Genomic DNA, 56572 nt, shown 5'->3' with positions numbered 1-56572 from the left:
ACAGCAACTCATTGACAGCTCCGATATCCTCTATGTATGATAGGTGGCGTACCAGTCCATGTCTTCCAGCTCCTTACACAAAAAGAGCTCGAATGTGACAAAGGAAAGTATGCCTTCCATATCCTTTCTGGCTTTTTTTACATAGTCCTCCCATTTCTCCAGTTCTTTTGACCTCCGGGCCATAGCGGGCACCCATTCAGTACCCTTTAAGCTCACGACAATCCCCTCTTTCAAACTATCTCTATACCAAAGATAATGCAGAAGAGCGTCTGAATTTGCGGAATTTTGTCGAATAAGGATAATTTTGAAGAAGCCAATGACTCAATCACATTTCCTTTGCAGTCTGGGCGCAATTTTCTGAAAATCTGAGTATAGTAGATGCTGAAGAAAATTGGTGGGGGGATTGGATGAGACAATGATCTTGCTTCTATCCGGCGTTGTGTGGGCCGCGATGATCAAGCTGTTAGACGGCGTAAATAAGCACCAGGGGAAAGGTTTCCTTTTCCGTGCATTCTGTGTTCGCTACTGTGTTCATATAACCAATTATAACAAGTAAAAACAAGCAGCAACAAAGAGCCTGAAAACAAGAAAAAACCCTTGGAAATACTGAATTTTCAGCAATTCCAAGGGTCGTTTATTTGGCGGAGAAGGAGGGATTTGAACCCTCGCGCCAGTTTCCCGGCCTACTCCCTTAGCAGGGGAGCCCCTTCGGCCTCTTGGGTACTTCTCCATCTGTCAAGTGGTTTGTAAATGGCGGAGAGAGTGGGATTCGAACCCACGGATGCTTTCACATCGCCGGTTTTCAAGACCGGTTCCTTCAACCGCTCGGACATCTCTCCATAGCTGTAAAAGCATATTCCGCGCCCCAAACGCAAAACCTATGATACCATACGGCAACTGAATTTGTCAAGGCGGTAAAGGCGGCTTTTTCCGGAAATTATCTTGTGATCCCGGCGCTTTTCATGATCCGGTCCAATACGTCAAGGGCAATCTGGGCGGATTCCGCCGAAATCCCTTGCGTCAGACCGGTAAAGAATTCCTCCTGGGCACTTTGGAGGTCCTGGACTGACTTTGCTGCGGCATCCGTCAGGAGCAGGTTCTGGAACCTGCGGTCCTCACTCTGGGTCTCCACCTGTAAAAAGCCCCTGCGCTGGAGCTGATCCACCGCCCGGGAGACGTAGGCCTTGGAGAGCTCCCGGTAGATGGCCACGTCCCGGGCCGTATGATACTCCGGATTGTTGGCCAGGAAGATCAGCACGTCCGCCTCCGGCTTGGAAAGGCCGCACTTTGCTGCCGCAGCGGCAAAGTGCTCTTCATAGAGCTTTGACAATTTCTTTTGGAACCGCAGAAAGCGGCTGATTGAAATTTTCAAAAAATCACATCCCATACAGTTGACAAGTAAACTGTTTCCGCGTAAACTATTTTACGTGCTGAATATCAATTTGTCAAGGAGTGACTCACGTGGAAGAAAACAGAACGGAAGCACTGGGCAGCGCACCGGTTGGGAAACTGCTGTTTCAGATGGCGACACCGGCGGTTGCGGCTCAGATCATCAATCTGCTGTATAACCTGGTGGACCGCATGTATATTGGACATATCCACCCTATAGAAACGGTGGGAAAGCTGGCACTGACCGGCGTTGGCGTCTGCCTGCCGATCATCATGGTGATCTCGGCCTTTGCGGCGCTGGTCAGCATGGGCGGCGCCTCCCGGGCCTCCATCTTCCTTGGGAAGCGGGAAAACGATACGGCGGAGCGGATCATGGGCAACTGCTTTACGCTGCTGGTACTGATTTCCATTGCACTGACGCTGATTGTGCAGGTGTTCGCAAAGGATTTGCTGCTGGCCTTTGGTGCCAGCGCCAACACCATAGAGTATGCCCTGTCCTATATGAAAATTTACAGCCTGGGCACACTGTTCGTCCAGTTGACCCTTGGCATGAATGCCTTCATCACCGCCCAGGGCTTTTCCAAGACCAGTATGCTGACCATCCTCATCGGTGCGGTCTGCAATATCATCCTGGACCCCATCTTCATCTTTGGGCTGAAGCTTGGCGTGGCTGGCGCGGCCCTGGCCACCATCATTTCCCAGGCAATCTCCATGACCTGGATTTTAAAATTCCTCACCGGGAAAAAGTCCACGATCCGGCTGCGCCCGGGTAAGCTAAAGCTCTCCGGGAAGATCATCCTGCCCTGTGTGGCGCTTGGCCTCGCGCCCTTCATTATGCAGTCCACCGAGAGCCTGATCGCCGTGTGCTTCAACTCGTCGCTGCTCAAGTACGGCGGCGACCTGGCCGTGGGCGCCATGACCATCCTCACCAGTGTGATGCAGTTTTCCATGCTTCCGCTCCAGGGATTGACCCAGGGCGCCCAGCCCATCACAAGCTACAATTACGGTGCGAAAAATGCCGCCAGGGTCCGGGAGGCATTCCGTCTGCTGCTCATCAGCTGCATGGTCTACTCCGTGGCCCTGTGGGGGGCGGTGCAGCTGTTTCCAAAGGGATTCATCGAAATTTTCAACAGTGAGCCGGAGCTGGTGGCCTTTACCGTCCATGCGCTTCGCATTTATATGGCGGTGTCCTTTGTATTCGGCGCCCAGCTGGCCTGCCAGCAGACGTTCATTGCCCTCGGCAATGCCAAGAGCTCGCTGTTCCTTGCGCTGCTGCGTAAGATCATCCTGCTGATCCCGCTGATCTACCTGCTGCCCGCTCTGATAGCCGATAAGACCACGGCGGTATTTTTGGCGGAGCCGGTGGCTGATTTCCTGGCGGTGTCCACCACGGTCACCCTCTTCACCATCCAGTTTAAAAAGGCCATGCACCGTCTGGATGCGCCGCCTCAGGAGTAACAGCGGCTATGTGAAAAAAGCCCATGGCCTCGGTTGTCAGACTGATAAATATTGCCTTCTTTGTAGGGAGAAGCCCCGCCCGGCTGCATCGGGCGGGGCTTTTTGCAGGCTGAGGCGCTGAAACGACCGCTTAAGGGCCGGGCCCTTGCAAGCCGGGCGATAATCAGATAGAGTGAAGCATGAAAGGGGGGAGGCCATTGAAAGTCACCATAGAGGAGATGCCCGGCGCGGAGCTGGAAATCATCCTCCGCTGCCCTGTGGCCGACGAGCGGGTCAGGTCCCTGGCGGCCCGGCTCACCGCACTGTCGGAGGAGCGGATCGCTGTCCGGGCGGGGGAGGAAATCCAGCTTTTGGAACCGGACAAGGTACTCTACGCCGAGGCGGTGGAGGGCAGTGCATTCGTCTATACGGAGGACGCGGTCTGGCCCACCCGGCTGACGCTGAGCGAGATGGAGAGCATGTCGGAGGGGTTCTTCCGCTGCTCCAAAAGCATGGTGGTCAATCTCCGGCGGATCGAGCGGCTGCGCAGCGGGCTCAACGGAAGGCTGATCGCCACTTTGGCCAATGGGGAGAAAATCCTGATCTCCCGCCACTACGCGGCGCCGATCCGATGGGCGCTTTTGAACGGATAAGGAGGAGCATATGAAAGAGTTTCAAAAATTCTATGTTTGGGGCATGAATGCCAAGTTCTACATGGGAATTTATTTTGCGGCGCTGGTATTTCTCTCGGGGCTGGTGACGGCGCTTTCCGGCGGCGACTCGCTGAAGCTGATCCATCTGCTGCAAATGCTGCTGCTGGCCATGGTGGTGGCCCTGGCGCAGGTGCTGCTGCTGGAGGGGAAACGGACCTACAGCAAAAGGGAAATGGGGTGGCGCTCCGCGCTTTGGGTGGCCGGCGCCACCGGAGCCACGGTGATCTGCGCGCTGGCCTTTGGATGGATGGAGGGCCTGGGCAGCTGGTGCCCCTGGCTGTTGGGACTGTTCATGGCCTTTGGCTGCTGCGCCATGCTCTTGGGGCTGAAGTTTGAGCGGGACGCGGACACGGTCCACCTGGAGCGTGAGTTGGAGGCGTACAAGAAAGGCGACAGGAAATAGGGAGCAGCCAAGAAAAGGCATCCGGCCCGGGAGGAATCCGGGCCGGATGCCTGATTCATTTTTTCAGCAGCCTCTTTAGATAGGAGACATCCAGCAGGAGGTTGACGGTCTCAAATTTGCCTTTGTAGAATGCAGCCCAGTTGTTGAATACGCAGGGCAGCTCCTTTGCCTTTTCCAGCGAATCCACCTGGAGAAAGGAGGCGGGGATGTCATTCTCCACGCAATGCCGGCGCACCGTCTCAATGGCTTGAGGGATGTAGGGACACTGCAGGTCATAGTAAATGGTCAGCTCATCCCTGTCGATGGTTCCGGCTTTGGCGGCTTTTGTGAACTGCGGCGTGGTTCCGTCAAAGGAAAGCGCAAGCAGATCGTAGCCATACCCAGTGGTGTCCACTGCCTCAAAGCCGTATTTTTTGGCAAAGGCCTGATCGAAAAGCCAAGCCTTCTGCTTGGTGGACCCAAGCATGCAGACGCCGGATTTTCCCTGCGCCTTGGCATCTGCCAAACAGTACTCCATCAGCGCTTTGCCATACCCGTTCCCCTTGAGGCCGCTTTCTACCCACAGGCAGTATACATAGAGATAGTTGTCGCCGGTGACGGGAACCCACGCGGTTTCAAGAGGCGCATACTCAATGAAAACCGTGGCCTTTGCGTCTAATTTCCGAAAGACATGCCCCTCCTTCAGCCGGTCTGAGAGCCACTCCCGCTTTGCCTCCACGCCCGGGTGCGCTTTTTTGGTGCGTATGATGCAGCACAAATGCTCATTGGCCAAGGTTTCCGTTGTTACATTGACGAACTCAGTACACATTGTGTTCAGTCTCCCTCAAAAGATAGGATGGTTGAGCTGAATCCAGTATAGCACGAAACTTCGCCGGGGACAATCGCGTTCCGGCCGCTGGAGCCAGCTGGATTTCGGCTGTCTCGTCTGGTGCAGATGCTACCCGTTTTCCCGCTCAAGGCGGAGGAACACGCCACGGGCATAAAGGGCAATCAGAAGCGAGGATGCGGCGGCTCCCAGCGCCACGAAACAGCCGTCCCACAGGTCAAAGAGCCTTCCGTACAGTGCCTGGCCCAGGGGGGAGGCGCAGTTGGCTGCCGCCAGGACAAAAGCCATGACCTTTCCGATGAGATGGGGCGGCGTCTGGCGCTGTACGGCGGAGCACATGAGGACAGTAAAGAGGGTGGAGGCCGCCATGGCTGTAAAGCTCATGACGGTGATGAGCAGGTAGCCCGCCTGCCGGGGGACGCCGGGCAGAAGGGCGGCCCCCATGACTCCCGCCGTCAAGGCACAGACGGCCAGGAGCAGGCTGCCGTGGCGCAGTTTCAGCCGCCCGCCAAGAATGCCGGCCAGCACTCCGCCCGCCAGGCCGCCCAGGCCAAGGGCTCCCTGCGTCATACCCAGCGCGGTGTCTCCCATGCCTAAAAGCGTCACCACCATCACCGGGATGCCCACGATCATGGCCGCGGACAGCACCAGGTTGAAGAGGGCCAGCACAGCCACAGCCGGAAGGAAGACCGGCTTTTCCCGGCGGATGAACTGCCAGCTCTCCCTGAGGTCGCCCCGGACGACAGCAAGGGCGGAGCCATGGGTGCTCTGCGGGATACAGGGGATGTGGATGAACAGCTCCATCACGGCGGAGGCCAGAAAGCAGAAGACGCTGACCAGAAGGATGGGAACGATCCCCCAGAGGCTGAACAGGATCCCGCCGGTCACCGGCCCCAGCAGCCCTGAGAGGGTGCTGACCATATTGATGACTGCGTTTGCCTGGGTGATCTGCTCCGGCGGGATCAGGGCCGGGATGCTGGACTGTACCGCCGGCTGATAGGCGCCGGAGATGCCATAGAGCAGCATCAAAGAGACAACCATCAGCGGGACCAGCGGCACGGCATCGTAAAGCAGGTAAAAGAGAAAAATAAGCCCCGCCGTGGAGAAATCCAGGTACACCATGATGCGCTGCTTGCGGAAGCGGTCCGCCAGCACGCCGCCCAACGGCGAGCAGAGGATGAGGGGCACAAAGGCGGCCGCATTGACCGCTCCAAAGAGGGTGGAAGAGCCGGTGCTGCGCAGCAGGTAAAGGGGCAGGGCAAAGCGCAAAATGGCGTTTCCGAACAGGGAGATGATCTGCCCAATCACCACGAGGGTGAAGTCTCTTCGGAATAAAGTAACTGGTTTCATAATTCCTCCTTAATAATACCGACCGTCGGTTTGTATAATGGCCAAAGGAAACTGCCCGCGGCGGGGCAGTTCATTCAAGGGAAAGGGCCTGTTGGTTCAATAACCTGCTGTAGCGCACCAGCGCCTCCACCAGTTCCCCGTCCAAAAGCTCCATGCCAAAGGGGCGGGTCATTTGGTTGTACAGGGCGCACCGGTTCCGGACCTCTTCCGGCGTGGTGGGCTGGAGCAGGGGGTGGAGCCAGATGTCCGAGAGGGTCATCAGGGCCTCCGCCAGCTCTTTGGGGTGCTGGGTCTGGATGGAGCCATCGGCAATGCCCTCCTCCAGGATGGGGCAGATGAAGTCGGGAACCACCTCCTCGTAGATATTGCGCAGCTGCATGGCCAGGAATTTGGGGCTGTTGATCAAATAGGGGGTGATGCTCAGCATCTGCTGCTGGTTGTCGGAGAGCAGGGCGCAGCGGAAGATTTCCCGCATCTTCTCCTGGCCGTTTAAGGTTTTGCTGTCCCGGACCCGGGAGAGCTGGGCCTCGTTTTCCCGGCCGATGTGTTCGCAGATCCGGATAAAAATCTCCTCTTTGGAGGCGAAATGGTGATAAATGGCGCCCTTGGACAGCCTTGTCACGGAAATGATGTCCTGGATGGAGGTTTCATCATAGCCCTTTTCCGCAAACAGCCGCGCCGCCGTGCGGAGGATCAGGTTGACCGTTTCCTCCGGATGTTTGTTCCTTGCCATATGCCCTCCTCAATACAGACCGATGGTCTGTAAATTAAAATAGCACCATGTTTGGGCTTTGTCAACTGAAAAAAGCCCTGCGCGGCAAAAAGCCGCGCAGGGCGTATTCTTACAGTCCCATGATCAGGATGATGAGGATCAGGATGGGCAGGATGAACTGGAGATAGAACTTCAAAACCCGGCTGCGGGACATCTTAAGCCCGGTGCCCGTATTGGCTTCCTCCAGGTATTTGTCGTAGCCCCAGCCCCACTTGCTGACGCAGAAGAGCAGGTAGACCAGAGAGCCCAGGGGCAGCAGGAGATTGCTGACCAAAAAGTCCTCGCTGTCCAATACGTCCTTGCCCAGGATGGGATGGAAGCCGCTCAGCACGTTGTAGCCCAACAGGCAGGGCAGGCTGGCAATCAGGACAAAGACGCAGTTGATGACCACCGACTTTTTCCGGCTCCAGCCGAAGTTGTCGATGCAGCTGGCCAGCAGGTTCTCAAACACCGCGATGACGGTGGAGAAGCTGGCAAAGGTCATGAACAGGAAGAACAGCGTGCCCCAGAGCCGGCCGCCGGCCATGTTCACAAACACGCGGGGCAGCGTCATGAAGATCAGTGGAGGGCCCTGGGTGGTCTCCACATGGAAGGAGAAGCAGGCGGGGAAGATGATAAGGCCGGACATCAGCGCCACAAAGGTGTCCAGCCCGCAGATGCGGACGGCCTCGCCGGTGAGGGTGTGGTCCTTGGACATATAGCTGCCGAAAATCTCCATGGCTGCGATGCCCAGGCTCAGGGTGAAGAAGGACTGGTTCATGGCTGCGGTAATCACATTGCCAAGCCCCACCTCGGAAGCCCGCTGGAAATCAGGCAGCAGATAGAATTTTACACCCTCCATGGCGCCTTCCAAAGTCAGGCTGTGGACCGCCAGCACCACGATCAGCACAAGAAGCCCGATCATCATGACCTTCGTGATACGCTCCAGCCCCTTTTGCAGGCCAAAGCTGCATACAAAGAAGCCGGCCAGGACAGTAATCACCATCCACATGGCCATTTCGGCGGGATCCGCCAGCATGGCGTTGAACACGCCGTCAATGGCCTCGCCGCCCTCCAAACCGGAGAAGGCGCCGCCGGCAAATTTGAAGAAATAGCCCAGCATCCAGCCGGACACGGTGGTGTAGTACATCATCAACAGATAGCAGCCAATGACGCAGAACCAGCCGTGGATATGCCACTTGCTGCCCGGCTTCTCCAGGGCTTTGTAGCCCAGCACCGCGCTTTTCCGGCTGGCACGGCCCACCGCCAGCTCCATGGTCAGCACGGGCACGCCCATGATGATCAGAAACAGCAGGTAGAAGAGCACAAACACGCCGCCGCCGTTTTCGCCGGTCACATAGGGGAATTTCCACACGTTCCCGATTCCGATGGCACAGCCGGCGCTCACCAGCAAAAAGCCCAGCCGGGATTGGAAGTTTTCTCGTTTCATTCGATCTTTCTCCTTCATGTACACTTACGCAGGCAAACACAACCTGCGGAAATCTAATACTGTATGGTAGCAGTTGGAAGGGAGAAAGTCAACCTTTACACAGGGAAAATGGAACGGGAAAGAGGGGAAAAGCACGTAGATGCAAGAAAAATGCAGCTTTTTATGACTATGAATGCAAAATTAGGGAAACGAAAAGTTTGATTCTGACCCTTTAAAGCCCAAAAGAAGCATTGTGCCAAAAGGAACGGAGCAGAGGGAAGCGGCGGAGGAGGCGGATGCCGGGGATAGGGGAAATGAAGGCGGCGGGCCGAAAGACGACAAAAAAACCACGGGCCGTAGAAGCGGCCCGTGGCAGAGATATGTATGCTATGCCTCCATTGGGACTTTTTCCTCTGCGAAATAGCGGATGATGTCCTTGCGGGTGACGATGCCGATAAAATTGCCCAGATCATCCACCACCGGGATGAAGTTCTGCTTTGTGGCGTTGTGCAGCAGGGCGTCCATGGATACGGTGATCCGTACACAGGGGTACTGGCCCGGCCGGATGATATCCCGCACATGAAGGGTTTCCGTATCCTTCAGGGCAATGGGCTCCACCTCGCCCCGGGTATCCTGGACCAGCGCCCAGAGGAAATCCCCCTCGCTGACGGTTCCGATGTATTGACCGGACCGGGAGATGACCGGGATGGCGGTGTAACCATGGTGCCGCATCTTCTCCAGACCTTGGCGGAAGGTACAGTCGTCATATAAAAACGCGACTTTGCTCTTTGGCATTAGAAAATACGCAATGTTCAAGCGATACGCCTCTTTCCGTCTGTTGTCCGGGAGGAGAACTCCCTTGTTATGTACAGTATAACGCCTGAGGAAGAAAAAATCGTGAATAATTTGGAAACATCCGCAAAGGGGCCTGTTTACTTTTTTTGTGTCTTGCGATATGATAGAAAAAAGGTTGCCTTTGCAACAAATAGAGAGGAGGAGCGGCTATGATGACGCGGGAGGAGATCCGGCGGAGCCCGCTTTTCGAGGGGATCAGCTATGACAGCTACCTTCAGATGGTGGATTGCTTCCAAATGAGGACCAAGGCCTATCAGCCCGGGGAGATCATCCTCAACTTTGGGGAGGGCAACCCCCATCAGGTGGGGATTTTGGAGGATGGGACGGCGGCCCTGCTGCGCATTGACGCCGACGGGAACAACACCATCCTGGAGGAGATGGGGGCCGGCAGCGTGTTCGGTGAAACCGTAGCGTTTTCCGGTATCGGCGGTGACAGCCTGATGGTGGTCTGCGAAAAGGACTGCCGGGTGGAGTTTGTAGACTATGCACATATCGTCAAACGCTGTGAACGGGCATGCACCCACCACAGCATGCTGGTGCAGAATATGCTCCGGCTGATTTCCGACAAGACCCTGGCCTTGGGGGAGCGGGTGGAGGTGCTTTCCCAGCGCTCCATCCGGGATAAGCTGATGTGCTATTTTACGCTGCAGGCATCGAAAAATGGTGGCAGCACCTTTCTTCTGCCCTTCTCGCTGAGCCGTCTGGCGGAGTACATCAGCACCGACCGCAGCGCCATGATGCGGGAGTTGAAAAAGATCCGGGAAGAGGGGCTTGCGGAGGTAAAAAATGGGGAAATCACCCTGCTCCTGTAGATGGTTTTTCCACAGTTCGGCCCAGCCGGCACCCAAACTGTAAAAAACGTCGAATCTGACAAAAAAGAAGATGAAATTCCAGCGAAAAGCCGATGAAAATTATTTGACGAGGTAGGCTTGCCGTGTTAATATAGTACCGTACGCTTGTTAATTGTTTGGCAATTATAAAACAGCATACGGCGAAAGAGGAAGGATACTCCGGATCACATGACTTTTGAGGGAAAGAAGGAACTTTATGTATCGCATCGTTAGAAGAGAGGCACTCCGGCCCACAGTGACGCTGCTGGAAGTGGAAGCGCCTCTGATTGCCAAAAAGGCCCAGCCGGGCCAGTTCATCATCCTGCGGGTGGATGAGGACGGGGAGCGCATCCCTCTGACCATCTACAATGCCGACACGGCCAAGGGCACCATTACGATCATCTTCCAGATTGTGGGTGCGACCACTGAGAAGCTGAACCACAAGGCGGAAGGGGACTATTTACAGGATTTCGTGGGCCCTCTGGGCAAGGCCACCGAGACGGCGGGCCGCAAGAAGGTCTGCGTGGTGGGCGGCGGCGTCGGCTGCGCCATTGCCTATCCCGTGGCCAAGGCGTTTCACGATAACGGCACCGAGGTCCACACGGTGGTGGGCTTTAAGAATAAGGACCTGGTCATCCTGGAAGAGGATTTCCGGGCAGTCAGCGATGTGATGAAGCTGATGACCGACGATGGCACCTATGGCGAAAAGGGCCTTGTCACCGACGCCCTCAAGCAGCTCATCGAAGCGGGCAACACCTATGACGAGGTGTTTGCCATCGGCCCCATGATGATGATGAAGTTTGTCTCCTTGACCACCAAGCCCTACGGATTGAAAACCATTGTCTCCATGAGCCCCATCATGATCGACGGCACCGGCATGTGCGGCGGCTGCCGGATCAGCGTGGGCGGCGAGACCAAGTTTGCCTGTGTGGACGGCCCCGACTTTGACGGGCACCAGGTGGATTGGGATCTGGCTGTGAAGCGCGGCGCCATGTACAAGGAATTTGAACGCCACGCTTACGAAGAAGCCTGCAATCTGTTCAAACAGGAGGTCAAATAACAATGGCAAACATGTCTTTGAAGAAGAATCCGATGCCCTCTCAGGAGCCGGATGTCCGCAATAAGAATTTTGAGGAAGTGGCCCTGGGCTACACGGAGGAGCAGGCTCTGGACGAGGCACAGCGCTGCCTGCACTGCAAGAATAAGCCCTGTATGCAGGGCTGCCCGGTCATGGTACATATTCCCGATTTCATCGCCGAGGTGGCCAAGGGAGACTTTGAGGCGGCCTACCAGATCATCTCCGCCACCTCCGCCCTGCCCGCCGTCTGCGGCCGCGTCTGCCCCCAGGAGAGCCAGTGCGAGAAGTACTGCGTCCGCGGCGTCAAGGGCGAGCCGGTGGGAATCGGCCGTCTGGAGCGTTTTGTGGCCGACTGGCACAACGCACACTGCACCGAGGCCGCTGTCAAGCCGGCTTCCAACGGCCACAAGGTGGCTGTGGTGGGCTCCGGCCCTGCGGGACTGACCTGCGCCGGCGACCTGGCCCGCAAAGGCTACGAGGTCACGGTATTTGAGGCGCTGCATCTGGCCGGCGGCGTGCTGGTCTACGGCATCCCCGAGTTCCGTCTGCCCAAGAGCATCGTGCAGAAGGAAGTGGACGGCCTGAAGGCCATGGGTGTCAAGGTGGAGACCGATATGGTCATCGGCCGTGTGCTCTCCATCGACGAGCTGATGGAGGAGTACGGCTTTGAGGCCGTGTTCATCGGCTCCGGTGCGGGACTGCCCATGTTTATGCACATCCCCGGCGAGAACCTCTGCGGCGTCTATTCCGCCAATGAGTTCCTGACCCGGATCAACCTGATGAAAGCCTATCAGCCCGGTTCCAACACACCCATCCAGCACGGCGCTAAGGTGGCCGTGGTGGGCGGCGGAAACGTGGCCATGGATGCGGCCCGCTGCGCCAAGCGCCTGGGCGCGGACGTCCACATTGTCTACCGCCGGGGCAAGGATGAGCTGCCCGCCCGTCGGGAGGAAGTGGAGCACGCCGAGGAAGAAGGCATCATCTTTGACCTGCTGACCAATCCCACGGAGATCATGGGCGACGAAAAGGGCGACGTGTGCGGCATGAAGTGCATCCGCATGGAGCTGGGCGAGCCCGATGCCTCCGGCCGCCGCCGTCCTGTGGAGATCGCAGGATCCGAGTTTGAACTGGATGTGGACTGCGTCATCATGGCGCTGGGCACCAGCCCCAACCCCCTGATCAAGTCCACCACCAAGGGGCTGGAGATCAACAAGAAGGGCGGCATCATCGTCAATGAGGACGGCCTGACCTCCCGTGAGAACGTCTATGCCGGCGGCGACGCCGTCACTGGCGCTGCCACCGTGATCCTGGCCATGGGCGCCGGCAAGACCGCCGCCAAGGCCATCGATGAGCAGCTGTCCAAATAAGCGGATATGAAAAGCGGCCCAGCCAGAAAAGGCTGGGCCGCTTTTGCCGCGCTATTTTGCGTTGTGCAGGACCTCACGCCGGATGTAGTCGAAAGCGGCGTCCTCCCCCTGGTCCCGGAGGATGAGGAGGATTTTCTCCAGCAGGGCGGAGGAGTTCTCGTGGAAGATGGTGTGATCCTTGCCCCGGATGAAAAAGTCATAGGGATCGCTGTCCTTGTAATCCCCCTTGTGGTAGGTTTTGCAGGCGGCCAGGCGGTCACAGAACATTTCCGCCACGTATTTGACCGGCATCTCCATGCCTGTCATACTGTGGTCGCCGTTGGGGGAGTAATCGATCCAATACTCCAGGTGGTGGCGGTTGCGGCCCTTGTGGTGCAGCCACGAGGTGCTGCATCCCGTGGCCTGGCGCTCGGCGTCGTTGGGGCTGCGGTCCCCCTGGTAGTATTTGGCCCCAACCCAAAACTCCCTGGGGGAGTACTTGGACAGGTCGTGGGTCAGACCCTGCCAGTAAAGCCCAAGCCGGAAGCAGTATTTACACACCAGATAGCGGTGATGGTTCACAGTTTTCAGGTGAGAGAGCGGGTGCATGACAAATCCCTCCTCAGGAATGGGCGCTCTTCGCGCTTAAGGCGTGCTGCATAGTAGGATGAGCGTTTGCGCATCGCTTATACCAGTGCGGGAAGCGGCGCTTGCGGTTATTATAACACGGACGGATGAAAACGAAAAGAAGAATCGGCGTATAAAACGGCACTTCCCGCTCAAACTGGAGACGAGGTGAAAACATGATACGGGCTGGATTTTTAGGTGCGTCGGAGTTGTTTGCGGCGGGAAGGCTGCCGCCGGAAGTCATCTGGATCGATCCCCAGCGCCCGGAGGTGCTCACCACCAGACGCTGGGATTTGCTGACGCTGAGCCGCGGGGGCTGTGAACGGCTGGAGGCGCACAAGGGGCTCTTCTGCGCCTGTGAGACGCTGCTGGTGCCCGGGGACTGCGGCGGGGCACTGCTGCAGAGGATCCGGGCGGAGCGGGTCGTGGGCTACGGCGTGGATCGAAAGGACAGCCTGACCTTTTCCAGCATGGGTGACGGTCAGAAGGTGCTCTGCATCCAGCGGGAGCTGCGCAGTGTGGACGGAGTGCTTGTGGAGTCTCAGGAGATTCCCCTGCCGGACACAGTGCTCCACCTTCCGGAAGAGGGGGTTTTGGCCCTGATGGGTACCAGGCTGCTGTTGGGGACGCTGTTGCAATAGCTACTGACAAAGTGCGGCGGATGTGGTATGCTTTTCCTGTAAAAGGGGAGATACCGATGGCTGGCATCGTGCTGATCGCATTCGAAGGCTTGCCGTTATGGGGATGCATCTCTCCCCCTGACACCGGGGCCGAATGCAAAGGAGGGACGCTATGACGCCGCAGATGATCATTGGTGGAATTGTGCTGCTTGCAGTTTGGATTGGGGTCTCCTGGTTCATGGCCGGGAAAGGCGGCGTTGACGGCTGCCACGGCTGACTGGGCCGGACCGGGCCGTTGGTCCGTGAGCGGATGGAGGGCCAGAAAAAACTGGATGAAATGCGGAAAAAAGATGAAAAAAAGGCGCCGTGAACTTCACGGCGCCTTTCTTTTTATCCGCCAAGATAGGCTTTTTTGATGGCTGGGCTCTGGATCAACTCCATTCCCGTACCGGTGGTGACGATGGTGCCGGTTTCCAGCACGTAGCCACGGTCGGCGATGGAGAGGGCCATCAAGGCGTTCTGCTCCACCAGCAAAATGGTGGAGCCGGCCTTGTGCAGGTCCTGGATGATGTCAAAGATCTGCTCCACTAAGATGGGGGCCAATCCCATGGAGGGCTCATCCAGCATCAGCAGCTTGGGGTGGCTCATCAGGGCGCGGCCCATGGCCAGCATCTGCTGCTCACCGCCGGAGAGGGTGCCGGCGATCTGCCTGCGGCGCTCCTTCAGCCGGGGGAAGAGGCCATAGACCTTCTCCAGGTCGCTGTCCACGCCGGAGTTAGGTTGGGTGTAAGCGCCCATCTCCAGGTTTTCCTCCACTGTCATCTGTAAAAAGACCCGCCGCCCCTCGGGGACCTGGGCCAGACCCATTTCCACGATCTTGTGGGGCGCGACCCGGTCCAGAGGCTTGCCCATGAAGGAGATGGAGCCGGACTTGCTGTGCAGCAGGCCGGAAACCGTGTTCAGTGTGGTGGATTTGCCGGCGCCGTTGGCGCCGATCAGCGTGACGATTTCCCCTTCCCGGACCTCAAAGGAGACCCCTTTGATGGCGTGGATACTGCCATAGTAGACGTTGATATCCTCTACCTTCAGAATCGTTTCCATTGTTACGCCTCCTTTTTCTTGCCCAGGTAGGCCTCAATGACCGTGGGGTTGGCCTGAATCTCCGCAGGGGTGCCCTTGGCGATCACATGGCCGAAGTTGAGGACGCAGATCCCCTCGCACACGTTCATCACCAAACTCATGTCATGTTCAATGAGCATGATGGCAATGTTGAAGGTGTCCCGGATCATGCGGATGTGCTCCATCAGGTCCGCGGTCTCGGAGGGGTTCATGCCTGCCGCGGGCTCATCCAGCAGCAGCAGGCTGGGGTTGGTGGCCAGGGCGCGGACAATCTCCAGACGGCGCTGCGCACCGTAGGGGAGGGAGCCGGCCCGGGCGGAGGCCAGATCCTGCATATCGAAAAAGGACAACAGTTCCATGGCGCGGTCGTGAGCCACCTTTTCCTCTTTCCAGTAGCCGGGCAGGCGGAAAACGCCGCTCCACATATTGTAGTGCATCTGGTTGTTCATGGCGACCTTTACGTTATCCTCTACGCTGAGGGCGGTAAAGAGCCGGATGTTTTGGAAGGTGCGGGCAATGCCGGAGCGGTTGACCTGGGCCGTGGTCATGTTGTTGGTGTCCATGCCGTCCAGCAAGATGGTGCCCCGGGTGGGCTGGTAAACCTTGGTCAGCAGGTTGAACACGGTGGTCTTGCCGGCGCCGTTGGGGCCGATGAGACCGGCAATCTCCGTACGGCCGATGGTGAGATTGAAGTTGTCCACAGCGGCCAGGCCGCCGAATTTGATCCCCAGGTCGATGCACTCTAAGATCGGGGACTTGTCGATGTCCCGCTCGGGGACAATTCCCCGTCCGGGAACCGGTACCATTTTAGACATCTTCCGCTGCCCCCTTTCCCTTACCTGCAATGGCAACTCTGATTTTGACGATGAATTGACGGACCTGGGGGCTGTTGGTGGCCAGCATCACCAGGATCAGGACAATGGCATAGACCAGCATCCGGTAGTCGGAGAACTGACGCAGCGCCTCCGGCAGGATGGTCAGCGCCGCGGCGGCGATGATGGAACCCAGCATGTTGCCAAGGCCGCCCAGGACCACGAATACCAAGATCAGGATAGACGTGTTGAAATCGAACTTGTTGGCCACGATGGTGGAGTAGTTCATGGCGAAAAGCGTGCCTGCGGCGCCGGCCAGGGCGGCGGAGGTGACAAAGGCCATCATCTTGTAGCGGGTGATGTTGAGGCCAATGCTCTCCGCGGCGATGCGGTTGTCGCGGATGGCCATGATGGCCCGGCCGGAGCGGCTGTTCACCAGGTTGAACACCACCGCCAGCGTGATGAGGACGAGGAGGAAGCCGGCGGTGAAGGTGGAGATGGTCTGGATGCCGCCGATGCCCATGGGGCCGCCGATGATCAGCTTTCCGCCCTCGGCCAGATTGGTTTTGTCACTGAGGATGCTCATGTGGAACCCCCTGGAGTCCAGACCCACATAGAGGTTGTTGAAGATGCTCTTGATGATCTCGCCGAAAGCAAGGGTCACAATGGCCAGATAGTCTCCGTTGAGCCGCAGCACCGGGATGCCGATGAGGAATCCTGCCAGGGCCGCAAAGGCAGCGCCCACCAGCATGGCGATGGCCAGACGCAGCGGGGCCAGAGGGATCAGGTCCTGAAGGGCGACGGCGGCGGTGACGCCGGTGAAGGCGCCCACGCTCATAAAGCCCGCGTGGCCCAGGCTCAGCTCACCCAACACACCCACGGTCAGGTTCAGGGAGATGGCCATGACCACATAGGCGCAGATGGGCACCAGCATGCCCTGGAGCGAGTAACCCACGGCGCCGGCGCCGTTTAAAATCTGAAGCACCGCATAGGCGGCGATGACCAGCGCGTAAGTAATCAGGTTCCGGCGGAAGACGCGGGAGCCGGTTTTGAGTTTTTTCATCCGTCCCACCTCACACTTTCTCGCGGATCTGCTTGCCCAAGAGACCCGCAGGTCTGACCAACAGCACGACAATCAGCACGGCGAACACCACCGCGTCGCTGAGCTGGGTGGAGATGTAGGCCTTGGCAAAGATTTCGATGATGCCAAGCATCAACCCGCCCAACAGTGCGCCGGGGATGGAGCCGATGCCGCCGAATACCGCGGCGGTAAAGGCCTTGATACCGGGCATGGAGCCGGTGGTGGGCACCAGCGTGGGGTAGGCGGAGCACAGCAGCACGCCGGCGATAGCGGCCAAGCCGGAGCCAATGGCAAAGGTCAGGGAAATGGTGGAGTTGACATTGATGCCCATCAACTGGGCGGCGCCCTTGTCCTCCGAACAGGCACGCATGGCCTTGCCCATCTTGGTCTTGCCGGTGAAGAAGGTCAGGGCCAGCATGATGACCAGGCAGGTGACGATGGTGATGATGGTGACAAAGGAGATGTTCAGCGCTCCGCCGAAGAGCTGGATACCGTTTTTCACGATCTCACCATCCGCAGTTTTCTCCGTGATGGTGAAGAAGTTGGGGAACATCTTGGTATTGCTGGTCCAAAGCAGCAGCGCGGCGTTCTGCAAAAAGTAGCTGACGCCGATGGCGGTGATCAGCACCGCCAGGGAGGGAGCCTGGCGCAGCGGCTTGTAGGCCAGCCGCTCCACCACCATGCCCAATACCGTGCAGATCACAACGGCCAGCAAAATCCCCACCAGGGGCGGCAGGGAGTAGGTGGACACGGCGAAAAAGCACACATACGCACCCACCATGATCACGTCGCCGTGGGCGAAGTTCAACATCTTGGCAATGCCGTAGACCATGGTGTAGCCCAGGGCGATAATAGCATAGATGCTGCCAAGACTGATCCCGTTGATCAGGAAATTGAGGAAAGTCATTTGCACACACCTCTTGATTCAAATTGACAGGAGGAAGAGCCCCCGAAGACGGGAGCAGAGCGCATCTGAAAAGTACCGGCGCGCCGGCGCCTTTCAGATACGCACTGGCCCCCGGGGCCGGAGGGGGCGCTGTGCGCCCCGCTCCGCCGGGTGAGCTTTTGAATTGCGATTAATCCAGGCCCACGTAAGAGCCGTCCTGGATGACCATGCCCTTGGGGCTCTTGGAGACGGCGCCGGAAGCTTCCCAGGTCATGCCGGATTCGTCGCTGGTCAGGCCGACGAAAGTCATGGTGGTGAACTGCTCCATCATGGCGTTGCACAGTTCCTCATTGCTCATGTCGGGGGTGCAGCCAGCGGCTTCCAGAGCCTGCTTGTATGCGTAAACGCAGTCATAGGCATCGGCGGCAAACTGGTTGGGGATCTCGTTGAACTGCTCCTGATACTTGGCGGTGAAGGCCTGGGTGCGTTCGTCGCTGGCGTCGGCGGCGAAGGGGGTCAGCAGCATGACGCCCTCGGCCAGAGAGGTGTCAAAGCCCTCCACGGACAGGATGCCGTCCATGCCGTCCACACCGAACCACTTGGGCGCGTAGCCCATGGAGTTGGCCTGGTTGAAGATCAGGGCTGCCACGTCATAGTACATGGGCAGGAACACCAGATCGGCTCCCTTGGTCTGAGCGTCGGCGAGCTGGACGGAGAAGTCGGTGGCATTGCCGTCATTGAAGGTGGTGTCGGAGACGATGTCCAGGTTCAGCTCCTCGGCAGCTGCGGTAAAGGTGTCGTACAGGCCCTTGGAGTACACATCGTCGTTTTTCCAGATGACGGCGATCTTGGTACCCAGGTTTTTGTTGGCGATGTACTCAGCGGACTTGGCGCCCTGGCCGGGGTCGGTGAAGCACATCTGGAAGACGTTGTCCTTGCCCTCGGTGGTTGCCACGGAGGAGGCGGAGGGGGTCAGGGCAAAAATACGATCCTCAAAGTTTTTGGCGGAGGTGGCCTCAGCGGGCTTGGAGGTGACAGAGCCCAGGGACAGCTGCATGCCCCAGCCCTTCAGGGCGTTATAGGCGTTGACGGCCTTTTCAGCGTCGTGGGCGTCGTCTTCATACTTCAGCTCGAACTGGATGCCGCCCATGGCATTGATCTCGTCCACGGCGATCTGGGCGCCGTGGTAGGCGGCGTTGCCGTAGATGGCGGCACCGCCGGTCAGGGGGCCTGTGCCGCCTAACTTAAAGGCCGCACCAGAGGCGGAACCGGAGGAGGAAGCACCGGAGCCGGACGCAGAGCCGGAACCGGAGGCGCTGCCGGAATTCCCGCAGCCGGCCAGGCATGCGACGACCATAACCATGGCCATCATGAGACACACAAACTTTTTCATCTTTTCTGATCTCCTTTTTAATGTAATGACAATTTATACAAAAAAGTGGCTCTGCCAAAAGAGCAGAGCCACTTTTTGCATACCAGTTTAGGCGGTAAGCGCTCGTTCTCTTGGCGATTGAATTTTTCCCAGAATCAGCAGGCTAATCAAGCATACCAGAATCAGGGATACCAGGCATACGGATACAAGGATGCCCAGGCATACCAGAATAACAAAAAAGGACGCCAGAATGGCGTCCAGAATAACAGCGGCAGTATGAGCGCAGGAAAAAGAAGCCTCTGCATCACAGGCAGACGCAAACGTACGCTGATTGGCATTGCGGTACATCGTCATGATGAGGCTCCTTTCCACATGATTTTATGAAGATATTTACTATAATAGAGAAGACGGAAGCAAATGTCAATCGTCGTATTTACCATCTTTTTGCATAAACCAAGAGAATGATCTCGCTCTTTTTAACAATACTGCACAAAAGAACCGCGGGAGGTGGCCTCCCACGGTTCCTTTTCAAGTTATCCCAACAGGCCGCGGCTGTCCAGGAATTCCCGGACCACATCGTCCACGTCCCTGCCCTGGACATCCACCTGATAGGTCATCTCCACCATGTCATCGTTGGCGATCTGGCCGGCAAGCAGGTTCAGGACCTCCTCCAGGTTGGGGGCGGTGCCGGCAAATTTTTCAAAGGTATCCTCCCGGACCAGGAATGCGCCGTTGTAATCGGGGAAAAAGCCCTTGTCGTCTTCCAACACCTTCAGCTTGGCCTTGCGGTTTAAGCCGTCGGTGGCGTACACCTCTGTGACGTCAAAGCTGCCCTTTTCCGCGGCGGCATATTTGAGGCTCACGTCCACGGAGACGACATCCTTGAAATTCAGGCCATAAAAAGCGGTGAAGGGGCCGAACTTCATGCTGCCCTCCTGGGTGAAGAACTCATGCTCAGCGCCGAAGACCAGCTGGCCTGCCACCGGGATCAAGTCGCTGACCGTTTCCAGGCTGTACTGCTCCGCCACGGATTCCGGCACGGCGATGGCATAGGTGTTGTCAAACCCCAGTTTCTCCAGCAGGCGCATATCGTAGCGCTCCAAAGCCACCTCGTTGGCATAGTCGTAGATGGACATGCCTTCCGGCACATCCTCCGGGTCCAGCTTGAGGAAGGTGGTCAGAAGCGTACCGTCGTAGCTGATCATCATGTCGCAGGTGTGGCTGCCGCCTTTGAGGGAGTTGAAGTTGTTCACCTGGGACATCTGATCCTTGATGGTGACAGTCAGATCCGTCTGATCCTCCACCAACATTTTGATCATGTGGTGCATGACCTGGGTTTCGCTGTAGTCGCCGTCATAGAGGATCAGTTCGTTGGCCCCGGTGGTATCCCGCAGGCCGAAGGGAAGGATCAGCACAAAGGCCAGCAGCAGCGCCGCCACGGGGATCCACATCCGCTTGCCCCCGCCGCCCCGGGTTTTCTTCATCTTCTGCTCGAACGCGCCCATCAGCAGGTCCAGTACCACGGCGATGATCATCAGCGCGCCGGTGCCGGAAAGGATCAGGCCCATGTCCTGGATGCGGATGCCCCGGGTGATGATGCTGCCCAGGCCGCCGCCGCCCACAAAGGCTGCGAACACGGCAGAGCCGATGGCATTGACCACGGCAATGCGCACGCCGGTGAACACCATGGGGAAAGCCAGGGGGAATTCCACGTTCAGCAGCCGGTACAACCGGCTCATACCCATGCCCCGGGCGGCTTCCTTGACGCCGGAGTCCACCTCCTGGAGCCCTAAGCAGGTGTTGCGCACAATGGGCAGCAGGGAGTAGAGGGTGATTCCAATGATGACCGTCAGCTTTCCTGCCCCCAGGAACACCATGATGATGCCCAGCAGGGCCAGGGAGGGGATGGTTTGCAGCAGGTCAACGATCCGCAGGATGATAGACCGGGCCTTGGGGTACATGTAGGACAGGACGCCTAACGGCAGGCCCACCAAAATGGACAGCACGCTGGCGGCCAGCACAATAAACAGGTGTTGCCATACCAGTGCCCAACTCATTTGCCCACCTCCTTACGCATGCCGTGAGGCGTGACCCTCTTTTGCAGCAGGTCGATGGCAGCGCCCACCACGATCGCGAGAATGGCGGCGGGAATGGCTCCAGCGATGATCAACGTGTTGTTGTTGGAGGATACGCCCTGATAGACGAAGTCACCCAGTCCGCCAAGCCCGATCATGGAGGCAAGGACGGTCCAGCTGACGGTATAGATGGCCGACATCCGGAGCCCGGCGATGATGGTGGGCATGGCCAACGGAAGCTCCACCTGGAAGAGGGTCTGGACGGCGGACATGCCGCAGCCCTTGGACGCCTCCACGTACTGGGGCGCCACGCCCAAAATACCGGTGTAGGTGTTTTTCAGCACTGGGAACATGGCGTAGATGGAAAGGGCGATGATGATCGTGGCGGGCACCATACCAATGTAGAGGAACAGCACGCCGATGAACACCAGGCCGGGAATGGTCTGGAAGATGGAGATGATCGGCAGGATGATGCCGGACCACTTGGGAACCCGGGAGAGCAGGATGCCGAAGGCAAGTCCTAACAGGAAGCCGATGGCCACAGAGATCAGCACATACACGGTATGGATCCCGATGGCCTTGATCAGCATGCTGCCATACGTAGCAAAGAACTCTTTCATTTGCTGTCCCCCCAGAGGTTTTGCGCCACCGACCGGGCCACGCTGGTCTTGGTCACAATGCCGGCGATGGTGTTGTCCTCGTTCAGGATGACCACGTAGTTGGCGCCGGAATCCAGCAGGTAATCAAAACTCTCCTTGGCGTCGTCGCCCATTTGAGCGGTCCGCACGGTCTGGCGGATCAGCGGCTCGATGCTGGTCAGCTCCCGGCCCCAGTGGCGGATATCTCCGATGGAGACGGTGCCCAGGTACTTGCCGGACTCGTCGGTGACCAGAAGCGTATCCACGCTGTTGCGCGCCATCATCTCCGCGCACTCCAGGACGCCGCGGTTCTTCTTGACCCGGAACACGTTGGTGCGCATGTAGTTTTCCACCTTGGAGGGGGCTGAGGACTCGGAGGTATGCTTGCCCAGGAAGCTGCGCACCAAGTCGCTGGCGGGGTGCTCCAGCATCTCCTCGGGAGAGGCCTGCTGCACGATTTCACCGGACTCCATAAAGATGATGGTGTCCGCCAACTTCAGCGCCTCGCCCATGTCATGGGTGACGAAGACGATGGTCTTGTTCAGCTTCTGCTGAAGGCTTTTTACCTCGTCCTGCAGCACCTCGCGGGTCATGGGGTCCAGCGCGCCGAATGGCTCATCCATCAGCACGATGGGAGGGGAGGCGGCCAGGGCCCGCAGTACGCCGATGCGCTGCTGCTGCCCGCCGGAAAGCTCGCTGGGGTACTTGCTGCCATACTTTTCGTAAGGCAGGTTTACCATCTCCAAAAGCTCATGGGCGATCTGGTCGCAGCGGGCCTTGTCGTACTTCAGCAGCCGGGGCACCACACAGATGTTCTGCGCCACCGTCATGTTGGGGAACAGGCCGATCTGCTGGATGACATAGCCGATGTGGCGGCGCAGCTCCACCGGGTTTATAGAGGCGGCGTCTTTCCCGTCGATGAGGATATGACCGCTGTCAGGCTCGATGAGCCGGTTGATCATTTTTAACGAGGTGGTTTTTCCACAGCCGGAGGGGCCGATCAAAACGACAAATTCGCCGTCTTTCAGGGTATAGGTCAGATCCTTCAGAATCTGCGTCTTCCCGTAGGACTTTGACACGTGTTGAAATTCGATCATATCACACTCTCCTTTACAATTTTACGATTGACGAATTCTTCGGCGGCGCTGACTGCATCCTCGCTCCCCACCATCAAAATGACGTCCCCCGCATACAGTTCGGCAAAGGGGCCGGGGGAGAGGATCACATGCTGCCCACGCCGGATGGCCACGATGGTGCCGCCGGTGGCCTGCCAAAAGCGGATGGAGCCGATGCTTTTCCCAATCAGGGCAGAGTCCTTGGGAATGCGGATTTCATAGTTTGGAAAAGGGCGGTTGGCAGCGGCGGAATAGGTGGCGCTGTTGCTCAGCAGCGCTGTGGTCACGTCGATCAGCCGGTGATTGAGCTCCGTGTACTCGCCGATCAGATCCTTGAGCTGCGCGTACAGGGCAAAGGTGTCGGAGTGTTCGCCGTACTGCTCCAGATACCGCCTGGCATTGTCCGCTGAAAGCACGTTGACCCCGCTCTGGGGCCTGACGTCCACCACCCGCATATCCGCTAACTGCTTCAGCGCCCGGCGAATGGTCTCCGGCGAGACGGAATACTCCGACGCCATCACGGACCGGCCGTAGATTTTGCTGCCCTCCTGAAACTCACCGCTGGCAATCCGGGACGCCAGATCGTAGGCAATTTGCAGATATTGTGCAGGTACTACTTTCTCCGCCATGCAGCCACTTCCAATCCATCTGTAAGTAAGATGGACTTATTATATACTAACAACTTTAGAATGTCAATAGGATGTCAGTTGTTAATTATTTATGAACATTGCGAAAATGTGAGATATTTAGAGAAAATGGCGTTAATATTGCGCAAAAAGTGTAACAATTTAATTACAACTTAATAAAAAGTAGAAGTTGGCAGAATGAAATGGACAAAAAAACCCCTCCGGCAAAAGCCGGAGGGGAGAGGGAGAAAACCAGATTTATTTGGCAAAGCTCTCGACGATGTCGACGATCTCCATGCCGATGCGCTGCTGGGCCTCCTGGGTGCCCGCGCCGATGTGGGGGGTGCAGGAGACGTGGGGATGATTGAGCAGTTCTTTGTTGCTGGCGGCCTCTTCGGCAAACACGTCCAGGCCGGCGGCACGGACCTTGCCGGAGTTCAGCGCTTCCAACAGGGCCTCCTCGTCCACGTTGGTGCCGCGGGAGGTGTTGATGAAGATCACGCCGTCTTTCATCTTGGCGATGGTCTCACGGTTGATGAAGGGCTTGCCCTCGATGGCAGGGGTGTGGAGGGTGATGATGTCGGAGTTGGCCAGCACCTCATCCATCTCGGCATAGTGCATGGTGTCGCACTCCAGGCCGTCCACCTTGAAGATATCGTATGCCAGGACGTTCATGCCGAATGCCTGGGCCTTGGCGCCGATGGACTGGCCGATGCGGCCGTAGCCCAGTACGCCCAGAGTCTTGCCGGTGAGCTCCATGCCCTTGGAATAAGCCTTCTTCTCCCACTTTCCTTCCCGCATGGTGTGGCCGGCCACGGATACGTTGCGGGCGCAGGAGAACATGTGGGCCAGAGCCAGCTCTGCCACAGCGTTGGAGGAGGCGCGGGGAGTATTGCGGACCTCAATCCCGTTTTCCTTGGCATAGTCCACATCGATGTTGTCCACACCCACACCGCCGCGGATGATGACCTTCAGCTTGCCGCCCTTGGCCTCGTCGATCTGCTTTGCGCGGACCTTGGTGGCGCTGCGAACCACAGCCACGTCGAACTCTTTCAGCGCGGCGCCCAGGGCGTCGGGCTCATAGAACTGCTCCACTACCTCATGGCCGTTTTCCTTCAGCTTGGCCAGGGCGGTCTTGTCCATACCGTCAGTAACCAGAATACGCATATGAAACGTCTCCTTTAATTTATAATGTAGAGTCAGCGGCTTACTTGGTGTGCTCCGCCTCGTACTTGCTCAGGAAGCCCACCAGGGCCTCAACGCCTTCCTTGGGCATGGCGTTATAAGTAGAGGCGCGCAGTGCGCCCACACTCTTGTGGCCCTTCAGGTTATCGTAGCCGGCGGCCTTGGTGGCAGCCACCACGTCGGCGTCCATCTCCTTGTCGCCGGTGGTGAAGGGGATGTTCATCAGGGAGCGGTACTGCTTCTCCACAGTGCCCTTGAACAGCTTGCTGGAATCCAGGAAGTCGTACAGGACCTGGGCCTTTTCGATGTTGCGCTGATTCATGGCCTCCAGGCCGCCCATGTCCATCAGATACTTGAACACCTTGCCGCAGCAGTAGATTGCCCAGCAGTTGGGGGTGTTGTACATGGAGCCGCTGTCGGCGTGGGTCTTGTACTTCATGTAGGTGGGCACATAGTCCGCCAGATCGTCGCGGATCAAGTCCTCACGGACGATGACCACGGCCATGCCGGCGGGGCCCACGTTCTTCTGGACGCCGGCCCAGATCAGGCCGTAGTCGGAGACGTTGCAGGGCTTGGACAGGAACATGGAGGACTGGTCGGAGACCAGGATCTTGCCCTTGGTGTTGGGCAGGGAGGTATAAGTGGTGCCGTTGATGGTCTCGTTTTCGCAGATGTAGACATAGTCGGCGTTGTCGGGGATATCCAGATCGGAGCAGTCGGGGACATAGGTGAAGTTCTTGTCCGCGCTGGAGGCGACGACCTTCACCTCACCGTATTTCTTGGCCTCGGCAATGGCCTTCTTGGACCAGGAGCCGGTTTCCACATAGCAGGCCACGCCGTTTTTCATCAGGTTCATGGGAACCATGGCAAACTGCAGCGTGCCGCCGCCTTGGACGAACAGGACCTTGTAGTTGTCGGGGATGCCCATCAGCTTGCGCAGATCAGCCTCTGTCTCGTCAACAATGGTCTGGAACACCTTGGAGCGGTGACTCATCTCCATCACGCTCATACCGCTGCCGCGATAGTTCAGCACCTCGCCGGCGATCTCCTCCAGGACAGGCTCGGGCATCATGGCGGGACCTGCGGAGAAATTGAATGTGCGACCGTACTTCATTTTCGTTGCCTCCATTTTCTGTTTTCAGTTGTGGGTGCTCTGTTTTTTCATTTATGTCATCAGTATACGACATCCGGATGGGATATTCAACCAAGGAAGCTGAAAATTTTGAACTCTCAGCAATGAAAAAGCGTCATGTTGGAGCCAGGGGGCGGATAGAAAGGCGAAAATTGTGTTTTCCATTCCCCAGGAAAGGGAGTTGCATTCCGCCGGGGAATTTTTTATAATATTTTTAACGGGATTTTAACGGCTTGATCAGACGGCCGGAATGGGGAAATCGCCGGAGGGCGCAGTTGAATGGATGGGAGAGGGACGCATGGACGCGTGCAGGGCATTTTTTTACCGGGTGAAGCTGTATCTGACCGCCTTGGGCAAGTGGGTGGCCCTGGCGGTGGTGACGGGGTTTTGCTGCGGCATTCTTGGCGCGCTGTTCCACATGGGGGTGGAGCTGGCGACGGAGTACCGTACGGGACACCCCTGGCTTTTGTGGCTGCTGCCGGCGGCGGGCCTGGCCATTGTGGGGCTCTACAAGCTGACCCGCACGGAGGGCCAGGGCACCAATGATATCATCGATGTGGTCCACCTTGGGAAGGGGCTCTCCATCTGGCTGCTGCCCACCATCTTTTTCAGCACGCTGCTGACCCACCTCTGCGGCGGCAGCGCGGGCCGGGAGGGCGCGGCCCTTCAGATGGGCGGCGACATCGGCTACCACATGGGCATGATGTTCCAAATGGACGACCGGGACATCCGCACGGCCACGCTGTGCGGTATGTCGGCCTTTTTTTCCGCCCTCTTCGGGACTCCGCTCACCGCCACGGTGTTCGCCATCGTCGTGGTCAGCATCGGCGTGTTGTACCACGCCGCGTTCATTCCCTGCCTGGTGGGGTCGCTGACCGCCTATTGGGTCTCCCTTGAGCTGGGGGTGGAGCCCACCCGCTTTGCCGTGGCCGCGCCGGAGTTGGATGCGGCCATGATGGCCCGGGTGGCGGTCCTGGGCGCGCTGTGTGCCCTCGTGTCCATCCTTTTTTGCAACAGCATCCACTACCTCCAGCGCGCCCTGACGAAGTGTCTGCCCAATCCGTGGGTCCGGGCGGCCGTGGGCGGATGTGCCGTCATTGTGCTGACCTTTCTCTGTGGAACCGGGGACTACAACGGCGCAGGCATGGAGGTGATCGTCCGGGCCGTGGAGGGCGGCGCGGCACGGCCGGAGTCGTTCCTTTTGAAGATACTATTCACCGCCGTGACGCTGGGCGCGGGATTCAAGGGCGGAGAAGTGGTGCCCTCCTTTTTCGTGGGGGCCACATTCGGCTGCTGGATGGGGCCGCTGCTGGGGATTCCCGCCGCCTTCGGCGCGGCGCTGGGGCTGGTATCTGTGTTCTGCGGGGCGGTGAACTGCCCAATCGCCTCCATCTTTTTGAGCATTGAGCTGTTCGGCGCCGGGGGGATGCTCTATTTCGCCCTCTCCTGCGGCATCAGCTACATGCTCTCCGGCTACAACGGGCTGTACAGCAGCCAGACCATTCTCTATTCCAAGCTGAAGGCCCAGTACATCAATGCCAAGGCCAACGAATACCACGCGGGGCAGATCTGGGAAGAGGAGGAATAAATTCAGGCTTATGACACAAACTGCTCCCGTACTGCTCGGCAGGCCTGCCGAGCCTGGCAGGAGGGGTTTTATGATTGAAGTGCTGAGTGTCGCCGGAATTTCCCTGGTCTCCCTTGTGGTTCTGCTGATCCTGACTAAGCTGATGGGCAGCAAGCAGGTCTCCCAGATGACCATGTTCGACTATGTGATCGGAATCACCATCGGCTCCATTGCTGCGGAGCTTGCAACGGAACTGGAGCAGCCAATTCAGCCGCTGGTGGCGATGATCGTCTACGGCCTTGTTGCGTTGGGGATCACCATCTGGACCGAAAAGTCCCTGAAGGCGCGCCGCATGCTCAGCGGAAAGCCCATCATTTTGCTGGACAAAGGGGTCATTTACCGGGAGAACCTGAAAAAGGCCAAACTGGATTTATCAGAATTTTTGACCTACTGCCGCATTGAGGGGTATTTCGATCTGAACCAGATTCAGACGGCCGTCTTTGAGCACAACGGAAAGGTGAGCTTTCTGCCCAAGGCCATGCAGCGGCCGGCCACGCCGGCGGACTTCTCCATCCAGCCTCAGCAGGAATTGCTGCAGCTGCCCCTGGTCCTGGATGGCTATGCGCTGCCGCAGAACCTGAAGCGGATGGGAAAGGACGAAACCTGGCTGCAGCGCACCCTCTCCAAGCAGGGCTATCACGGTGCGGAAGAGGTGCTGCTGGCGCTGTGCGACGGAAGCAATCAGATCACTGTATTTCCCATGCATCCGCCGAAAGGACCGGAATCTGCCGGCATAGAATAGAGACGGGTGATGAAAGATGGATGGCTTCTGCCTGACCACGGGGATCAATACGCTGGCAGTGACGCTGGCGCAGACGATGACGGACGACGAGCTGGCCCTGGCGGCGGCCTTCCTGACGCAGTTAGGAGACACGCTCGCTACGATCGCCGTGGTGCGGGCGCAGTGCGAGGCAAAGAAAACCGGACCGGGATAGGCTCCCGGTCCGGTTTTTATTAGTTTTCTGCCGTACGGTTGAGCAGCTCCCGCGCCTCACGCAGGTTGCCGCTCTCCATCTCCCGCAGCTTTTCCACCGCCTGCCGCTGGGCATCGGGATTTTCCCCCAGCTTCACGGCCCTGTCGATCATGGCCTTGAGGTCGTCGGTGGAGAGGCGCTCCAAATCCACGAACAGCTCCTGGCCAATATAGCGCAAAAAGGCGCTCACCTTCGGATCGTAGACCACGCCCACCAGGGGGACTCCCTGGCCGGCGGCAAAGATCAGCGCGTGGAGCCGCATGGAGACCACCACCTCCATCCGGGAAAGCACGCCGATGATGGACCCGGCGCCGCCCGCGTCGGGCAGGAAGTAGCGGGGCACCTTGAGGTCCCGGGCGGCCAACGCCGCGGCGGAGGGGTCAGAGTGCTTTTCCACCGAAACGAAAACCGGGGTCAGGCCATAGGTTCTGTAGGCGTACTCTGCAGCCTCGCCGAAGCAGGCGGCCCGGGCGTCAAAGCCCTTCCAGTGGCGCAGGGCAAAGCAGATATACCTGCCGTGGGGCGGGATTCCGGCCTTCAGCATGGTGCTGTCCACCACGTCGTCGTCCGCCTTGGGGAGGGTCAGCGCCGGGTCCGCCGTCAACAGGATTTTGGGCCCGGAGACGCCGATGGCCCGCAGCTCCTGCAGGGAGTCCGGCTCCCGGAGCGTTATGACGTCTACATAGCGGTTGAGGATATCGGCAGCCAACTTCTTGTGGTTTTCCCGCAGAATGGGGCCGATGCCGCAGCCGTACATCTGCACCTCACAGCCGCGCCGCTTGGCGGTGGCGATGTTATTGAGGTAGTACCAGAGGGACCGGCGGCTGGTGACATCCTGGATCAGGCTGCCGCCGCCGTTGATATAAAGCTTGCTGCGGCCCATGATCCGGGGCCAGGCAAAGAGGTTGGAGCGGTGGACGGCCTGCACCCGGTAGGTGAGGCGGGTGTCCCGGGGGTTTTTGCTCAGCACGGTGATGGGCATGTCCGGGTCGATTTCCCGCATCTCCCGTAAGATGGCCTCCAGAATGGCGTCATCCCCCGCGTTGCCCCGGCCATAGGCGCCGCAGATCACGGCGCCGTCCCGCTTCTGTTTGGGGCGGTGGTAGCGCCGGAGCACCTCTTCATAGATGTGCAGCTGGGTGTCCACCGTATTCTGGATGGAGAAGTGGGTGGAGGCCTTTTCATAGAGCCGCCGGCCCATGTCGCGGCGCAGCTGTTCGTCCCGGGCCAGGGTGGCCAGGGCGCGGCCCAGGGCCTCGTGGTCCCCGGGCGTGAACAGGAAGCCGTTGACGTCCTGGTCGATGAGATAGGGGATACCGCCCACGGCGGTGGCCACCGTGGCCAGCTTCCAGCGGGCCCCCTCCGTCAGGGCATAGGGGAAGGTCTCGGACAGCGAGGTCAGGCAGTTGATGTCCAGTGCGTGGTAGAAGCGGTCCATACCGCCGGAGATCCACCCGGCGAAGCACACCGGCACCTGAAGTTCCTCCGCAAGCTTGCCCAGCATCTGGCGCTCCTCGCCGTCGCCCGCGATGACCAGCCGCAGATTGGGGCACTGGCGGTAGGCCGCGGCATAGCCTCGGATCAGGGTGGACATGTCCTTGACCGGGTTCAAGCGCGCGGCGATGCCGGCCACCACGGAGTGCTCATCCACGTCCGCCCCCAGGGACCGCAGGTACTCCAGCCGGTCCTCGTCCACCCGCGTGGGGGTGAAATCGATGCCGTTATAAATAGTGTAGAACCGGTCGGCGGGAAAGCCACGGGAGATCAGCAGGTCCACCATGGCGTCGGACACACCGATGCGGTAGTCCAGCTTCCGCAGCGCCCAGGAGTTGATGTTGCCGAAGGTGAGGCGGCTGAGGGGACGGCCAAGGTAGTCCAGCTTGTAGTCGCTGTGGACGGTGGTCACTACCGGCACCTGGAGCCGCCGGCGCAGCAGCGCGCCGATCATGTTGGCCCGGGAGCCGTGGCAGTGGATCACTTGGAATCCCTCGGCCTGGATGTGCTGGCTCAACTGGCGGCAGACGTGGCTCACGTTGTTGCCGTTCATGATTTGCGTCGGGATGCCCAGGCTCCTGGCTTCCTCCGCAAAGGGGCCGTCCCGAAAACAGATCAGCTGGGCGGTGATGCTCCTGTTCAGGTGTTTCAGGAGGCTGAGCACATGGGTTTTGGCCCCGCCGGAGTCGCCGCCGCTGATGAGATGAATGACTTTCATAGCTGTCCTCGAATCGTAAAGAATGAAGAATGGTACTTGTGCCGATGAAAAAACCATGGTACAATGTCGAAGTTAACGAAAGTATTATACAGTGCCTGTCCCATAAGGTCAAGCAAAGGAGTTTGCCATGAAAGAGAAGAAGCTGTTCGGGAAATTGAATATCATTGACTTCCTCGTAATCGTGCTGTTGGTTGTGGTCGTGGCGTTTGTGGGCTATAAGCTGGTCAACCGGGGCTCGGGTTCCGGAGGGGAAAGCAGCCGCATCGGCATCAAGTACACGGTGAAGTGCGAGGAGATCGACGAGCGGGTTTACGACGAAGCCCTCAAATATATTCCCTCCCAGGTGATGTCCAACGGCGAGCTGTGCTCGGTGAACATCGTGGGCGTGGAGAAGGAGCCCCACTACGTAATGACCGCCGATGGGCAGTGGGTAGAGGAGTACGGCAAGGTGGACCTGGTCTTCTCCCTGGAGGGCACGGTGGCAAACACCGCAGTCATCACCTCCGAGGTGGGCTCCCAGGAAATCCGTGTGGGCAAGAGCGACCACATCGTCAAAAGTGAGTTCATCGAAGTCACCGGCGGCGTGATCACCTCTGTAGAGTGGGATATCCCCGAATAAAAAGAACGTGCCGCCTCCCGGCCGGGAGGCGGCTTTTTTATGTTCCGGCGGTACAGCGGCGCAGCAGACGCTCCGAGCGCTGTTGGACGTGCTGCGGGATCGGGGATGCCTCCAACTGGCGGCGCAGGCGCCCGGCGTTCAGGTGCCCTGCGGCCAGATACTCCTCCACCAAACGCACCTTTTCCTCCCGGTCCGGGAAGAGCTGGTAGAGCAGATACCAGTCCTCCAGATAGGGGAAGGGGATCATGCAGCCGGACAGGAGGCGGCGCTCAGCCACATGGGATTCCTCAAAACAGTAGACATAGCAACCGGAATCGTGCTCCACCGCCAAGTTGCACATCAGATCGATCTCCAGCCCCCGGATGTTGTATTCACAAAAGACCTCCGTGGCATAGGGCTTCTGGGGTCTCCGGGGATATGGTTGACCCAGAGAGGATAGAATCTGATCTGCCGCGGCCTCGTCCCCCTTTCGGATCAGCAGGTCCACGTCGTGGAAATCGGACACGATCCCCAGGCTGTAGAGGAGCAGGGAGGCTCCAGCCGCCCAAATAAGGCCCTCCCGGTCCAAAAGGCGGGCCGCCTGAGAGAGAACCGACAGCTTTTCCGGCGCAGTCATCATGGCTCCCCCTGACTTTTTTTAAAGGTGAGATACCCCTCCAGAATCAGCGCGGCGGCCACCGCATCCACGGTTTTTTTCCGTTTCTTGGCGTTTTTGCCCGCGCCCATGAGAATCTGATGGGCATCGATGGTGGTGCGCCGCTCATCCCACAGCACGACCGGAAGCCCTGTGGACTGCCGCAGGAGCTCCGCCATGGCTTCCGCTTTTTCCGCCCGGGGTCCGCGGGTGCCGTCCATATTCAGCGGATGGCCCAGCACCAGCTCCTCCACGCCGTGGGCCCGGCAAAGCCCGCAGACCTCTGCCACCACCTGTTCCTGACGCCGGGAGTGGATGGTGTCGGTGTGGCCGGCCAGAAAACCGGTGGGATCGGAAATGGCGATTCCGGTGTGGGCGTCGCCGTAGTCGATGGCCATGATACGCATAGCATACTCCTTAGTTTGATCGGATTTTATTTCATATTATAGTGTGCTGCCGCCTGGAAACGGAGAATGTGCCCGGTTGAGCACAAAATGAAACACCGAGGCAGAAAAGATTGGTTTTTCAGTGAAAAAGTTATTGACCTGATGATTTTCCTGTGTTAAACTTATACTTACCTGTGAAAAAGGGCTATTTTGTCATGCGCTTTTTTCGCTTTTTACGCAGGGCAGAAAATTCCTTTTTCCAAAGCAGGGAGGCAAGCGGCGGTCCCGAAAAGCGGATCGCCCAATAATAAGGAGGTGCCGTTAGATGCGCGTTAAGATCACTTTGAGATGCAACGAGTGCAAGCAGAGAAACTATAACACGATGAAGAACAAGAAGAATGACCCGGATCGTCTGGAGATGAACAAGTACTGCCCCTTCTGCCGCAAGCACACGCTTCACACCGAGACCAAGTAATGGAAATACGGACGAATGAGAAAGGGCGTGTAAACTGAACATGGCAGAGGAAAAGAAAAAGAAGGACCGCGGCCGTTGGTTCCGCGAGATGAAAAGCGAACTGAAGAAGATCGTTTGGCCTGAAGGCAAGACCGTGGCGAAGAACACCGGTACGGTTTTGCTCTGTTCTCTGGCGATTGGCGTATGCATCTGGGTCTTTGACTATGTGGCCGTCAACGCCATTCAGCTGTTGATCGGCGCCCTGGCGGGCTAAGGAGACCGGTATGGCTGATAGCGCTAAGTGGTATGTGCTGCATACCTATTCCGGCTATGAAAACGCCGTAAAGACCAGCATCGAGAAGTTTGTCAAAGGCCGCGGCATGGAGGATATGGTCCTGAAAATGGAAATCCCCATGGAGATGGTCACCGAGGTTTCCGATTCCGGCGCCAGCAAGGAAGTGGAGCGGAAGGTATTCCCCGGCTACGTGCTGATCAAGATGGTTCTGACCGACGAGACCTGGCACCTGGTGCGCAATGTCCGCGGTGTGACAGGGTTTGTCGGTTCTGCCAATAAGCCAATCCCTCTTTCCGAGGAAGAGGTCCTTGCCCTGGGCATGGAGAAACACGAGATCGTCGTGAAGTACAATGTGGGCGACCATGTGAAGATCGTGGACGGCCCCCTGGCCAGCTTTATGGGGATCGTGGAGGAGATCGAGCCGGAGAAGAACAAGGTCCGGGTCGTGGTGTCCATGTTCGGCAGAGAGACACCGGTAGAGCTGGAGCTCGACCAGGTGGAGACTCAGAAGTAACAAGCCGCTCTGGCGGCAAACCAAGTGGGAGGGGCTCCAGCCCCGCCAAATCCGGCCGCAGAGCGGCCGACACCACATTATTCAATTAGGAGGTGCTACTTCGTGGCACAGAAAATTACCGGTTATGTAAAACTGCAGATCCCCGCGGGCAAGGCAACTCCCGCGCCCCCCGTCGGCCCTGCCCTGGGTCAGCACGGCGTCAACATCGCTGCTTTTACCAAGGAGTTCAACGAGCGCACCAAGAACGACATGGGTATGATCATCCCCGTCGTGATCACGGTCTACGCCGACCGCTCCTTCTCCTTCATCACCAAGACGCCTCCCGCGGCTGTCCTGATCAAGAAGGAGTGCAACATCGAGTCCGGCTCCGGTGTCCCCAACAAGACCAAGGTGGCTACCATCTCCAAGGCCTCCGTCCAGAAGATCGCCGAGCTCAAGATGAAGGACCTGAATGCGGCCAGCCTGGAAGCAGCCATGAGCATGGTCGCCGGCACCGCCCGCTCCATGGGCGTCGTGGTGGGCGACTGATTCGTCACGGCAACCGCAAAAATACTCACATATTTGAGCGGCTTAGGCCGTTCCATACAGTGGGAGGAGTATTCCGAATAACCACTATGAGGAGGAAGTAACATTGTTTAGAGGCAAGAAGTATAAAGAGAGCGCGAAGCAGATCGACAAGAACACCCTGTACGATGCTGCCGAGGGCTTCGGTTTGATTTGTAAGACCGCTTCCGCCAAGTTTGACGAGACCGTCGAACTGCACGTGAAGTTGGGCGTTGACTCCCGTCACGCCGACCAGCAGGTCCGCGGCGCCATCGTGCTGCCCCACGGAACCGGCAAGACCGTCCGCGTCCTGGTATTCGCCAAGGGCGACAAGGCTGACGCCGCCCGCGAGGCCGGCGCCGACTATGTGGGCGATATGGACCTGGTGGAGAAAATCCAGAAGGAAAACTGGTTTGATTTTGATGTGGTCATCGCCAGCCCTGACATGATGGGTGTGGTGGGCCGTCTTGGTAAGGTGCTGGGCCCCAAGGGCTTGATGCCTTCCCCCAAGGCCGGAACCGTGGCTCCCGACGTGGCGAAGGCTGTGAAGGAGGTCAAGGCCGGTAAGATTGAGTACCGCCTGGACAAGACCAACATCATCCACTGCCCCATCGGCAAGGTGTCCTTTGGCCCTGAGAAGCTGACGGACAACTACAATGCTCTGATGGGCGCCATCATCAAGGCGAAACCCGCCTCCGCCAAGGGCCAGTATGTGAGAAGCTGCGTCGCTGCTTCCACCATGGGCCCCGGCGTGAAGATGAACGCCGCCAAGGTTTAATTCCACACGCGGTATCTGCCGCAAAATTGTCTCTTGACAAATTTTGACGGTTTGATATACTAAGTGATGCGTTCCAAAGACAGCAGGAGGGGGTTCCCCATAAGACCTGCCGAGGACAGCAAGTGATTGCTACACCGTCCTTGTGTCTTTGCGCACGAGGACGGTTTTCTTTTTGAACGCACCGATCAATCTCTGGAGGTGAAAACAAGTATGCCTAACGCAAAAGTTCTCAGTGAGAAGCAAGCCATTGTCGCCAATCTGACTGAAAAGCTGCAGAAAGCCGCGGCCGGCGTGATCGTCGACTACAAGGGCATCAACGTTGCAGAGGATACTGCCCTGCGCAGCGAGTGCCGTGAAAGCGGTGTGGATTACGCCGTGGTGAAGAACACCCTGCTTCGCTTTGCATTCAACAACGTTGGCCTCAATGAGCTGGACGAGCTGCTCAACGGCACCACGTCTCTGGCCCTGTCCGATGATCCCGTGGCTCCCGCCCGGGTCCTCTCCGGCTTTGCCAAGAAGTTAGACGGCAAGTTCGAGATCAAGGGCGGCTTCATGGAGGGCAAGGTTGTCCCCATGGAGACCATCCAGCGGCTGGCTTCCATCCCCGCTCTGCCTGTCCTGCAGGCCCAGGTGCTGGGTACCATGCTGGCCCCCATTTCCGGCCTGGCCTGCGTCCTGAAGCAGATCGCCGAAAAGAACGGCGCTGTGGACGCTCCCGCAGCCGAAGAGGCTGCTCCTGCTGCTGAATAATCGGCGGTACACAAAATCTGAAATTTACTATTAGGAGGCTAATCAAATGTCTGAAAAAGTTACTGCTATGATCGAAGAGATCAAGGCTCTGACCGTCCTGGAACTGTCCGAGCTGGTTCACGCTCTGGAGGAAGAGTTCGGCGTTTCCGCCGCTGCCATGGCTGCTCCCGCTGCTGGTGCTGCTGCTCCCGCTGCTGAGGAGAAGACTGACTTTGACGTTGTCCTGACCGGCTTTGACGCCGCTGCCAAGATCAAGGTCATCAAGGCTGTTCGTGAGATCACCGGCCAGGGCCTGGCTGAGGCCAAGGCTACTGTCGAAGGCGCTCCCAAGACCCTGAAGGAAGCTGTCTCCAAGGACGAGGCCGAGACCCTGAAGAAGACCCTGGAAGAGGCCGGCGCTAAGGTTGAGCTGAAGTAAGCAGCAAACTATCAAAAAAGCCCCCAAGGCAAATTTGCCTTGGGGGCTTTTTTTACGCATATGGGTGCTCTCACGGAATCATCCGCATCGGGTGCCGATTTTGGATGTCTTGCCTGAGATCCGATGTGATAAAACGGTTCAGAGTGAAGTCCTCATGGTGGGTGAAAGGGAAGAGGCGCACCGCAGATGCGGCGCGCCTCTTCCCTTGTTATGTGCAAAACAGAGTTGATCAGGATTTACTTGGCTGCCTTGGCTTCTTTTCTCAGCTTTACATCAGGCAGTCTGAACAGGGGGATAAAGCGATCCAAGCCAGTGAAGGTGAGGACCAGGATACTGACCACAGAGATCATGGACATCCAGTTGTTTACGATGATATCCCAAACGCTGATCTCAACGATGGGGAACACCGCGGAAGCGATGGCCAGATAGAACACGGGGAAGCAGTGCCAGGGGATCATTTCAGAGCCGTACACACCCAAGGCATCGGTAAAGGTAGCCAGACGGGTGCGCAGTCTGTATTGCTCTTCCTCCGTGGCCTCCACGTTCTCCTCAACAATACCGCGGACGATGGGGGAGAAGGTAGCGATCTCAGCGGATTCATCAGACAGGGCGGCGTTGCCGACGACGCACAGGATACCGCACCAGCCCATCAGATGGTGGACATTCTTGGACAGCCTGACGACCAATTTTGCCAGGGGTTCGAAGGCATTCATACTGTTCATGATGCCGCCGAAGGCCGCGACCCACATCATCATGACGATGGCCCAGCTGCCGGACTCACCGAACGCGGAGAGAACCATGTCGTTCAGCCAGGTCATGGGGGTGCAGGTGCCGGCGAAGGTGCCCAGGATCATGGCGGAGAGCATGCCGGTGCCAAGGCACAGCATGGTGTTCATGCCGGTGAAGGCAGTGCCGATGACCAGAATGAAGGGGATGACCATGTAGATGGGAACGCCGGTCTGGACCTGCTCCAACAGAGACAGTGCGGCGGGACGCTCCACTTCCAAAGCGGCATACGCCTCAGGAGGAATGTTTTCCAGAGCTTCGGCCAGGCTGCCCTGAGTGGAGGGCAGGGAGAGGGACATTGCAAAGGTGATGATCAGCGTGATGATGATGCACAGAATGGACCAAGGGCCCTGGTGCTTCACACGGTCGATGATCTTGACGTCCTGCATGCCGCAGGAAAGAACGGTGGTATCGGAGATCATGCCGATGTTATCACCAAAGCAAGAGCCGCCGGCGATGGCGCCCAGCACCAGAGTGGTGTTGCCGCCCAGGATGTAGTTCAGCCACAGGAAAATGGGGGCGCAGGCAGCGAAGGTGCCCCAGGAGGTACCGGTCGCCAAGGACAGCAGGCAGGTCAGGATAAAGGAAAGCGGGGCAATGGTCTGACCGGTGACGCCAGCTGCCAGAGAAAGGTTGATGATAGAGGCGCCGACGCCGGTAGCCATGAAGCACTCGCCCACGCCATAGGCGAACATACTGACGAAGAACACCATGACAATGCTGCGGACGGAGTTGACGCCGAACTCAAAGGCAGCGTCGAAATTGTTGCGGTTGACATACATGCTTACCACAACGGCGCAGAAGACGGCGATGGGTGCGGCAACCAACAGGTCAAGCTGAAGGAAGATGACCAGCAGGATGAAGACAAACAGGGGGACGAACTTGAAAATTGCCAGTCCTACTGATTCCTCTCTCGGGCCCTTGTTTTTGGTATCTGTACTCATTGATGAACATCCTTTCCGTTTTATATAGACTTTTGGGATTCAAATTTTCCTTGGTCTTTTAGCAACGATCGGAGTTTTTTCTTTGGTGATTCCGCATGCTGGTATTTGCACTGTGCGCCAATTTTACTTAGAGACAGGTGCCTCGGAGTCCACAGGACGGTAGGTCTTCTTGCTGGGCTTTTGACCGGTCTTCCACTGGAACAGACCCAGGAAACCCCAAACAACAGCGATCAGGGGGCAGATCCAGTTAAACAGGGCAAAGGGCAGATAGGTGAAACAGCCCACGCCCAAGGCCGCAGAGGCAAAGGCACCGCACAGGTTCCAGGGGATCAGCAGGGAAGTGACGGTGCCGGAGTCCTCCAGTGTACGGGACAGGCACTGGGGCAGCATATCCTTCTCCTTGTAAACGGGCATCATCAGCTTGCCGCCCAGGATGATGGTCATGTACTGGCTGGCAGTGACCAGGTTCAGCAGGATCTCGATCACCACAGTGGTGGCGACCATGGTGCCCACGGTGCGGGTCAGGCCGCGCATCTTGCTCAGAATCTCATCCAACACACCGCACTTCTCCAGGATGCCGCCGAAGGCCATGACGATGACGGTCAGGCTGGCGGTGTAGTGCATGGAGAACATGCCGCCGCGGGAGAGCAGCTTATCAATGTCATAGAAGCCGGTGTCGGAGACAAAGCCGTTTTCCATGATGCTCATGATGCCGGGGATGCTCTGGCCCTGAACCAGAATCGCCAGAGCTGCGGCAACCAGGGCGGAGATCAAAAGGGTCGGGAAGGCGGGGAACTTCTTAATGGCCAGAACCAGCACCAGAATCACGGGGATCAGGGTGGTGAGGTTCAGTTGGAAGATGCTCTCCAGGGATTCCAGGATCTGAGCAATGGTTTCACTGTTGGCATCGCCGCTGTGGCTGAACCCCAGAACGGTGAAGCCGACCAAGGCAATCACGATGGCGGGGCCGCCGGTGGTGAGCATGGCCTTGATGTGGTCAAAGAGGTCTGCGCCTGCCACAGCGGGGGCCACGTTGGTGGTATCGGACATGGGGGACATCTTGTCGCCGAAGGCAGCGCCGGAAACGATGGCGCCCGCGGTCATGGCGGGGTTCATATCCAAACCCATGCCAACGCCCATCAGCGCGACGCCCACGGTGCCGATGGTGGACCAGGAGCTGCCGGTAGCCAGGGATGTAATCATGCAGGCGATGCAGGCGGTGGCCAGGAACAGGCCCGGGTTAATCAGCTTCAGGCCCCAATAGATGATCATGGGGACCGTGCCGCTGGCAATCCAGGAGCCCATCACAGCGCCGATGGTGTAAAGGATAATCAGCGTGGGGATGGTCAGGTTTCCGCTGGAGATGATGGCTTCCTCAATCTTGGAGTAGGGGCAGCCGGTAAGTACCAGCATCAGGATGCAGAACCCCATGCAGGTCAGCATGGTAATGTGCAGCTGCTGACCAGTCAGGAAGATGGCAGAGCACATGGCTGCAACCAGGAAAGCCATAATGACAAAGGATACCCAAGTTTTTGGCTGGAAATTTTGCTCGTTATTCTCCATAATAAATTCCTCTCTTGGCCGAACCATACGAATCCGGCCTCTGATTTTTGGTGAATGGTCAATTCACCTGTTTGCCGGCCAGATACGTCCCAACGGCAGAGATAGAACGGAGGTCGTTGGGATCGACAGCGGTGGGGTCGCCATTGAGTACGACAAAATCGGCGTATTTGCCGGCTTCCACACTGCCTTTGGTGCCATCCTCAAAGGAGGCATAGGCGGAGTCCAAGGTAAAGCCCTTGAGTACCTGCTCGATGGTCAGGCGCTCTTCGGGGTACCAGCCGCCCTCCGGCCAGCCGGTGAGATCCTTGCGGTTGACCGCGATGTAAGCGCTGTCGATGGGGTTGACAGAGTCCACAGGGCAGTCGGAGGAAAGGGGAACCCGCAGGCCCATCTCGTTCATCGTGCGATAGGCATAGGATTCCTTCATGCGCTCTTTGCCCACCCGGTCCTCCACACAGTGCATGTCGGCGCCAACGCAGACAGGCTCGGCATAGGCCAGGATGTGGTTTTTGAGCATGCGGTTCAGGATCTCTTTTGTAGTGATCTGGACATGGATGATGCCGCTTCTGGGGTCCTCAACAGGGTGTTCGCGCTCTGCTTTTTCATAGGCATTGAGCACCATATTCATGGCGCCGTCGCCGATGGCGTGGCAGACCACCTGCATCCCGTTGGCATAGGCCGTTCCGATCAGCTCATCCAGTTCATCCTGGGTAAAGACGTGGATGCCGCAGGTGTTGGGGTCATCGGAGTAGGGCTCGCTCAGATAGGCGGTGCGCTGGCCGATGGAACCGTCGGTCAACAGCTTCAAGGGCCCGATCTTGAACATGTCGGAGCCAACACCGGTCTTATAGCCGGCGGATAAAAACTGCTTGAACCGGTCGATCTGGGGCAGCAGGCACTGCTCATAGACACGGACCTTCAGCTTGCCTTCAGCCTCTAACTCCTGGTAAGCCTGGATGACATTGTTCCAGTTTTTAGAGGAGAAGGTCTCAAAGTCATCGGTCTGGACAGAGGTGAGTCCCAATTTAGAGACAAAGTCGATGGCATCATAGAGCATCTCCTTGATCTCGGCGACACTCTTGTCGGGCACCTTGGAATAAGCCAAATATCGGGCGTTTTCCTTCAGCACGCCGGTGGCGTGGCCGTCGGCGTCCCGCTCGATCTCGCCGCCCTCCGGATTGGGGGTGGAGTCATCAATGCCGATGACTTCCAAGGCCTTGGAGTTGACTGCCACGATATGCTCGCACACACGGGTGAAGATCATGGGATACTCCGTGGAAATCGAATCCAGGTCTCCCCGGTTCGGGGTCCGCTTTTCTGGAAAAGAGCTCTGGTTCCAACCGGCGCCGGAAATCCAGGTTCCGGGGGCGGGCTTGCGCTCTGAAAGCCACTGCCTGGACCGCTCCTGGATCTCCGCGATGGAACCGGCTCCATACAGATTGATCTTGGTGCGGGAGTAAGCGAAATTCAAAAGGTGCAGGTGGCTGTCGTTGAATCCGGGGAGCACAGTGTTGCCCGAGAGGTCCACCACAGCCGCGTCGGAGCCGGCGGCTGCAAGGACTTCCTCCCGGCTGCCGACTTTGACGAACCTGTCGTCCTCCACCAAAAACGCCTCAGCCCTGGGCTGATTGGGGTTGATGGTGATGACATTTGCGTTTACATATGCTGTTTTCAAATTGATCGCGCCTTTCTATTTCACCAATCAGGCAGTTTCGCCGCCGTCGATGGGAATGTGCTGGCCGGTGATGTACTTGGCTTCGTCGGATGCAAGGAATGCATAGAGGGCGGCCACTTCCTCGGGCTCAGCGTGGCGCTTCATGGGAATGCCCTCGTTGACCACTGCCAGCATCTCATCGGTATACTCGGCGCGCTGCATGGGAGTCAGCACATAGCCGGGGCACACGGAATTGACCCGCACATAGGGAGCGCACTCCAGAGCCAGGGAACGACCCAGCAGGATCACGCCGGCCTTGGATGCGTTGTAGTCGGTGTAGTAGGGATGGCCTTCCATGCCGTTGGTGGAAGCGGTCATCAGAATGACGCCGGACTTCTGAGGCATCATGCGGGAGACAGCCTCTTTGCAGCACAGGAACATGCCGTCCAGGTTGATGCCCATGACTTTGCGCCACTGGGCAAAGTCGGTTTCCACGAACTTCTTGCGGACGCTGATGCCCGCGTTGGAGACCAGGACATCGATGCCGCCGATCAGCTCATCAACCTTCTTGAAGCCGTTGACCACGCTCTCCTCGCTGCTGACATCCACCGCGACGGTGCCGGCCAGACCGGGGATTTCCGCCTTCACGGCCTCCAGCGCTTTTTCGTTGATGTCGAACGCCACAACCTTGGCACCCTCATCCACAAAGCGCTGTACGGTTGCCTTGCCGATGCCGCTGGCGCCGCCAGTGACTACGACTCTCTTGCCCTTCAGCTCCTCATATTTCTTTACCATTGATATTCCTCCTATTCTCTATTTACCTATTTGAATCAAGCAGGCAATTGCCCGCTGAATTCCACTTTGATCAGATCCTGTGGATCTGCCCTCTCATCATCCAATCAGTGACTTTTGAGGCCCCGGGACGGCATAGCATCCCAACGGAAACGGCCCGCCGACCGGAACCGTGTCACGCCTCACTGCGGGCGTGTCAAACATTATTTGCGGGAGTAAACTTCCTTGCCGCCGAGATAGGTCTTTTCCACATGGATGTCTTTGATTGCCATGGGGTCCACCTCGAAAAGATCGGAATCCAACACCACAAAGTCGGCAAGCTTGCCGGGGGCAATGGTTCCCTTGATGTTCTCTTCATAGGAGGAGTATGCGGCGTTCTTCGTAAACATGGACACCGCCTCGTACACGGTGACGCTGTTTTCAGGATACCAGCCGCCCTCCGGGAACCCGGACATATCCTTGCGGTTGACCACGGCGTAGATACCCTCGATGGGATCATAGCTTTCGCAGGGGGCGTCGGAGCCCGCCGTGAGGATCAGGCCTTCGTCGATCAGGCGGCGCCAGCAATATAAGTACTTGCGGCGGTCTTCCCTGACCCGGCTGCCCACCCACTTCAAATCCGTGGAGATGAACAGGGGCTGCATGTCGATGACCACCGGGAGCTTCTTGATCCGCTCGATCAGCTCATCGCTGAGCAGTGCCAGGTGGATCATGCGAAAACGGGCATCCGGCTTGGGATGCTCTGAATAGACGGTTTCAATTGCGGTGGTGAACATCTCCACAGCACGGTCACCGATGGCGTGGGCGCCGACCTGGAAGCCGCGCTCATAGCCGGCCCGCACCAAGGCGTTCAGTTCTTCCTGGGTGTAGTTGGGCGTACCCACATTCGTGGGATCGTCGGCGTAGGGCTCGGTCATGTAGGCGTTGCGTCCGCCTAAGTTGCCGTCAAGGTACAGTTTATAAAAACCGTATTTCACCATGTCGTCGCCGAGCCCGGTGTGGAAGTGGAGGTTCTGGCCGGGCAGCTCGTCATAATTCACATAGACGCGGACCGTCAGACGGCCCTCCTGGTTCAGCTCCTGATAGGCATCCAGATACTCAGGGAGGTCACAGTGCAGGCCCTGGATAGGGTGTACGCCGGTGAGGCCGTGGCTGTTTAAGTCGCGGCAGGCTTTTTCCAGAATATCCTTTTTTGCCTCCAGGGACCCCAATGGATCGGGGGCAAGTGCAATGATATCCGAGCCGGCGGCGTCAAACAGGACTCCGGTGGGCTCACCGTTTGCGTCAAACTCCACGGTGTTGGGAACCTTGGGCTGAAAGCCGCGGCCAATGCCGCCTGCTGCCAGCGCCATGGAGTTTGCAGAAAACATGTGGGCGCAATAGCGGGACAGGACGAGGGGGTTGCAGGGGCAAACCGCGTCCAGCATTTCTTTGGTCGGCAGGATACGCTGATCTGTAAAGACCTCCTGATCGAACCCAGTTCCCAAAATCCACTGCCCGTCCGGGGTTTCCTCGGCGCGCCGACGGACCCTTTCCAACAGCTCGGACATGGTCCGCACATCCTTCAGGTCCATGCGGGTCAGGTTCCGCGCCGATGCGAAGAGATGCTGATGCGTATCGATCATGCCGGGCAGGACCGGGGCCCCGCCTAAATCGACGACATCCTGAGCCATCTGCAATGCGCCTTCATTGCTGCCGCAGTAAATAAATTTACCGTTTTCCACAACAACTGCCTGACAGGTGTCGTGCTCTTTTTCCATCGTGTAGAATTTACCGTTGATATAAGCCTTTGCCATGAAAGTCCCCCTGTTCTCTATTTTGCATGATTGGATGCGTTTTGTCAATTTCGGTCTCTGCCGATCTTGCAGATCTGCTCTTCCATGTAGTTGATGATGACCCGTACATAGCCCGAGAGCATATCGTCCACCTCGCTGTCGCCGGTGTCCACCAGCAGGGGGCTGCCCTGGAGATGGAACAGCTTTTCCTGGGTAGCCAGCACGTGGAGCCGCTCTCTGCCGATGCGGCGCATCACAGCCGCGCTGAGCTGCTGGTTGCCCCGCCCAAGAAGGAAGCCCTGCCCACCGGTGGGGGTGATGATCAGGTGGGTTTCCCGCTCGTCCATGCGGCGCAGGATATCCTGCTCACAAAGGTCGGACTGCACCAACTGCTTGTTTAAGATCAGATCCACACCAATCAGGGTGTCCGGCAGTCCCAACACATCCATCAGCGTTTTGGTGGTGGAGCCGGGGCCGACCAGATAATAGAGGTCGGGCTTCATCTGATCGATCATCTCCCAGGCGATGTTCACCTGCTGGGAGTGCTCACTCAGGGGAGACGGTGCTTTGCTGCTCTGTAAAAACCGCCGCTCGTAGGGGACCTGGAGATAGCCATAGAGGCTGGTGCTGACACGGCCTTCCCGGTAGGCAGACTCGTCGATATCCACCACCTCGGCCTCACGGGTCTGGGCACACCCGCCCTTGAGATAGTTTAAGGCCAGGCTGCCGGCCGCTTCGGGCCGGATGGCATATACGGGGGAGTGGATTTTCACACCGGCGGGAATGCCAAGGGCCACCTTCTGACTGCCTACAGCCGACACCACGTCACGGGCCGTGCCGTCGCCGCCCGCAAAGAGCAGCAGGTCGGCGTCCTTCATGGCGCGGGCGGCGGCAATGGTGTCAGAGGCGGAGCTCTCCTGGGTACAGGTGGTATAAACCACCTGTACCCGGAAGCCTAACTTTTTTGCCAGATCTTCCCCCATTTCACCGGAGGCGCACAGCACCAGCAGATCGTCCTTCAAGGGGAGCAGCGCCTTCAGCGCGGCGGCGGCACGGTCGTTGGCCTTGCGCACCGCACCACGGCGCACCGCCTCCTCGTACATGCCGTCGGTCCCCTTGAGTCCAACACTTCCGCCCATGCCGGCGATGGGGTTGATCAGTAAACCTAAGGTTTTCAATTGAACTTCTTCTGATAGCAGCGCCAAGTCACAGCCCACTGGTCGGGATCATCCATGTTGGACTCATCCAGCTGGTGGCAGACGCTCTGATAGGGAGCGCCCTTGACCTTCTCAGGATTGTTGTAAGCCTCGTCGAAAACATACTTGAGGGTCTCGATGTACTCGTCGATATCGTCCTTGGAGGGAGTCTCGGTGGGCTCCAGGGTCATGGGCTCGGGCACATAGTAGGGGTGGTGGCTCTGCCAATAGTGCATGCCGAAGTCCATCATGCGGCGCTGCACATCGGCAGTGGAGACGCCGGTCTCGTTGAAGAGAGTCTCCAGAGTGTAGCGGCACTGTTCGATGCGCTGCTTGCCGGGGATGTAGGGGGCATCCACACAGTGGAGGTCCATCAGCTTCTTGAACATGTAGTTGTTGTTCAAGACTGCGGTCTTGGCCACCTGATACAGGCCGTCGGGACCCAGGGAGCGGATCCAGGCATAGGCCTTCAGGATGACGGGAGCCACGCCGTTGAACTCGCGGACCTTGCCGATTGCGGAGGGATCGGAGGTGATGTCATAGTTGTAGAAGTACTTCTCACCATCGAAGTCCACCAGGGGACCGGGCAGGAACTTCTCCAGGAACTTGGCGCAGCCGGTGGCGCCGCAGGCGGGGCCGCCGCAGCCGTGAGGTGTGGAGAAGGTCTTGTGCAGGTTGAAGAAGCACATATCAAAGCCGGCTTCTCTTGCGCGGGTAACACCCAGGAGGCCGTTGGCGTTGGCCTGGTCATAGCCGCACAGGCCGCCCTTTTCGTGGACCAGCTTGGTGAACTCCAGGACGTTCTTGTTGTAGACGCCGGTATCCTCGGGGTTTGCCACAATGAAGGCGGCGGTGTGCTCGTTTACAGCAGCCTTAAAGGCCTCGTAATCGGGGTAGCCGTCCTTGTCGGGATGGATGTAAATGATCTTAAAGCCCTTGACGTGGGGAGCCGCGGCGTCGGAGGGGTGGGAGTAAATGGTGGTGATGATCTCGTTGCGCTCTTTCTCCTCGCCTCTGGACTTGAAATAGGAGTAGACCAGGGAGGCCATGGTCAGGATACCCTGGCTGCCGCCGCTGGGCTGGAAGGTGAAGCGGTCCATGCCGGAGATCTCGCACATATAGCGGTTGGTATCGTACATGATCTGCATGATGCCCTGGCAGGTGCTCTCATCCTGCAGAGGATGCATTTCGCGCATCTCAGGCAGGTTGGCCAGCTGGTCGTTGACCTTGGGGCTGTACTTCACGGTGCAGGTGCCCTGGCCGATCTCGATGTTCACATCGGCGCCCAGGGTCTCCTGAGCCAGGCGGGCGTAATGGCGCAGCACCCGGGGCTGAGAGATCTCAGGCAGGGCGGGAGCGCTCTTGCGCTGCAAAAACTCAGGCATGGCGGAGGTTCCGGCCACTGCCTCCTGGACGGCGGGGCTGGCCTTGGGGACCAGGATGCCGCGCTCGCCGGGCTTGGTCAGTTCAAAAATTACAGGTTCGTCCCACTTGGCCTGGTGAAACCCCGTGCGAACCTTGGAGCTTCTGTCAATCTTTTTCATATTCGTTTCTCCTTTCACACATCACAGGATCTCGCCCAGAGCGGAGACCAGGCGGTCGATGTCTTCCTTGGTGTGGATTTCTGTCACACAGTACATGGCGCACTGGCCCAGGGCCGGGAAGTCCTTGGACAGATCCTTGCCGCCGAAGATGCCCTTGTCCAGAAGAGCCTTATTGATCTGCTCCACCGTCTTGCCGGTCTTGGAGAAGTCAACGACAAACTCCTTGAAGAAGGGGGTGGAGAAGCGAATGGAGACATTGTTCAGACCGGCGATTTCCTTGGCAGCGTACTGGGCATTCTGCATGATGGTCTCGCCCACTTCCTGCATGCCCTTGGGGCCCATGGTGGCCAGGTACACGCCGGCGGTGATGCCCCACAGGGCGGACTGGGTGCCCACGTATTCCTTGGCCTTCTCACGCAGGTGGCCGAAGGAGGTGCGGTCATAGGCGACGTCGCCGAAGGCATACTCGCCCGGGGTGTTGGTGCAGCAGATGCCGAACAGGCGGGAGGGGAACTCCAGCACGTACTTGGGGTCGTCCATGGTGGCCATGAAGCCGGACTGGCCGCCGCCATAGTTCATGTGGATGCCCAGAGGCTGCAAATCGCCGCAGACAATGTCCGCGCCATAGGAGCGGGGGACGGAGACGACACCCAGGGAGATGGGATCCACGCCCACTACGCACTGCGCGCCCACGGCATGGGCAGCGTCGGCGATCTGCTGGGCCTGGACTTCCAGAACGCCCAGATAGGAGGGGTTCTCAAAGTAGACGACGCCGGTCTTGTCGGAAAGCTTGCTCTTCAGGTCATTGAGATCCATGCAGCCGGTGGCGTTGTCGATGGCCACGGTCACGAGCTCCAGATCGGGCTCGCAGTAGTTTTTGATGACCGCCAGCTTTTCCGGATCAATGGAGCCGGTCAGCAGCACCTGGGTGCGGTCCGCAACGCGGCAGCCCATGCGGATGGCGGTGGCTGCGGCCTGGGCCCAGTCCATGGTGGGGACGTTGACCACTTCCATGTCCACCAGCTCAGCCATCAGGCTTTCGTACTCAAAGAGGCTCTGGAACCGGCCGAAATCGTTATAGGATTCGCCGCCGTATGCGGTGACGAACTCGCCCTTGCCGTTGACCTCGTCGCAGATGGCGGGCACATAGTGCTGCCAGCAGCCGGCGCCCAAGAAGTTCAGGTTGTCGGCACAGGTCTTGTTCTTCTTCAGCACGCCCTCCACATGGCGGCGCAGCTCATATTCGGAGCCAAAGGCCTCGGGGAGATTCATCTGGTCCTTGAGGATGATCTCATCGGGCACTTCTGCATGGAGCTCCTCCAGGGAATTCAGGCCCAGCTCGCGGAGCATCTCCTGCTCTACTTCCGGAACGGAATTCGGGATGTACGGGTGACTTTTAAAACCTTTCACGCTCATAGCATTCATTTCCTTTCTGTATTGATGGGATTAGGCGATACCGCCGCCGTCCACCACCAGCGCTGCGCCGGTGACCCAGCTGGCCAGGTCGGAGCAGAGGAAGAGCACGCCGTTGGCGATGTCCTCGGGCTGACCGATGCGGGCCAGGGGACGGCCGGAACCGCAGGACTTGAGGAACGCGTCGATGTCGGCGTCGCTCTTGATCTCGCCGGTCTGGCGGCCCTCGCTGACCATCATGGCAGTGACGGTGTCACCGGGGTTGATGGAGTTGACGCGGATGTTGTCCTTGCCGAAGTCAATGGCCATGGCGCGGGTGACGTTGACGATGCCGCCCTTCACCGCGCAGTAAGCAGCAGCCAGGTCGCCGCCCTTGAGGCCCCAGCCGGAGCCGGTGTTGACAATGGAGCCGCCGCCGACCTTCTTCATCTCGGGGATTACGTGCTTGCTCATCAGGAACAGGCCCTTCAGACCCACATCCAAAACAAAGTCCCACTCCTTCTCGGAGAGATCCTCGATGGTTTTGCGGACAGTGACACCGGCGTTGTTGTGCAGGATGTCGATACGGCCGAACTTGTCGACAATAGCCTTGACGGTGGCGATGACGCTCTCTTCATTGGTGACGTCACACTTGAAGAAGGCGGCCTGGCGGCCGGCGTCGCGCAGTTCCTGGGCCTTTTCCTCAGCCTTGTCGCTCACATCCACGATGGCCACTGCAGCGCCATAGGCGGACAGCAACTGGGAAACACCCAGGCCGATTCCGGAACCGCCGCCGGTGATAACGGCGACTTTACCGGTCAGGTTCAGCGGATCTTTTTTCTGTAACATAATTACATCCTCCTCTTTTTCTAAACAAATCAAATTGACAATCGCGCGGTATTCTCAATTCTTTTGTCTGCCGAAGTTTATAAAGCAATTTGCGTGCCACTTTTGTATAGAGAGCAAATAAATCAAAAAAAGTGAAAGAATGAACAAAAAATGAACGACGCTTTTGTGAGACAAGGAGAAAAAAACAGAAAAAATCCATGGCAAAATTTACATTTGACAAAAATGTGACAGCTTTGCATAGACAGATTTGCCAAGCTGGATGACAAATTTGTCAAATGTGAATGCAATGGGCCTTGCATTTTTCAAAATGTCATGGTAAACTCCTCACTATAGAAATAAAGCCAGCTGTTTTTACGAATTTACCAAGTTCTCCGTTGTTTTTTGCTTAATCCAACAAAAAACATGTGTGTTTTCCTTGAAAATGATAGCTGGCAAAATTGGAGCGGCCCAAACCCGAAAGTGGGAGCGGGCGGGAGGGGGCAGCATGGATTTACAGGCGCATTCCACGGAATTGTCACAGGTGCTGCAATTGATCCAGCATTTGTTTGGCATAGAATCTGCCATTTTTGACAACTCGGCCACCCTGGTGGTCAGCAGCAGCAAGTACCTTAAGAAGAAGGGGACCATGGTACATAAGCCTTCCATCCTGGAGGTCATTGAGCAGGATGAGGTCACGGTGTTCACCCCGGGCAACATGCCCTCGTGCATTGGGTGCCGGTTCAACGGAAACTGTCCGGCCACGCTGGAAATCCTCAAGCGGATCATGCTGGCGGACTACCCGGTGGGCGTATTGTCCTTTTCCGCGTTCTCCAAGAGCGACCACGACAGGCTCACCCGGGATATCGAGTTTTTCAAGCAGATCATCTATGATTTTGTGGAGTTGATCTCCAACCTGCTGCGGGGCTCCGACGGGGGCATCAACAGCGGGAACATAGACGGCTATCTCTCCGCATTGACAGAGCTGGTGCCGGATGGCCTGCTGGTGACGGACCGGCAGGGGAACATCCTCAGCATGAATGGGGCGGCACTGGGGATGCTGAGCGGCTCCTGCCTGAAATCCGTCAGGGACTTTCTGCCCGACGAGTTGGTCTCCATGATCCTGGAGGGCAGCCGGGTGGACGACCACAGCGTCACCGTGGACAAGGAGAACTCCTTTTCCGTCAGCGCCGTCCCCATCAAGACCGCGGGGGAGGTGCAGGGCGCGGCGGTCCGGCTGGTGCGCAAATCCGGACGGATACTGGCCAAGGCGAAGATTCCGGAGGCGGACACCATGCAGGGCAGCGGCGTCCACATGAGCAGCATCAAGCGCCGGATGAAAAAGGTGGTCAACAGCCCCTCCTCCGTGTTCATCTCCGGAGAGACGGGGACCGGCAAGGGGCTGCTGGCGAAGTCCATCCATTATGAGAGCGAGCGCAGCGACAAGCCCTTTGTGACCATCAGCTGCGCCAACATCCCGGAATCCCTTTTCGAAAGCGAGCTGTTCGGATATGAGGCGGGCGCCTTTACCGGGGCGCTGAAGTCCGGCAAGCGGGGCAAGCTGGAGATGGCCGAGGGGGGTACGCTGTTTCTGGATGAAATCAGCGAGATGCCCATGAACATGCAGGCGAAGCTTTTGAATGTGCTCCAGGATTACCGCTTTGAGCGGGTCGGCGGCACCAATACCGTCCGGGTCAACGCCAGGATCATCTCAGCCTCCAACGCGGATATGAACCAGCGGATTGCGGAGAACCGCTTCCGTGCGGACCTTTTTTACCGGCTGAATGTCATCAATATCGAAATGCTTCCCCTGCGGGAGCGGATGGAGGACATGCCGGAGCTGCTGAGCGCCTTTTTGGCCAAGTTCAACCAGCGGCTCAACTCCCATGTGGCCTCCTTCAGCCAGGAGGTGCTGGATCTCTTCTACCGCTACAGCTGGCCGGGCAATATCCGGCAGCTGGAGAACATTGTGGAGTACTGCGTGAATATGGCGGAGGGGGCCACGGTGAAGGTGGAAGACCTGCCGGCCTATTTCCTCCGGGAGGTCAGCAATCAGCAGACGCCCACCCTCAAGGGGATGGAGAGCGCCACCATCCGGGAGATGCTGGACCACTACGGCTGGGATATGAAGGGCAAGAGCCGCACCGCCGAAGCGCTGGGGATCAGCCTGCGAACACTGTATCGGAAGATGGATCAGGCCCATTTTTCAGATAAATGACCGAAAGAAGGAGACGTACAAATGGAACCCAATGAACTGAAGCAAGAGCCTTTCAAGGCGGAGATCGAACTGGAGGACTTTCAGAAGTTAGACTTCCGGGTCTGCCAGGTGGTGGCCTGCGAGGAGGTGGTTAAGAGCCGCAACTTCCTGAAACTCACCGTCAACGACGGCCAGGGAGAGCGGACCATCATGTCCACCATCCGCTCCTACTATAAGCCCGAGGAGCTGGTGGGCAAGAAGATCGTTGTGCTGGTGAACCTGAAGCCCCACAAGTTCTGCGGCGTGGTCAGCGAGGGAATGCTGATCGCCGTGGACATGCCGGAGCAGGACGACTGCAAGGTCCTCTTTGCCCACGACGACTGCCCCGTGGGCCAGAGCGTCAGCTGAGCTGCCGGGCACGGAATCGACCGCAGAGAAAAGAGACGAGGTACGGAGTTTCCGTACCTCGCCTCTTTTTATGTTTCTCAACTGAAAAGATGTATCATGTTGACCAGCAGGATGGGCATCAGGCAGGCGGGCACCAGGTTCATGACTTTGATGCGGGTGAGGCCCAGCATGTTGAGGGAGAGGGCCACGATGAGGATGGAGCCCACGCAGGTCATCTCCGTGATGATCTCCGCCGTAAGCAGGGGGGAGAGGAAGGAGGCCAGCAGGGCGATGGTCCCCTGGTAGAGGAAAACCGCAAAGGCGGAAAAGACGACGCCCACGCCAAGGGAGGAGGCAAACAGGATGGAGCCCACGCCGTCCAGCAGGGCTTTGGCAAACAGCGTGGAGTGGTCACCGGTGAGCCCATCCTCCAGGGCGCCCACAATGGCCATGGCGCCCACGCAGAAGAGGAGGCAGGAGGTGACAAACCCCTCCGAGACGTTGACGGTGCCGCTGCCCTTCAGGAGGCCGGACACCTTCTTCTGAAGCCAGTCCCCGAGGCCCTGCATCCTGGCGTCCAGGTCCAGCAGCTCGCCGATCACGGCGCCGATGACCATGGACAGGATGGCCACCAGGGTGTTCTCCCCCTCTAACATCCCGTCCACACCGATGTAGAACACACACAGCGACAGGCCCTTCATGATGATCTCTTGGAGCCGGTCGCCAAGGGTCAGCTGCCCGGATGCGCTTTTTTCGCCGGGAAGGCCCGCCAGGTGCCGCAGGACCAACCCGACCGACGCGCCCACCATGATGGCAAGGGCGTTGACAGCAGAACCAATCAACATTGCGCTTCTCTCTCTTTCACCAAATCTGTTACCACACGGGAGGCCAGCATCAGCCCTGCACAGGCCGGGACCCAGGGCGTGCTGGCGGGGACGCTGCGCCGCCCCGGCGGCGGAGCCTCCAACTGCTGTGTTGGGGCGGGTTCCTCCGGGCTGAAGACCACGTTTAAATGCTCGATTCCCCGGCTGCGCAGCTCACGGCGCATAACCCGGGCCAGCGGACAGCCGTATGTCTTGGATAGGTCGGCGATCCGGAGGAGGGAAGGGTCCAGCTTGTTGCCGGTGCCCAGGGCACTGAGTATGGGGATATGGAGGCGCCGGGCGGTCTCGATCAGGTCTATCTTGCAGGAGACCAGGTCGATGGCGTCCACGATGTAGTCGTAGCGGCAGCCCTCCGGAAAGAACTCCGCCCGGTGGGCCGCGTCGTAGGTGGCGCAGACCGGATGGAGCAATGCCTCCGGATGGATGTCCCGGGCCCTGGCGGCAATGGCCTCGGCCTTGCTCTGCCCCAGGGTGGAGTGGAGTGCCTCCAGTTGGCGGTTCAGGTTGGTGGCGGCCACGGTGTCGCTGTCCACCAGGGTCAGCTCCCCCACACCGGCGCGGACCAGGGCCTCCACAGCGTAGCTGCCCACGCCGCCCAGGCCGAAGACGATGACGTGGGAGGCGGCAAGCCGCTCCTGGCCCGATCTTCCCCAGATCATTTCATTTCGTAAAAACTGTCCGTCCATAATCCCTCATAAAAGAGCCGGCTTTGCATGAACAAAGCCGGCTCTTTGAATCAACCAACGTATTGCAGACCTAACTTTGAGGTGGTGGCCTCATAGCCGGAGGTGACTTCCTCATACCACGTGTTGTAGTCCTGGGTGCGCAGGGCGTTTTCCACCTGCACCTGCCAGTAGGGATCGTCCTGACCCACGAAATACATGATGTGATAGCCGTAGTCGGTTTCCACGATGCCGGTGTCGCCCTTCTGGCGGCTTTCGTCGAAGCACCAGTCGTTGAAGGAGGCGACCATCTGACCCTTGTAGACCTGCTCATACAGGCCTCCGTTGGTGTTGGAGCCGGGGTCGGCGGACTGCTCATTGGCCAGTTCGGCAAAGGAGTCCTCGGTGGCCGCGCCGTCTTTCCAAGCCTGGTACAGGCTATCCGCCTGGCTCTTGGCCTGCGCTTTCAGGCGGGCCACATCGTCGTCGTACCCCTCGTCGGTCTCAGCCAGCTGGGAGGCTTCGGTCTGGATCAGGATGTGGCGGACATCCACAGTGTTGTAGTCATAGCGGCTGCGGGTGTGGAAGAGCACCACATAGTAGCCCGTGTCTGCCTCCAAAACAGTGACGTCGCCCGCTTTGCGGGAGGTGTCGAACAGCCACTCCTGAGCAGCCGCGGGAGCGGAGGAGTAAGTGGCTTCCTCTGCGAAATTGTAGCTCAGATCCTCGTTTGCAGCGGACTGGGCCTCCAGGGTCTCGCCGGACTGGAAGCTGGAGAGCACGCCCTCGGCGGTGGTCTTGGCTTCCGCCATGGCGGCCGCGGTCATCTCGTCGGTGACCTCCACGTCGTTTCCGTCCGCGTCCTTGGTGGGCACGGAGCCGCTGACAAAGATACTCTCGTAGTTCACCACGTCGTAGTCCTGCCTGTTGGCCTCATATTCGGCCTTCAGGTCGTCCAGGGTGTAGGAGAGCTGGTTGTTTTGATAGTCGCTGGAGAATTCGGAGGCAATGATGGCCAGACGGACCTGCTTTTTGTAGAGATCCAGGGTCATCTTCTCACCGTACATGGCCTGCAGATAGGTTTCGGCTGTGTAGGAGGTATTGTTGTTGGTGTTGAACTCCTCCACAAAGGAGGCCAGGTCATCCAGGTTGGTCTTTATCTGTTCGTCCAGATCATCCACCGTAAACCCTTCCGCCTCGGCCTTGTCCGCCAGGGCGTGGACGGAGGACATGGTGGCCAGGCCCTGATCCACGAAATACTCATGCCAAGTCTGCCCTTCGCTGAAGGCGGACTGCTGGGCCTTCAAAGACTGGGTGGGGTCGAGGCCGATATAGGAGATATAGTCGCCGTACTGGTTGAGAAAGCTGTTATAGGCGTTGACGTAGTAATAGTTGACTTCCTCGGCCTTGTATTTTTCGCCGTGGATGGTGGCGGCGGAGACGGTATTTTGCAGCACGCCGGACTTGACGACAACAACGATCAAAGCCACAACCACAAAGAGCACACCGATGGCGGCATACATGATGTTGGTCCGTCTTTCCTGTTTGAGGCTCTCCGCCTCCCGGGCGGTGCGGGGATCGCTGAAACCGGTGCCCTCCTGGCCCTGCCGGTTTTTCTTCTCTCGTGAAGCGCTCATTTCATTCAATCCTCTCAATATTATTGCAAACTTAACTTTGTTAAAATACAAAATGCAGTTGTTATTATACTGGATACCGGCGCATTCTGCAAGTCCTAATTATAGGCCGCTTTGTTGAAATGTGCCTGAAACGAATCAAAAGGGGGCCGGCCAACTGGCCGGCCCCCCTGATTTTTGCTTGAACAAAGCCCCGCTGCGGCCGTGCAGACCCCGCTATAACCTGCACCTTTACCGGCAGGTGGGTTGCCTCCAGCCTGGTTCACTGCTTCCAACTTCCGGCCGCAGACAGCAGCCGGGAGGCCTGCAATCCGCAGACTGATCTGGCATCCCTAATAACGAAATGTGGGTTATAAAAATGATCTGACACGCACCGCGCAGGGCAACTTTAAGATAGCACGTTTTCCATCAACATGCAATCAGTTTTTGGAGAAAAGACGACCGGTTTTTCAGGAATCTTCTTCCTCATCTTCCAGGAGCTGTTCCATAAACAGCTCATAAACACGGTCCAATTCCTCGTCGTCATCCAGGGTGGAAAGCAGCTCCTCGCCGTTTTCCAGTACGGATTTTAAAATGACAAGACCGTAGTCCTCTGCGTTTTCCACCTGCTCCGGGTCCTGCTCATCCTCTACCACGGGGAAAAAGGCCATATAGGTCTGTCCGTTATGCTCCAGTGCGTCTACATACTCCAGTTCGATTTCATTGCCGTCTTCGTCCGTCAGGGTGATGAAATTGGGGCCAAACTCCTCGCTCATGGGTTGATCCTCCTTCATAAAGGTAAAGGTAGTGTATCCCGTTTGGCGGCAAAAAGCAAGCCGAAGATTTGAAAATTGGACAGGTGCAAAGCAGGGTGCCCGGCCAGCCGATCAATATGCTTCCATGCCATTTGGTAAAGCCGCTGGAATGGATTCCAGTAACATTGATCAGATCAGGAATACAGAAAAAGCTGCGTCTGGGAAAAACCTGGAACTTTTTCCTGCAAAAATGCGTCAATTTAGAAGTTGACACCCGTGTTATAATAAAATTTATCTTGGAGTTTTTTACTCCATGGAATTTTGGAAGAAAGGGAGGTGCCCTGTCATGGACCATGAACATCAGGAGCGTCAGCCGGCCCAGCGCCGCAGACGCCGCAGAAAACAGAGCACCGGAAAACGGATTGCGAAGATCATCGGTACACTGATGCTGGTCTTTGTCCTGACCTGCTGCTTTTTTGCAGGGATTTTTATGACCTATGTGAATACCACGCTGTCCAAGGAGGCATCCCTGGATATGAGTGAATTCACCAGCAACCAGACCTCTTTTATTTATTATATGGACAAGGATACCGGCCAGTGGGAGGAACTGCAGACCCTGAAGAGCGAGGTCAACCGCATCGAGGTGACCATCGACCAGATTCCCCAGAATCTGCAGGATGCCTGCGTCGCCATTGAGGACGCCCGCTTCTACACCCACAAAGGCGTGGACTGGAAGCGGACTGCCGGCGCGGTGGTCAACATGTTTTTCGGTATGCGGAATACCTTTGGCGGCTCCACCATCACCCAGCAGCTGATCAAGAACCTGACCGGTGACAAGGAGGGGACCGTCAAGCGCAAGGTGACGGAGATTTTCCGGGCGCTGGACCTGGAGAAGCGGTACGAGAAGAGAGAAATTCTGGAGATGTACCTCAATGAAATCTTCCTGGGATACAACTGCTACGGCGTGCAGTCCGCCTCCCAGTACTACTTCGGCAAGGACGTATCCCAGCTGTCCCTTGCGGAGTGCGCCAGCCTGATCGGCATCACCAACAACCCCTGGGTATACGACCCCCTGCGCAATGAAAAGAGCCTGGCCAACAACCAGAGCCGCAAGGAGACCATCCTCTCCGAGATGCTGGATCAGGGCTACATCACCCAGGAGGAGTACGACGGCGCCATGGCGGAGAAGGTGGTTTTCACCGAGGACGCCACGGAGCCGGAGGATGACTCCGACAGCGTGGAGTATAACTCCTACTTTGTGGACCAGGTGATCCGGGACGTGTCCGCGGACCTTGCGGAAAAGCTGGATATTTCCGAAAAGGCGGCCCGGCACCAGCTCTACTACAACGGCTATAAGATCTACACCACCATCGACCCGGAGATTCAGTCCATTGCCGAGTCTGTGTTCGAGGACCGCGCCAACGCGGACTACACCTCCCGGAAGGGCCAGCCGCTCCACTCCGGCATCACCATTGTGGAACCCTCCACCGGCAATGTAGTGGCCATGGTGGGCGACATCGGGAAGAAAGAGGGCGACCTGGTGTGGAACTGGTCCACCACGGTGCGCCAGTGCGGCTCCTCCATCAAGCCCATCGCCACCTATGCACCGGCTCTGGACTCCGGCGTCATCACCATGGCCTCGGTCCTTGACAACTCTCCGGTGCAGCTGCTCAACGGCAAGCCCTGGCCCAAGAACTCCAACGG

General features: G+C 58.0%; 57 protein-coding genes, 2 tRNA genes, 1 other RNA gene and 1 other annotated feature (2 of these 61 running past the window's edge). Of the genes, 22 read left to right on the top strand and 38 right to left on the bottom strand.

Going from position 1 to position 56572, the window contains the following annotated elements; translation table 11 throughout:
• A protein-coding gene (locus H8790_RS07985; RefSeq protein WP_318646873.1) for an LPD3 domain-containing protein crosses the window boundary here: on the top strand, positions 1–40 show its end. It extends 3866 nt beyond the left edge of the window; the window shows 40 of its 3906 coding nt (coding positions 3867–3906); the start codon falls outside the window, past its left edge; the stop codon is at positions 38–40.
• 599 nt (positions 41–639) lie between these two features.
• Here the strand turns inward: H8790_RS07985 and H8790_RS07980 are convergent.
• The 3 genes from H8790_RS07980 to H8790_RS07970 form a co-directional block, all read right to left on the bottom strand.
• Positions 640–730 (bottom strand) — tRNA-Ser (locus tag H8790_RS07980).
• A gap of 21 nt (positions 731–751) precedes the next feature.
• Positions 752–839 (bottom strand) — tRNA-Ser (locus H8790_RS07975).
• Positions 840–937: 98 nt separating this feature from the next.
• The gene (locus H8790_RS07970) at positions 938–1372 is read right to left on the bottom strand and encodes a MarR family winged helix-turn-helix transcriptional regulator (RefSeq protein ID WP_187332022.1); all 435 of its coding nucleotides are present in this window, start codon (positions 1370–1372) and stop codon (positions 938–940) included.
• Between the two features lie 149 nt (positions 1373–1521).
• Between H8790_RS07970 and H8790_RS07965 the strand changes: the two genes are divergently transcribed.
• From H8790_RS07965 to H8790_RS07955, 3 genes are all read left to right on the top strand, one after another.
• Complete coding sequence (locus H8790_RS07965; RefSeq protein ID WP_187334263.1) at positions 1522–2847, top strand: MATE family efflux transporter; 1326 nt, start codon at positions 1522–1524, stop codon at positions 2845–2847.
• A 197-nt stretch (positions 2848–3044) separates the two neighbouring features.
• Complete coding sequence (locus H8790_RS07960; protein WP_187332021.1) at positions 3045–3479, top strand: LytTR family DNA-binding domain-containing protein; 435 nt, start codon at positions 3045–3047, stop codon at positions 3477–3479.
• A gap of 10 nt (positions 3480–3489) precedes the next feature.
• Entirely contained in the window at positions 3490–3942 is a 453-nt protein-coding gene (locus tag H8790_RS07955) for a hypothetical protein (protein ID WP_187332020.1), read from the top strand.
• Positions 3943–3997: 55 nt separating this feature from the next.
• Here H8790_RS07955 and H8790_RS07950 read toward each other — a convergent pair whose 3' ends face one another.
• From H8790_RS07950 to H8790_RS07930, 5 genes are all read right to left on the bottom strand, one after another.
• Positions 3998–4750 carry a GNAT family N-acetyltransferase gene (locus H8790_RS07950; protein WP_187332019.1) on the bottom strand — a complete coding sequence of 251 codons (753 nt, stop codon included), beginning with the start codon at positions 4748–4750 and terminating at the stop codon, positions 3998–4000.
• Positions 4751–4879: 129 nt separating this feature from the next.
• Entirely contained in the window at positions 4880–6118 is a 1239-nt protein-coding gene (locus tag H8790_RS07945; RefSeq protein ID WP_187332018.1) for an MFS transporter, read from the bottom strand.
• A 70-nt stretch (positions 6119–6188) separates the two neighbouring features.
• Positions 6189–6851: a TetR/AcrR family transcriptional regulator gene (locus tag H8790_RS07940; RefSeq protein WP_187332017.1), complete on the bottom strand. Its 663-nt coding sequence runs from the start codon at positions 6849–6851 to the stop codon at positions 6189–6191.
• Between the two features lie 109 nt (positions 6852–6960).
• Positions 6961–8319, bottom strand: a complete 1359-nt coding sequence (locus H8790_RS07935) for a sodium-dependent transporter (protein WP_187332016.1) — start codon at positions 8317–8319, stop codon at positions 6961–6963.
• Between the two features lie 366 nt (positions 8320–8685).
• Positions 8686–9114, bottom strand: a complete 429-nt coding sequence (locus H8790_RS07930) for a CBS domain-containing protein (RefSeq protein ID WP_187332015.1) — start codon at positions 9112–9114, stop codon at positions 8686–8688.
• A 188-nt stretch (positions 9115–9302) separates the two neighbouring features.
• Between H8790_RS07930 and H8790_RS07925 the strand changes: the two genes are divergently transcribed.
• The 3 genes from H8790_RS07925 to gltA all read left to right on the top strand — a co-directional run bounded on the left by H8790_RS07925 (position 9303) and on the right by gltA (position 12428).
• Entirely contained in the window at positions 9303–9965 is a 663-nt protein-coding gene (locus tag H8790_RS07925) for a Crp/Fnr family transcriptional regulator (RefSeq protein WP_187332014.1), read from the top strand.
• A gap of 235 nt (positions 9966–10200) precedes the next feature.
• Complete coding sequence (locus H8790_RS07920) at positions 10201–11043, top strand: sulfide/dihydroorotate dehydrogenase-like FAD/NAD-binding protein (protein WP_187332013.1); 843 nt, start codon at positions 10201–10203, stop codon at positions 11041–11043.
• 2 nt (positions 11044–11045) lie between these two features.
• Positions 11046–12428 carry an NADPH-dependent glutamate synthase gene (gene gltA, locus H8790_RS07915; protein WP_187332012.1) on the top strand — a complete coding sequence of 461 codons (1383 nt, stop codon included), beginning with the start codon at positions 11046–11048 and terminating at the stop codon, positions 12426–12428.
• A gap of 51 nt (positions 12429–12479) precedes the next feature.
• Here gltA and H8790_RS07910 read toward each other — a convergent pair whose 3' ends face one another.
• Positions 12480–13016, bottom strand: a complete 537-nt coding sequence (locus H8790_RS07910; protein ID WP_187332011.1) for a DUF5662 family protein — start codon at positions 13014–13016, stop codon at positions 12480–12482.
• Positions 13017–13210: 194 nt separating this feature from the next.
• Between H8790_RS07910 and H8790_RS07905 the strand changes: the two genes are divergently transcribed.
• A complete protein-coding gene (locus H8790_RS07905) occupies positions 13211–13675 on the top strand; it encodes a hypothetical protein (protein ID WP_187332010.1) in 465 nt (154 codons plus the stop codon).
• Between the two features lie 369 nt (positions 13676–14044).
• Here H8790_RS07905 and H8790_RS07900 read toward each other — a convergent pair whose 3' ends face one another.
• The 12 genes from H8790_RS07900 to serC all read right to left on the bottom strand — a co-directional run bounded on the left by H8790_RS07900 (position 14045) and on the right by serC (position 25677).
• Positions 14045–14746, bottom strand: a complete 702-nt coding sequence (locus H8790_RS07900; RefSeq protein ID WP_207724203.1) for an ABC transporter ATP-binding protein — start codon at positions 14744–14746, stop codon at positions 14045–14047.
• An 11-nt stretch (positions 14747–14757) separates the two neighbouring features.
• Positions 14758–15579 carry an ABC transporter ATP-binding protein gene (locus tag H8790_RS07895; RefSeq protein ID WP_243208600.1) on the bottom strand — a complete coding sequence of 274 codons (822 nt, stop codon included), beginning with the start codon at positions 15577–15579 and terminating at the stop codon, positions 14758–14760.
• Position 15580: 1 nt separating this feature from the next.
• Positions 15581–16648, bottom strand: a complete 1068-nt coding sequence (locus tag H8790_RS07890; RefSeq protein WP_187332007.1) for a branched-chain amino acid ABC transporter permease — start codon at positions 16646–16648, stop codon at positions 15581–15583.
• Between the two features lie 10 nt (positions 16649–16658).
• Complete coding sequence (locus tag H8790_RS07885) at positions 16659–17573, bottom strand: branched-chain amino acid ABC transporter permease (protein ID WP_187332006.1); 915 nt, start codon at positions 17571–17573, stop codon at positions 16659–16661.
• A gap of 169 nt (positions 17574–17742) precedes the next feature.
• Positions 17743–18945 carry an ABC transporter substrate-binding protein gene (locus H8790_RS07880; protein ID WP_187332005.1) on the bottom strand — a complete coding sequence of 401 codons (1203 nt, stop codon included), beginning with the start codon at positions 18943–18945 and terminating at the stop codon, positions 17743–17745.
• Between the two features lie 87 nt (positions 18946–19032).
• Positions 19033–19278, bottom strand: a complete 246-nt coding sequence (locus tag H8790_RS07875) for a hypothetical protein (RefSeq protein ID WP_187332004.1) — start codon at positions 19276–19278, stop codon at positions 19033–19035.
• A gap of 179 nt (positions 19279–19457) precedes the next feature.
• Positions 19458–20981: a glycine betaine ABC transporter substrate-binding protein gene (locus H8790_RS07870; RefSeq protein ID WP_187332003.1), complete on the bottom strand. Its 1524-nt coding sequence runs from the start codon at positions 20979–20981 to the stop codon at positions 19458–19460.
• On the bottom strand, positions 20978–21619 hold the full coding sequence (locus H8790_RS07865; RefSeq protein WP_187332002.1) for an ABC transporter permease: 642 nt from the start codon (positions 21617–21619) through the stop codon (positions 20978–20980). The genes H8790_RS07870 and H8790_RS07865 overlap by 4 nt, the downstream gene beginning before the upstream one ends.
• A complete protein-coding gene (locus tag H8790_RS07860; RefSeq protein WP_187332001.1) occupies positions 21616–22734 on the bottom strand; it encodes a betaine/proline/choline family ABC transporter ATP-binding protein in 1119 nt (372 codons plus the stop codon). Before H8790_RS07860 ends, H8790_RS07865 begins: the two co-directional genes overlap by 4 nt.
• Positions 22731–23381, bottom strand: coding sequence for a TrkA C-terminal domain-containing protein (locus H8790_RS07855; protein ID WP_187332000.1), 651 nt, complete (start codon positions 23379–23381; stop codon positions 22731–22733). The genes H8790_RS07860 and H8790_RS07855 overlap by 4 nt, the downstream gene beginning before the upstream one ends.
• A 255-nt stretch (positions 23382–23636) precedes the next feature.
• Positions 23637–24545 carry a D-2-hydroxyacid dehydrogenase gene (locus H8790_RS07850; RefSeq protein ID WP_187331999.1) on the bottom strand — a complete coding sequence of 303 codons (909 nt, stop codon included), beginning with the start codon at positions 24543–24545 and terminating at the stop codon, positions 23637–23639.
• A 40-nt stretch (positions 24546–24585) separates the two neighbouring features.
• A complete protein-coding gene (gene serC, locus H8790_RS07845) occupies positions 24586–25677 on the bottom strand; it encodes a 3-phosphoserine/phosphohydroxythreonine transaminase (RefSeq protein WP_187331998.1) in 1092 nt (363 codons plus the stop codon).
• Between the two features lie 316 nt (positions 25678–25993).
• Between serC and H8790_RS07840 the strand changes: the two genes are divergently transcribed.
• The 3 genes from H8790_RS07840 to H8790_RS07830 all read left to right on the top strand — a co-directional run bounded on the left by H8790_RS07840 (position 25994) and on the right by H8790_RS07830 (position 28257).
• A complete protein-coding gene (locus H8790_RS07840) occupies positions 25994–27283 on the top strand; it encodes a chloride channel protein (RefSeq protein ID WP_187331997.1) in 1290 nt (429 codons plus the stop codon).
• Between the two features lie 70 nt (positions 27284–27353).
• Positions 27354–28064: a DUF421 domain-containing protein gene (locus H8790_RS07835; protein ID WP_187331996.1), complete on the top strand. Its 711-nt coding sequence runs from the start codon at positions 27354–27356 to the stop codon at positions 28062–28064.
• A 16-nt stretch (positions 28065–28080) separates the two neighbouring features.
• Positions 28081–28257 carry a DUF6774 domain-containing protein gene (locus tag H8790_RS07830; RefSeq protein ID WP_187331995.1) on the top strand — a complete coding sequence of 59 codons (177 nt, stop codon included), beginning with the start codon at positions 28081–28083 and terminating at the stop codon, positions 28255–28257.
• A gap of 19 nt (positions 28258–28276) precedes the next feature.
• On the opposite strand, the gene csaB is transcribed toward H8790_RS07830, so the two are convergent.
• On the bottom strand, positions 28277–30508 hold the full coding sequence (gene csaB, locus H8790_RS07825; RefSeq protein WP_187331994.1) for a polysaccharide pyruvyl transferase CsaB: 2232 nt from the start codon (positions 30506–30508) through the stop codon (positions 28277–28279).
• A gap of 127 nt (positions 30509–30635) precedes the next feature.
• Between csaB and H8790_RS07820 the strand changes: the two genes are divergently transcribed.
• The gene (locus H8790_RS07820) at positions 30636–31127 is read left to right on the top strand and encodes a DUF4330 domain-containing protein (protein ID WP_187331993.1); all 492 of its coding nucleotides are present in this window, start codon (positions 30636–30638) and stop codon (positions 31125–31127) included.
• Between the two features lie 37 nt (positions 31128–31164).
• Here H8790_RS07820 and H8790_RS07815 read toward each other — a convergent pair whose 3' ends face one another.
• Entirely contained in the window at positions 31165–31746 is a 582-nt protein-coding gene (locus tag H8790_RS07815; protein ID WP_187331992.1) for a hypothetical protein, read from the bottom strand.
• Positions 31743–32168, bottom strand: a complete 426-nt coding sequence (gene ruvX / locus H8790_RS07810) for a Holliday junction resolvase RuvX (RefSeq protein ID WP_187331991.1) — start codon at positions 32166–32168, stop codon at positions 31743–31745. The genes H8790_RS07815 and ruvX overlap by 4 nt, the downstream gene beginning before the upstream one ends.
• 304 nt (positions 32169–32472) lie before the next feature.
• Between ruvX and rpmG the strand changes: the two genes are divergently transcribed.
• The 7 genes from rpmG to rplL all read left to right on the top strand — a co-directional run bounded on the left by rpmG (position 32473) and on the right by rplL (position 35899).
• Positions 32473–32622: a 50S ribosomal protein L33 gene (gene rpmG, locus H8790_RS07805; protein WP_187331990.1), complete on the top strand. Its 150-nt coding sequence runs from the start codon at positions 32473–32475 to the stop codon at positions 32620–32622.
• A gap of 40 nt (positions 32623–32662) precedes the next feature.
• Positions 32663–32875: a preprotein translocase subunit SecE gene (gene secE / locus H8790_RS07800; protein WP_187331989.1), complete on the top strand. Its 213-nt coding sequence runs from the start codon at positions 32663–32665 to the stop codon at positions 32873–32875.
• Positions 32876–32885: 10 nt separating this feature from the next.
• A complete protein-coding gene (gene nusG, locus H8790_RS07795) occupies positions 32886–33410 on the top strand; it encodes a transcription termination/antitermination protein NusG (RefSeq protein WP_187331988.1) in 525 nt (174 codons plus the stop codon).
• 102 nt (positions 33411–33512) lie between these two features.
• The gene (gene rplK / locus H8790_RS07790; protein ID WP_187331987.1) at positions 33513–33938 is read left to right on the top strand and encodes a 50S ribosomal protein L11; all 426 of its coding nucleotides are present in this window, start codon (positions 33513–33515) and stop codon (positions 33936–33938) included.
• 103 nt (positions 33939–34041) lie between these two features.
• Positions 34042–34731, top strand: coding sequence for a 50S ribosomal protein L1 (gene rplA / locus H8790_RS07785; protein ID WP_187331986.1), 690 nt, complete (start codon positions 34042–34044; stop codon positions 34729–34731).
• 55 nt (positions 34732–34786) lie between these two features.
• Positions 34787–34910, top strand: a sequence feature (ribosomal protein L10 leader region).
• Between the two features lie 31 nt (positions 34911–34941).
• Positions 34942–35481 (top strand): 50S ribosomal protein L10, encoded by a 540-nt coding sequence (rplJ, locus tag H8790_RS07780; protein ID WP_187331985.1) that lies wholly within the window; start codon positions 34942–34944, stop codon positions 35479–35481.
• Positions 35482–35527: 46 nt separating this feature from the next.
• Positions 35528–35899 (top strand): 50S ribosomal protein L7/L12, encoded by a 372-nt coding sequence (rplL, locus tag H8790_RS07775; protein WP_187331984.1) that lies wholly within the window; start codon positions 35528–35530, stop codon positions 35897–35899.
• A 236-nt stretch (positions 35900–36135) separates the two neighbouring features.
• Here the strand turns inward: rplL and H8790_RS07770 are convergent, their stop codons facing one another.
• The 9 genes from H8790_RS07770 to H8790_RS07730 form a co-directional block, all read right to left on the bottom strand.
• The gene (locus tag H8790_RS07770; protein WP_187331983.1) at positions 36136–37629 is read right to left on the bottom strand and encodes a Na+/H+ antiporter NhaC family protein; all 1494 of its coding nucleotides are present in this window, start codon (positions 37627–37629) and stop codon (positions 36136–36138) included.
• A gap of 123 nt (positions 37630–37752) precedes the next feature.
• Positions 37753–39192: a Na+/H+ antiporter NhaC gene (gene nhaC / locus H8790_RS07765; RefSeq protein ID WP_243208454.1), complete on the bottom strand. Its 1440-nt coding sequence runs from the start codon at positions 39190–39192 to the stop codon at positions 37753–37755.
• 58 nt (positions 39193–39250) lie between these two features.
• The gene (locus H8790_RS07760; RefSeq protein ID WP_187331981.1) at positions 39251–40867 is read right to left on the bottom strand and encodes an amidohydrolase; all 1617 of its coding nucleotides are present in this window, start codon (positions 40865–40867) and stop codon (positions 39251–39253) included.
• 27 nt (positions 40868–40894) lie between these two features.
• On the bottom strand, positions 40895–41641 hold the full coding sequence (locus tag H8790_RS07755; protein ID WP_187331980.1) for an SDR family NAD(P)-dependent oxidoreductase: 747 nt from the start codon (positions 41639–41641) through the stop codon (positions 40895–40897).
• A 200-nt stretch (positions 41642–41841) separates the two neighbouring features.
• Positions 41842–43434 (bottom strand): amidohydrolase, encoded by a 1593-nt coding sequence (locus tag H8790_RS07750; protein WP_187331979.1) that lies wholly within the window; start codon positions 43432–43434, stop codon positions 41842–41844.
• Positions 43435–43478: 44 nt separating this feature from the next.
• Positions 43479–44591 (bottom strand): ATP-NAD kinase family protein, encoded by a 1113-nt coding sequence (locus H8790_RS07745; RefSeq protein WP_187331978.1) that lies wholly within the window; start codon positions 44589–44591, stop codon positions 43479–43481.
• Positions 44588–46153 (bottom strand): aminomethyl-transferring glycine dehydrogenase subunit GcvPB, encoded by a 1566-nt coding sequence (gcvPB, locus tag H8790_RS07740; protein WP_187331977.1) that lies wholly within the window; start codon positions 46151–46153, stop codon positions 44588–44590. The genes H8790_RS07745 and gcvPB overlap by 4 nt, the downstream gene beginning before the upstream one ends.
• 21 nt (positions 46154–46174) lie before the next feature.
• Complete coding sequence (gene gcvPA / locus H8790_RS07735; protein WP_187331976.1) at positions 46175–47569, bottom strand: aminomethyl-transferring glycine dehydrogenase subunit GcvPA; 1395 nt, start codon at positions 47567–47569, stop codon at positions 46175–46177.
• A gap of 30 nt (positions 47570–47599) precedes the next feature.
• Entirely contained in the window at positions 47600–48394 is a 795-nt protein-coding gene (locus tag H8790_RS07730; protein ID WP_187331975.1) for an SDR family NAD(P)-dependent oxidoreductase, read from the bottom strand.
• A 484-nt stretch (positions 48395–48878) separates the two neighbouring features.
• Between H8790_RS07730 and H8790_RS07725 the strand changes: the two genes are divergently transcribed.
• Together H8790_RS07725 and metG are read left to right on the top strand one after the other, a co-directional pair.
• Positions 48879–50588, top strand: a complete 1710-nt coding sequence (locus H8790_RS07725) for a sigma-54 interaction domain-containing protein (RefSeq protein WP_187331974.1) — start codon at positions 48879–48881, stop codon at positions 50586–50588.
• 21 nt (positions 50589–50609) lie between these two features.
• Positions 50610–50975: a methionine--tRNA ligase subunit beta gene (gene metG / locus H8790_RS07720; protein ID WP_187331973.1), complete on the top strand. Its 366-nt coding sequence runs from the start codon at positions 50610–50612 to the stop codon at positions 50973–50975.
• A 77-nt stretch (positions 50976–51052) separates the two neighbouring features.
• Here metG and H8790_RS07715 read toward each other — a convergent pair whose 3' ends face one another.
• The 5 genes from H8790_RS07715 to H8790_RS07695 form a co-directional block, all read right to left on the bottom strand.
• Positions 51053–51799, bottom strand: coding sequence for a DUF554 domain-containing protein (locus H8790_RS07715; RefSeq protein ID WP_207724181.1), 747 nt, complete (start codon positions 51797–51799; stop codon positions 51053–51055).
• Positions 51793–52524 carry a tRNA threonylcarbamoyladenosine dehydratase gene (locus tag H8790_RS07710; protein ID WP_187331972.1) on the bottom strand — a complete coding sequence of 244 codons (732 nt, stop codon included), beginning with the start codon at positions 52522–52524 and terminating at the stop codon, positions 51793–51795. Before H8790_RS07710 ends, H8790_RS07715 begins: the two co-directional genes overlap by 7 nt.
• Before the next feature lie 50 nt (positions 52525–52574).
• On the bottom strand, positions 52575–54137 hold the full coding sequence (locus H8790_RS07705) for a peptidylprolyl isomerase (RefSeq protein ID WP_187331971.1): 1563 nt from the start codon (positions 54135–54137) through the stop codon (positions 52575–52577).
• A 183-nt stretch (positions 54138–54320) separates the two neighbouring features.
• A non-coding RNA gene (ssrS, locus tag H8790_RS07700) (6S RNA) lies at positions 54321–54521 on the bottom strand.
• 62 nt (positions 54522–54583) lie between these two features.
• Positions 54584–54889: a DUF1292 domain-containing protein gene (locus H8790_RS07695; protein WP_187331970.1), complete on the bottom strand. Its 306-nt coding sequence runs from the start codon at positions 54887–54889 to the stop codon at positions 54584–54586.
• 325 nt (positions 54890–55214) lie between these two features.
• Between H8790_RS07695 and H8790_RS07690 the strand changes: the two genes are divergently transcribed.
• Positions 55215–56572 carry the 5' portion of a transglycosylase domain-containing protein gene (locus H8790_RS07690; RefSeq protein WP_187331969.1) on the top strand. The gene runs 1165 nt beyond the window's last position, so 1358 of the gene's 2523 nt are visible here — the first part of the coding sequence; its start codon is at positions 55215–55217; the stop codon falls past the right edge of the window.

It is taken from the genome of Oscillibacter hominis (assembly GCF_014334055.1).
GTDB lineage: Bacteria > Bacillota > Clostridia > Oscillospirales > Oscillospiraceae > Oscillibacter > Oscillibacter hominis.
This window is presented reverse-complemented; position numbering and strand designations above follow the sequence as displayed.

Excerpts from the sequence above, each read along its gene's own strand:
- serC (WP_187331998.1), bottom strand. The coding sequence starts at position 25,677 with ATGAAGTACGGTCGCACATTCAATTTCTCCGCAGGTCCCGCCATGATG.
- secE (WP_187331989.1), top strand. The coding sequence starts at position 32,663 with ATGGCAGAGGAAAAGAAAAAGAAGGACCGCGGCCGTTGGTTCCGCGAG.
- H8790_RS07725 (WP_187331974.1), top strand. The coding sequence starts at position 48,879 with ATGGATTTACAGGCGCATTCCACGGAATTGTCACAGGTGCTGCAATTG.
- H8790_RS07750 (WP_187331979.1), bottom strand. The coding sequence starts at position 43,434 with ATGGCAAAGGCTTATATCAACGGTAAATTCTACACGATGGAAAAAGAG.
- gcvPB (WP_187331977.1), bottom strand. The coding sequence starts at position 46,153 with ATGAAAAAGATTGACAGAAGCTCCAAGGTTCGCACGGGGTTTCACCAG.
- H8790_RS07855 (WP_187332000.1), bottom strand. The coding sequence starts at position 23,381 with ATGGCGGAGAAAGTAGTACCTGCACAATATCTGCAAATTGCCTACGAT.
- H8790_RS07890 (WP_187332007.1), bottom strand. The coding sequence starts at position 16,648 with ATGAAAAAACTCAAAACCGGCTCCCGCGTCTTCCGCCGGAACCTGATT.
- gcvPA (WP_187331976.1), bottom strand. The coding sequence starts at position 47,569 with ATGAGCGTGAAAGGTTTTAAAAGTCACCCGTACATCCCGAATTCCGTT.
- csaB (WP_187331994.1), bottom strand. The coding sequence starts at position 30,508 with ATGAAAGTCATTCATCTCATCAGCGGCGGCGACTCCGGCGGGGCCAAA.
- H8790_RS07950 (WP_187332019.1), bottom strand. The coding sequence starts at position 4,750 with ATGTGTACTGAGTTCGTCAATGTAACAACGGAAACCTTGGCCAATGAG.
- H8790_RS07965 (WP_187334263.1), top strand. The coding sequence starts at position 1,522 with ATGGCGACACCGGCGGTTGCGGCTCAGATCATCAATCTGCTGTATAAC.
- ruvX (WP_187331991.1), bottom strand. The coding sequence starts at position 32,168 with ATGCGTATCATGGCCATCGACTACGGCGACGCCCACACCGGAATCGCC.
- H8790_RS07955 (WP_187332020.1), top strand. The coding sequence starts at position 3,490 with ATGAAAGAGTTTCAAAAATTCTATGTTTGGGGCATGAATGCCAAGTTC.
- rplJ (WP_187331985.1), top strand. The coding sequence starts at position 34,942 with ATGCCTAACGCAAAAGTTCTCAGTGAGAAGCAAGCCATTGTCGCCAAT.
- H8790_RS07895 (WP_243208600.1), bottom strand. The coding sequence starts at position 15,579 with ATGGTACCGGTTCCCGGACGGGGAATTGTCCCCGAGCGGGACATCGAC.
- H8790_RS07905 (WP_187332010.1), top strand. The coding sequence starts at position 13,211 with ATGATACGGGCTGGATTTTTAGGTGCGTCGGAGTTGTTTGCGGCGGGA.
- H8790_RS07730 (WP_187331975.1), bottom strand. The coding sequence starts at position 48,394 with ATGTTACAGAAAAAAGATCCGCTGAACCTGACCGGTAAAGTCGCCGTT.
- H8790_RS07705 (WP_187331971.1), bottom strand. The coding sequence starts at position 54,137 with ATGAGCGCTTCACGAGAGAAGAAAAACCGGCAGGGCCAGGAGGGCACC.
- H8790_RS07835 (WP_187331996.1), top strand. The coding sequence starts at position 27,354 with ATGATTGAAGTGCTGAGTGTCGCCGGAATTTCCCTGGTCTCCCTTGTG.
- H8790_RS07850 (WP_187331999.1), bottom strand. The coding sequence starts at position 24,545 with ATGCGTATTCTGGTTACTGACGGTATGGACAAGACCGCCCTGGCCAAG.
- H8790_RS07815 (WP_187331992.1), bottom strand. The coding sequence starts at position 31,746 with ATGATGACTGCGCCGGAAAAGCTGTCGGTTCTCTCTCAGGCGGCCCGC.
- H8790_RS07875 (WP_187332004.1), bottom strand. The coding sequence starts at position 19,278 with ATGACGATGTACCGCAATGCCAATCAGCGTACGTTTGCGTCTGCCTGT.
- H8790_RS07935 (WP_187332016.1), bottom strand. The coding sequence starts at position 8,319 with ATGAAACGAGAAAACTTCCAATCCCGGCTGGGCTTTTTGCTGGTGAGC.
- H8790_RS07820 (WP_187331993.1), top strand. The coding sequence starts at position 30,636 with ATGAAAGAGAAGAAGCTGTTCGGGAAATTGAATATCATTGACTTCCTC.
- H8790_RS07715 (WP_207724181.1), bottom strand. The coding sequence starts at position 51,799 with ATGTTGATTGGTTCTGCTGTCAACGCCCTTGCCATCATGGTGGGCGCG.
- H8790_RS07840 (WP_187331997.1), top strand. The coding sequence starts at position 25,994 with ATGGACGCGTGCAGGGCATTTTTTTACCGGGTGAAGCTGTATCTGACC.
- H8790_RS07695 (WP_187331970.1), bottom strand. The coding sequence starts at position 54,889 with ATGAGCGAGGAGTTTGGCCCCAATTTCATCACCCTGACGGACGAAGAC.
- gltA (WP_187332012.1), top strand. The coding sequence starts at position 11,046 with ATGGCAAACATGTCTTTGAAGAAGAATCCGATGCCCTCTCAGGAGCCG.
- H8790_RS07770 (WP_187331983.1), bottom strand. The coding sequence starts at position 37,629 with ATGAGTACAGATACCAAAAACAAGGGCCCGAGAGAGGAATCAGTAGGA.
- rpmG (WP_187331990.1), top strand. The coding sequence starts at position 32,473 with ATGCGCGTTAAGATCACTTTGAGATGCAACGAGTGCAAGCAGAGAAAC.
- H8790_RS07830 (WP_187331995.1), top strand. The coding sequence starts at position 28,081 with ATGGATGGCTTCTGCCTGACCACGGGGATCAATACGCTGGCAGTGACG.
- H8790_RS07755 (WP_187331980.1), bottom strand. The coding sequence starts at position 41,641 with ATGGTAAAGAAATATGAGGAGCTGAAGGGCAAGAGAGTCGTAGTCACT.
- H8790_RS07865 (WP_187332002.1), bottom strand. The coding sequence starts at position 21,619 with ATGAAAGAGTTCTTTGCTACGTATGGCAGCATGCTGATCAAGGCCATC.
- H8790_RS07920 (WP_187332013.1), top strand. The coding sequence starts at position 10,201 with ATGTATCGCATCGTTAGAAGAGAGGCACTCCGGCCCACAGTGACGCTG.
- H8790_RS07940 (WP_187332017.1), bottom strand. The coding sequence starts at position 6,851 with ATGGCAAGGAACAAACATCCGGAGGAAACGGTCAACCTGATCCTCCGC.
- nusG (WP_187331988.1), top strand. The coding sequence starts at position 32,886 with ATGGCTGATAGCGCTAAGTGGTATGTGCTGCATACCTATTCCGGCTAT.
- H8790_RS07925 (WP_187332014.1), top strand. The coding sequence starts at position 9,303 with ATGATGACGCGGGAGGAGATCCGGCGGAGCCCGCTTTTCGAGGGGATC.
- H8790_RS07860 (WP_187332001.1), bottom strand. The coding sequence starts at position 22,734 with ATGATCGAATTTCAACACGTGTCAAAGTCCTACGGGAAGACGCAGATT.
- H8790_RS07710 (WP_187331972.1), bottom strand. The coding sequence starts at position 52,524 with ATGGACGGACAGTTTTTACGAAATGAAATGATCTGGGGAAGATCGGGC.
- H8790_RS07880 (WP_187332005.1), bottom strand. The coding sequence starts at position 18,945 with ATGAAAAAGTTTGTGTGTCTCATGATGGCCATGGTTATGGTCGTCGCA.
- H8790_RS07910 (WP_187332011.1), bottom strand. The coding sequence starts at position 13,016 with ATGCACCCGCTCTCTCACCTGAAAACTGTGAACCATCACCGCTATCTG.
- rplL (WP_187331984.1), top strand. The coding sequence starts at position 35,528 with ATGTCTGAAAAAGTTACTGCTATGATCGAAGAGATCAAGGCTCTGACC.
- metG (WP_187331973.1), top strand. The coding sequence starts at position 50,610 with ATGGAACCCAATGAACTGAAGCAAGAGCCTTTCAAGGCGGAGATCGAA.
- H8790_RS07885 (WP_187332006.1), bottom strand. The coding sequence starts at position 17,573 with ATGACTTTCCTCAATTTCCTGATCAACGGGATCAGTCTTGGCAGCATC.
- H8790_RS07870 (WP_187332003.1), bottom strand. The coding sequence starts at position 20,981 with ATGAGTTGGGCACTGGTATGGCAACACCTGTTTATTGTGCTGGCCGCC.
- H8790_RS07945 (WP_187332018.1), bottom strand. The coding sequence starts at position 6,118 with ATGAAACCAGTTACTTTATTCCGAAGAGACTTCACCCTCGTGGTGATT.
- nhaC (WP_243208454.1), bottom strand. The coding sequence starts at position 39,192 with ATGGAGAATAACGAGCAAAATTTCCAGCCAAAAACTTGGGTATCCTTT.